We start from the raw sequence: 51,885 nt of genomic DNA on the forward strand, positions 1-51,885 counted from the left end.
TCGATGTCCTCGGCGGACAGCGAGGACAGGTCCAGCTCGCCGACCGTCGTGGGCACGTGGTCGGGGTTGCGCAGCGCGGCGAGGATCAGGTAATCGCTGCGGTAGGGGTGGAAGGCGTCCTCGGTGTGCCAGGTCAGCAGCTCCTTGCTGCCCATCCCGAGCTGGTCGTTCTCGTGCTGGCGGATCGGGAAGATGTCGTGCACGAGGTGGCCGTCCTGCTGCGTGGCCCACCCGAAGGGCTCGCCGAGCAGCGCCGAGTACAGCATCAGCAGCAGCTCCTCGGGGAACTCGGGGCCGGGCCGGCCGCGGCCGCGCCAGTGGGCGGGGGTGGCGCCGATGCGCTGCTGGTCGAAGTCGTGCCCGCGGATCACGGTGTGGCCGTGGCGGTCGGCCAGTTTGAACTCGCGCAGGAAGTGCTGCACGCCCTCGGGCAGCCGGGCCGCGAGCCGCGGCAGGTCGCGCAGGAGGACGGGGTCGCCGAAGGACGGGTAGGAGGCGGCCAGTTCGAGGCTCAGCTCCGCGATGGCGGAGGCCTCGTCGGCCGAAAGGGTGTAGCTGGGGGTGGACTGGTCGGTGAGGTTCGACATGCCAACTCTCGCTGAGTGGTCGGGGATGGTTGCTGCCCGCGCATGGCCGGAACCGGGGCCGCGGGCCCTCAGGTGGTGCGGTGGTGGTGTGGTGGTCAGGGCCGGGCGGTCGCGCGCCCGGCCAGTGCGCCGGCGAGCAGCCGCGGGGTCGGCGCGGCGAAGAGGGCGCTCGCCCTCAGTCCGGCGGCCGCCGGGTGGGACCCGCGCAGCAGCGCCAGCAGGCGCATGGCGAGCAGCGACTGGCCGCCGTGGTCGAAGAAGTCGTCGTCGGGGCCGAGCGCGGGGGCGCCCAGGACCTCGCGGAAGAGGGCGAGCACGCTGTCCAGCGGCTCTCCCCCGGAAGGCTCCGCGGCCCCCTGCGGGAGCGGCGCCCCGGGGCGCGGACCGGCCGGGGCCTGAACGCCGGCCGGGGCCTGAACGCCGGCCGGGGTGGCGATCGGGCTGCCGGCCGGGGCGGTGTCCGGAGTGGTTCCCGGGCCGCCGGCAGACGGGGCCTGGGCCGGTACCGGTACCGCCGCCCAGGCGGCCAGCAGCCGCTTGTCGACCTTGCCGTGCGGGTTCTTCGGCAGGACGGACACCCGGTACAGCACCCGCGGCACCGCCCAGTCCGGCAACTGGGCCTCCAGCGGCGCCACCAGCGCGTCCCGGTCGCCGCCCGTCAGCCGTACGGCCTCGCCGGGCAGCGGCGCGGCCGCCGCGTCGGCCGGCACGGTGAAGGCCCACAGGGTGGTGCCCGTCCCCGGGTCGGGGAAGACCACCGCCTGGTCCACCCCGGCCAGCTCGCACAGGGCGCGCTCCACCCGGGCCGGCTCCAGCCGGTGCCCGCGGATCTTGACCTGGTCGTCGGCCCGGCCGAGGAAGACCAGCTGCCCGTCGGCGTCGATCCGCCCCAGGTCGCCCGTGACGTACAGGCGCGCACCGGGTCCGGTGGCGTACGGGTCGGCCACGAAGCGGCGGGCGGTGGCGGCCTCGTCGTCGAGGAAGCCGCGGGCCAGCAGCGGGCCCCCGATGTGGATCTCCCCGGTCTCACCGTCCGGCACCGGGCGCCCGTCCCGCCGGATGCTGATCTCCACGTCCCGCAGGGGTGTGCCGAGCGGCACCTCCTCGGCGTCCGACGGCAGCAGCCCGGTGTAGAAGGTGGAGCTGACGGTGCATTCGGTGAGCCCGTACACGTGGGCGAGGGCGGCGGGCTGCCGTGCCTGCCAGGCACGGTAGGGCCGCGGGTCCATCCGTTCGCCGCCCACCACCACCGTGCGCAGCTCCGCTGGGGTGGCCGTGCCGCTGCCGTCGAGCCAGCGGGCGTACTCCAGCCAGTACTGGGTGGACAGTTCGACCACGGTGGTCAGGGTCCGGGCCATGGTGGCGTGCAGCTCCTCGGCGTCCAGGGCCCGGGTGTCCTCCCGGCACACGACGGCCGCGCCGGCGGCGAACGCCGGGAACACCTCCTCGATCAGCACGTCGAAGCCCAGTGACGCCACCTGGAGCCAGCGGTCGCGCGGCGTCAGCCCGAGCCGGGCGGCGACCGCGGCCGCGAACCGGCGCAGGGACTCCCGCTCGACGACCGTGCCCTTGGGCCGGCCGGTGGAGCCGGAGGTGAACAGGACGTACGCCACATCGGATCCGCAGGCCCGCCGCGCAGGCCGCGTGCGGGCCCCGTCGCCGTCCGCCGCCGCTCCGGCGCCGTGGCCGTCGCCCGGGCCGGCCGGTACGTACGCCCCCTCGGGCGCGTGCCCGCCGTCGCCCAGCCACACCGCGGCCGCCGTACGGCCCACCAGTGCCGCGCGGGCCGCGGGCGGCAGCCGGTCGTCCAGGACGGTGAACCCCGCCCCGGCCTTGAGCGCCGCGAGCATGCCGAGCACGGTGCGGGCGGGATCGCCGAAGGCCAGCCCCACCAGCTCCCCCGGGCCGGCGCCGCGCCCCGCGAGGGAGGCGGCCCAGGCGTCGGTGAGCCGGTCCGCGTCCCGGTACGACAGCACCTGGTGCGGGGTCACGAGCGCGGGTCGGGCGGCATGGTCGCGGACCGAGCGGTCCCACAGGTCGAGCACATCGGGTCCGGTCACGGCGGTCACCGGCCGCTCCCGCGCGCCCGCAGGAACTCCGACAGACCCGCGAGGCCGGCCCGGAAGTCCTCCTCCGGGCCGCCGAAGCCGAGCCGGGCGCCGTGCGGCGCGCCGAAGGCCGTACCCGGTACCAGCAGGGTGCGGTGGCGGTCGAGCAGCTCCAGGCAGAAACGTTCCACCGCCTGGGGTCCGCCCGCCGCCCGCTCCAGCTCGCGGAAGACCGGCAGCGCGCACACGCCGCCCTCCGGCGGGGTCCAGCGGACCAGGTCCTCGTGCTCGGCCATCCAGCCCGTCAGGTGCGCGAGGTTGCGCCGGGCCCCGGCCGCCCGTACGCCGATCAGCTCGTCGGCGTGGCGCATGGCACGCTCGGCGACCAGCTCGACCAGCGGCGAGAGGAACAGGGTGGTCCGGTCGCGCAGCGGGAAGGTGGCGGTGAGCAGCTCCTTCGGCGCGACGGCCCAGCCCACCCGCAGGCCGGGCAGGCCGAAGGTCTTGGAGAAGGTGCCGTAGGACACGGTGTCGCCGCCGTCGGCCCCGGGGTCGGCGAGCACCTCCCAGCGGTGGGCGATCTCGGCGGTGGCGGCGTCCCAGACGAGTACGGCGCCGGTCTGCGCGGTCCGGTCCTTGAGGGCCTTCAGGCCCTGGGGGGAGAGCGTGACGCCGGTGGGATTGTGCGGGAAGTTGACGATGACGGCCGCCGTGCCGGGCGTGATCAGGCCGGTCAGCACCTCGGGGTCGATCTCTCCGTCGCGCACCGCCCGCGCCGGCAGCCCGGCCACCGTGCAGCCGGCCGCCCGGGGGTAATGGCCGAGCGAGTGGTAGATGCCCTCCTGGACGACCACCCGGTCGCCCGGGTGCAGCAGGGTGCTCAGCGTCAGCGCGATGGCCTCGCTGGAGCCGTGGGTGACCAGCACCCGCTCGGCGTCGCCGCCGGCGTAGCGGTCGGCTATGGCCTGGCGGATGCCCGCCCCGCCCTGCGAGACGCTGTCGTCCATGACGATGTCGTCGAGGTCCTCGGCCGGGATCCGGCACATGCCGCGTATCTCGGCGAAGGTGTACGGGTGGACCCCGCTGGAGCTGATGTCGTGGATGTCCGGGCCGAGGTGGCGGCGGTACCACTCCTCCAGCACCGGAGGGTCTTCACGCCGTGGACGCAGACTGCTCATGGCTGTGCACGTGTCCCTTCTCTACCCTTGACGGGTTTCCCGCCACCAGCGCTGCCCGGAGAGCGGGAGCGTGTCGATGGGGTCGTAGTAGTGGTACGAGCCGCTGTGGGCGTCCGGGTCCGCCGCCTCCAGCGGGGTGAGGTAGCTCTTGCTCCAGTGCGACACCCCGAGCTCGCGGTCGTAGGAGTCGGCCTGGTCCACCCACCGCTTGCCGGCCATCGGTACGTCGCACACGATGCGCGGGGTGGCGAACCCGGGCAGGTAGCCCATGATCTGGCGCTGGATCGTCTGCGCCCGGTGCAGCGGCACCCGCCAGTGCTCGGCGTTCGGGATCATGTCGCACATGTAGAAGTAGTACGGAGTGGTGCCGGCGTGGTCGGCGAGCGCGAAGCACAGGTCGAGCAGGGCGTGCGCGCTGTCGTTGACCCCGCGCATCAGCACGCCCTGGTTGCGCACGTCGTGCAGACCGGCGTCGAGCAGGGCCCGGGCCGCCCGGGCCACCCCGGGCGTCACCTGCTGCGCGGCGTTGGCATGGGTGTGCAGCGCGATCCGTACGCCGCGCGAGCGCGCCGTACGGGCGACGCGCTCCACGCCCGCCAGCACCGGGCCGGAACTCCAGTGCTGGGGCAGGCCGATCAGCCCCTTGCTCGCGAGCCGGATGTCGCGGATCGAGTCGATGGCCAGCAGGCCGTCCACGAACCGCTCCAGCCGCGGCCAGGGCAGGTTGGCCAGGTCACCTCCGGAGACCACCACGTCCCGGATGCCGGGGGAGGAGCGCAGGTGCTCCAGGATCCGCTCGGCCCGGTCGACGGGTTTGAGCCGGAGCCTGTTCTTGGTGACCTGGGGGGTGGAGTTGCCCACCAGGTCCATCCGGGTGCAGTGCCCGCAGTACTGGGGGCAGGTCGACAGCAGTTCCGCCAGCACCTTGGTGGGGTAGCGGTGGGTGAGCCCCTCGACCACCCACATGTCCTGCTCGTGCAGCGAATCCCGGCTGGCCATCGGGTGCGAGGGCCAGTGCGGGTGCCGGTCGGAGAACACCGGCAGCATGTAGCGGCGCACCGGGTCGTCGTAGAAGGCCTTGGTCAGCTCGCCCGGGCGGGCCGCCGCCGCGTCCGGGGCCATGGTGTTGAGCATCTGGGGCGGCAGCAGCACCGACATGGTGGCGCGGTGCAGCCGGTCCTGCTCCCAGTCCTCGTAGAACTCCTCGTCGAGCAGGTCGCCGACGACTGCGCGCATCCCTTTCGCGTCCTTGACGCAGTGGGCGCGCTGCCATTGCGGGTCCGCCCATTCGGCTCCGGTGACGTCGCGCCATCCGGGGAAGCGCCGCCAGTCCGGTTCCACGAGCGGGCTGCTGCGGTACTCGTAGACGCTTTCGAGTGCGCCTGATTCCGTCTGGCTGCGTGCTGTGTCCACCAACCCGCCGTCCATTCCCGTCGGTTTCGGCCGTATCGCCTGACAGGAACCGATCTTGCAGAGCGCCGGAGTTGTACACGAGGGCCGGTTGTACGGGGCACTGCGGAGGTGTGCCCCTGTACAACAGGGCGCCGAAGGTGGACAGTTGTACGGCGTGGTGCACACGAGTCACCTGGTGCGGCACAACGCCGCGCGGCCGGAAGCGGAACCGGCGGCGAACGCGCGTGGCGCGCGCTGTCCGGCCAGGGAAGGTTAGGCAACCCTATTCGGACGAACCGCTTCTCAGGATGGCCGAATCCTCGGCCGACGATTGATCGATATGTCAGTGGCATGTACCAATGTCCGAGAGGTCCCGGTGCGACGGTCTCCGGTCGCCATGGGGCCTGGCGACTGGTCGTCACGCCGGACAACCCGCGCCGCCCACCGGGCAGTACGGCGCGACGGACACCTGCGCTTCGCTCGACACCATCCATCACGAGGGGAGAAGCATGCCCAGGCCAGAGCGGTTGTTGGACCCCACGGCCGGACCGCTGGAGGAATTCGCCCACGAACTGCGGGGCTTGCGCAGGCAAGCCGGAAGCCCCTCGTACCGGACGATGGCGAAACGCGCCCACTACTCCGTGGCCACGCTCTCGGAGGCGGCCCGCGGACTGCACAAACCCTCCTTGAAGGTGACGCTCGCCTACGTCGCCGCCTGCGGGGGCGACCCCGAGCCGTGGACCGGCCGCTGGAACCGCCTCAGCAGCGAACTGGGCGAACGCGACGGACCCGCCCGGGGCCGGCCGGTGCCCGCCGGTCCGGTGCCCGCCCGGTCCGGCGCCGACGGCCGCCCCCTGCGCGGCGGACCGGCCGCGGCTCCCCGCCCGGCCGCGGCTCCCCGCCCGGCTGCCGCTCCCCGCCGGGCCGCCGCACCCAGCCCGGCCGCCGCACCCCGCCCGGCCGCACCGCCCGCGGCAGGGCCCCGCCCCGCGGGCTCCCGCCGGACCGCCGCCACCCGCCCCGCCGTCCCGGCCGGCGCCGCCGCGCGCCGCCCCGCCGCGGACGCGCTGACCACCGACGAGCGGGCGGAGCTGCGCCGGCTGCGCGACGAGGTGGAGGAGCTGAGGCACGCCAACGCGGTGCTGAAGGCGGCATCCGCGATCTTCGCCGCCGATCTCCGCACAAACTCCCGGGTCGTGTACAACCCGGCGGACCGACAAGATCCGTTGGCGTGACCGGACGCCGGTGCCCAGCGGGGCCCGAGGCGAACCGGAGGATCCCGACCGACCCTTGGGGGACTGACCATGCGTGTGCTCGGAGTCAACGGCTGGCCCGGCGCCAGCCACGACGGTGCCGCCTGCCTCGTCGTGGACGGCGACGTCATCGCCCTGGCCGAGGAGGAACGTTTCACCCGTCACAAGCACGCCTACGGGGAGGCACCTGTCAACGCCGCGGCCTACTGCCTCGCCGAGGGCGGTCTCACCCTGGACGACATCGACGTGGTCGCCCACGGGTGGGACCTGCCCACCCTCTTCGCGGACCGCGGCCTGGACTGGTTCGACAGCGACGCCGAAGCCCTGGAACACCTGCTGCCCAAGGCGCTGTTCCCGCGCGGCCGCGACCCCCGGCTGACCTTCGTCGGCCACCACGTCGCCCACGCCGCCAGCGCCTACCACCTCTCCGGACGCGACCGCGGCGCGATCCTCGTCCTGGACGGCCAGGGCGAGAACGAGAGCACCACCCTCGCCGTCGGCATCGACGGCGAGATCAAGACCCTCCGCGCGCACACCCCCGGCTGGTCGCTGGGCTACTTCTACGCCGCCGTCTGCGCGTACGCCGGACTCGGCGCCGACAACGCCGGCAAGATGATGGGCCTGGCCTCCTACGGCACACCCGGCGACCTCACCTTCGGCGGTGCCCTCGGCTTCACCGACGAGGACTTCACCGTCGGTGCGGTCCCGCCCGACCTGCGCTCCACGGGCACCACCGACGAGGAGACGGCCACCATCCGCTTCTGGCTGGAGCACCTGGAGAAGACCCTCCCGGACGCCCCCAACCGCAGCACGCGCCGCTTCGACCCGCTCACCGGCCGCTTCACCAGGGTCACCGACCGGGACCCCTTCGAGTACCGGGACGTCGCCGCCACCGCCCAGGCCGCCCTGGAACGGGCCGTCATGGGCCTGGTCCGCGGCCTGCTCCGGGAGACCGGTGAAACCACCCTGATGATCGCCGGCGGAGTCGGGTTCAACGCCACCCTCAACGGCAGGATCATGCGGATGCCCGAGGTCCGGGACCTCTTCGTCCAGCCCCTCGCCGGCGACCAGGGCGTCTCGCTGGGCGCCGCGGTCTGGGTCGCCGCCCGGGAGGGCGACCGGATCAAGCCCATGAACGGCTCGGTCGCCTGGGGCCCGGCCTGGTCTCCCGACCAGATCCGCCAGGCCCTGGAGGCCTCCGGCACCGCCTACACCGAACCCGCGGACATCGCCGCCGCCACGGCCGACGTGCTGGCCGCCGGCGGGGTCTCCGGCTGGTTCCAGGGCCGCGCCGAGAGCGGACCCCGGGCGCTGGGCCACCGCAGCCTGGTCGCCGTACCCGACCCCGAGTCCACCCGCGACCGGGTCAACGTACGGATCAAGGACCGCGAGGCGTGGCGCCCGTTCGCGCCCAGCATGCACGAGGAGGCCGCCGAGGCCCTCATCGGCACGGCGACCCCGCTGCCGTACATGATCGTCACCACCCCGGTGACCGAGGCCGGCGCCGCGGCCATGCCCGCCGTCGTCCACAGCGACCGCACCACGCGCCCCCAGACCGTCTCCGCCGCGGTCGACCCGCTCTACCACCGCCTCATCGGCGAGGTCGGCCGGCACACCGGCACCGCCGTCGTCATGAACACCTCCTTCAACGGCCGTGACGAACCGGTCGTGTGCAGCCCCCGCGACGCGCTCGCCACCTTCCACCGGCTGCCCCTGGACGCCCTCGCCCTCGGCCCGTTCCTGGTCCGCCGCCCCGCCGGATCCCTCGGGGAGGCCGACGCGTGACCTCCTCCGTACGGCCGGCCGGCCCCGAGGCGTCCCCGGGCCCCGCCCCGGATCCGCGCGCCCCGTCCGCCGAGGAGGTGCACGCCTGGCTCGCGGACTGGCTCCCCGAAGCGGTCCTGACCCCCGACGCGGACCTCACCGCCCCGCTGCGCGACCTCGGCGTGGACTCCCTCGACCTGATCCGCACCGCCCGCCGCATCGAGGCCGCCTTCGGCGTACGGGTGCAGCTGCGCGAGCTGTTCGGGCCCGAGCTGACCACCGCCCGCCTCGCCGGGCTCGTCGCCGAGCGGGCCGCCCTGCGCGGCGCGGCCGCGGCCCTTCCGCCCGGCACCGCCCAGGGTCCCGTCGTCCTGACCCCGTCCCAGGAACAGGCCTGGGAGGAGCAGACGGGCGGACGCGGCCACTGGAACCAGGCCCTGCTCCTCACCACCAGGCCCGGCATCGACCCCGAGCTGTTCGCCGAGGCGGTCCGGCGGCTCGTCGCCGGCCACGCCTCGCTGCGCCTGGCCGTCGAGGACCGTCCCGCCCGGCGGCCCCGCCAGCGGACCGCCGCCCTGGCCACCGACGGCCCGCCGCGGACGGCCCTCGGCCCGGTGCTCGACACCGTCGACGTCAGCGAACTCGCCGACGCCGACCTGTCGGCCGCGGTCACCCTGCGCTGCGCGATCGAGCAGCGCTCCCTGGACCCCGGCGCCGGCCGCGTGGCGCGCTTCGTCCGCTTCGACGCCGGTCCCTCCCGGCCGGGCCGGCTGCTGATCGCCGTCCACCAGATCGCGATCGACATGGTCTCGTGGTCCGTACTCCTCGCCGACCTGGAGGAGGCGTACACGGCACTGGAGGCGGGCCGGCCCGACGTGTGGCCCGCCGAGGGCACCTCCTACCCCGAGTGGGCCGAGGCCCTCGCCGCCCACGCCCGCAGCCCCGAGGCGGAGGAACAGGCCGAGTGGTGGACGGAGGTCGCCCGTACCCCCGCCGCCCTGCCGCCCGACCACCCGGTGGCCGACCCGCGGGCGGTGAACACCGCCGCCAGCGCGGCCACCCACCGCGAGGAGTTCCCCGCGGACCTCACCGCCCGCCTCCACGCGGCCGCCGGCGCCCACCGGGCCCACCCCGGCGACCTCGTCCTGCACGCCCTCGGGGAGGTGCTGGCCGAACGGCTCGCCGAGCCGGCGGTCCGCCTGGACGTCCTGCGCCACGGCCGTGAGGAGACCGTGGGGGACACCGATCTGGCCCGCACCACCGGCTGGTTCACCAGCACGGTCCCGGTCCGCCTGGACCTGGCCCCCGGCACCCCCGCCGAACGCCTCGCCCGGACCGTCGGCCACCTCGCCGCCCTGCCCGGGGGCGGCGTCGGCCACGGCGCGCTCGCCCGGCACGGCCGGCCGCGGATCGCCGCCGTACTGCGCGCGGCCCCGCCCAGCGACGTCTCCTTCGACTTCGAGGGCGCCGACGCCGACACCCTGCCGCTGGGCACCCTCCTGCCGGACGTGGCCCCGGAACCGGTCGGCGACATCACGGCCGGGCACTGGCGGCGCCCGCACCTGCTGGAGGTGATCGCCACCACCGAGGACGGCACGCTGCGCGTCGAGTGGTGGTACTCCACCGCCCTGCACGAGGAGGCGACCGTACGCGCGCTCGCCGCCCGCCACCGGGCCGCCCTGACCGCCCTCGTGAACGCCCTGGCGGGGACCGGCGCGCCCGGAGCAGCCGAGGCCCCCACCCGCTGAACGCCTTTGACGGACGGACCGGAAGACGCCTGCCATGACCCTGCCCAGCGTGCTGGACCCCTTCTTCGCCATCGCCCACTCGGACCCGGACCGGCCCGCGGTGGTCGACAACGGGGTGACCGTCGGATACGGCCAACTGGCCCGCTGGGCAGGGGCGGTGGCCGACCTGGTGGCCACCCGCACCCCGGCGGGCGCACCGCCGGTCGCCGTCCACACCCACCACAGCGTCCGTGACATCGCGGCGGTCCTCGGCACCCTCGCCGCCGGCCGCGGCTACGTACCGGTCGCCGACGGCCCGGCCGGCCACGCCGACCGGGCACTGCGCGCCCTCGGCTGCCGCGAGCTGATCGCCACCGCCGAGACCGGCCGGCTGCCCGCCGTCGACCGCGTCCTGCGCCCCAACTGGGGCCTCTCGCGCGCCCCGCTGCGCGAGTCCGGCGAACCCGTGCGGGCCGAGGACCCCGCCTACGTCCTGTTCACCTCTGGCTCCACCGGCGCGCCCAAGGCGGCCGCGGTCCCGCACGGGGCGCTGCACGCCGTACTGCCGCACCTGATCCGGCAGTACGGCGCCGGACCCGGCACCGTCGCCCTCAACTTCCACCGGGCCGACGGCGACACCAGCCTGGAGGAGATCCTGCCGGCCCTGCTGACCGGCGGACTCGTCGTCCTCGACGAGGACGGCGAGGCGGACCTCGACCGGGTCCTGACCGACCACGAGGTCACCCTCGTCAACCTGCCCGTCGACTACTGGCACCTCTACACCGGCCATCTGCTGGACACCGGACGGGCCCTGCCCCGCTCCGTCGAGACCGTGGTGATCGGGGGCGAGGCCGTACGCGCGGACATGCTGGACCGCTGGCGGCGGCTCGGCGCCGACGACGTCGTCCTGCTCAACACCTACGGCTCCACCGAGACCGCGCTGGTCACCCACAGCGCCGTGCTCGCCGGCCCGGGCGCGCCCGCGGCCTTCCCGGACGGGGTGCCCATCGGCCGCCCGCTGCCGTCCGTGCGCCAGGCCGTGGTGCCCGGGCCCGACGGCCCGCAGGGCCCCGGCGAACTCCTGGTGGCGGGGCCGCAGCTGGCCACCGGATACGTCGACGACCCCGAGCGCACGGCCGAGCGCTTCGTCGAGACCGACCCCGGCGGCGGCACCGGCCGCTGGTACCGCACCGGGGACCTCGTGACCGAGGGCACGGACGGCTCGCTCGTCTTCCACGGCCGCATCGACCACCAGGTCAAGATCCGCGGCCACCGCGTGGACCTGCTCGACGTCGAAGGGGCCGTCGGCCGGCTCCCCGGGGTGGCGGCCGTCGCCGCCGCGGAGCACGCCAAGGGAGAACACACGGTCCTGGTCGCCTTCGTGGTCCTCACACCCGGGGCGGCCGGGGCGGCCGGGGCGACGGCAGCGACGGGAGCGGCCGGGACGACGGGAGCGACGGCAGCGTCCGGGACGACGGGGACGACCGGTGTCGCACCCCGCCCGGACGACCTCGCCGCCGCCCTGCGCGAGCGGCTGCGCGACACCGTCCCCGAGCCCCTCGTCCCCGACCGGATCGTCGCCGTGCCGGAACTGGTGCACACCCGCACGGGCAAGGTCGACCGTGCCGGCACCCGGGACCGGTACCTGTGACCAACCGGCTCTTCGACCCCTCGGTCGCGCCCGCCGCCGTCCCCGAGGCGGACGCCCGGGGCCCCTGGGCGTACCTGTGGTGGCTGGTGCGGATCCGGCCCTGGCCGCTGGTCCTCGCCGCCGTGCTCGGTGCCCTGTGGATGGTCCCCCTCGCCCTGATCCCCCTGGTCATCGGGCGGGCCATCGACGAGGCCGGGCAGGAGACCGGCCAGGCGGGGCTGTACCTGTGGTCGCTGCTCGCCCTCGGCCTCGGCGTCCTCCAGGCACTCGCCGGCGCCGGGCTGATCCAGGCCGCCGTCGGCGCGGAGGCCCACGCCCTGTCGGTCACGCACCGGGTGCTGATGCGGCAGGTCGTCCGGCTCGGCGCCACCCTGCGCCGCAAGGCCCGTTCGGGGGACGTGGCCGCCTCCGCCGCGGCCGACGTCGAGAGCATCGGCAACGCCTTCGAGGTGGCCGGCCGCACCGTCGGGGCGGTGGTCGCCGCCGTCCTGGTGGCCGTGGCCCTCACCGTCACCTCACCCGTCCTGGGCCTGGCCGTGCTCATCGGCGTGCCCGCCGCCGTCCTCGGCATCGGCCCGCTGCTGCGGCCCCTCCAGGAACGCGACGAGGCCCAGCGCGAGCACATGGGCACCGCCACCTCCCAGGCCGGCGACATCGTGGCCGGCCTGCGCGTCCTGCGCGGCATCGGCGGCGAGGCCGGCTTCGCCGAGCGCTTCCGCCGCACCAGCCAGCAGGTACGCCGGGCCGGTGAGTCCGCCGGCCGGATGGAGGCCTGGCTCCAGGCGGCCGGCGTCCTCCTGCCCGGGCTGGTCACCGTCGGCATCGTCTGGCTCGGCGCCCGCATGGCGCTGAGCGGCACCATCACCGCCGGTGAACTCGTGGCGTTCTACGGTGCTTCGGCCTTCCTCACCCTGCCCGTCAGCACGGCCACCGAGGCCGCCGAGACCCTCAGCCTCGCCAAGGTGGCCGCCGGCCGGGTCTGCACCCTGCTGCGGCTGGCCCCCGCGACCCTCCGCCCCGCCCACCCCGAACCGCTCCCGGCCGGCGCCCTCGCGCTGGCCGACACCGGTACCGGCATCACCGCCGCGGCGGGCCGCCTCACCGTGGTCACCGCGCCCGCCGACCGCGTCGGCGACCTCGCCGACCGCCTGAGCCGCCCCGGGGCGCGTCCCGAAGACGGCCCTGAAGACGGTCCCGAAGACCGTCCCGGAGCCCCGGCCGTCCGGATCGGCGGCGTCCCCCTGGACCGGGCCGATCCCGACGAGCTGTCCACCCGGCTGCTGCGCTCGGGCCCCGCCGACGTCCTCTTCAGCGGCACCGTGCGCGAGGAACTGACCGCCGGATCCGCCCGGTCCGGCCCGGACCTGGAGCGGGCCCTGTCCGCCGCCGACGCCGCCGACGTCGTGGACGCCCTCCCCGGTGGCCTGGACGCCCTCCTCGACGAGGGCGGCCGCACCCTGTCCGGCGGCCAGCGCCAGCGGCTCGTCCTCGCCCGCGCCCTGCTCGCGGAGCCGGACGTACTGATCCTGGAGGACCCCACCGCCTCCGTCGACGCCCTCACCGAGGCCCGCATCGTCGACCGGGTCGCCGCCCTGCGCGCCGGCCGCACCACCGTGGTCTTCACCGACAGCCCCCTGTGGCGGGGCGCCGCCGACCACGTGGTCCGCCTCGACGAGCAGCCCCTCGCCGGCCCCGGCGTCACCGACCGCTCCGCAGGAGTGCCCTCATGACCACCACCCCCACCCGGGCCGCCGCGGCGGGCACCGACACCGCCCCGGCCCCCGGGCCCGCCGGGCCGCCGGGCACCGCCGCACGGCTGCCGCTCGCCGACCGCGCCGACGTCCGCGCCTGGACCGGTGTCTTCCTGCGCGGCGAGGCCCCCCGACTGGCCCTCACCTTCGGTCTGTTCGCCGCCGCCCTGGTGGCGAGCCTGGTCGGCCCGCGGCTCCTCGGCCACCTGGTCGAATCGGTCAAGGACGGCACCACCGCCGGCCGGGTCGACGTGCTCGCCCTCGCCTTCGTCGCCATCCTCACCGGCCACGCCCTCCTCGCCCGCGCCGCCCGCACCCAGGCCACCCTGCTCGGCGAACGCGTCCTCGCCCGCACCCGCGAGAACTTCGTCCGCCGCGTGCTCGCACTGCCGCTGTCCGAGGTCGAGGCGGTCGGCACGGGCGACCTCCTCAGCCGGGCCACCACCGACGCCGACCGGCTGAACGAAAGCATCCGGCAGGCCGTGCCCCGCATCGCGCTGGCCGCCGTCACCCTGGTGTTCACCTTCGCGGCCATCCTGCTCACCTCACCGCTGCTCGCCCTCGGCCTGCTGGCCGGCGTACCGTTCGCCGCCCTGTCCACGTGGTGGTACCGGCCGCGCGCCACCCGCGCGTACGAGCGGCTCCTCGCGCAGGAGGCCGACGTCCTCGCCGTCACGTACGAGACCGCGCGCGGCGCCGCCACCGCCGAGGCCCTCGGTCTCGGCCCCCGCCAGGTGCGGCGCCACGGCGCGGCCGTGGACCGGGTGGTACGGACCCGGCAGCGCACCACCTGGCTGCAGACCATCTGGTTCCCCAGCCTGGACCTGGCCACCATGGTCCCGATGGCGCTCACCCTCCTCATCGGCGGACTCGCCTACCAGCGGGGCGAGGTGGGGCTGGCGGAGCTGACCGCCGTCGTGCTCTACGTCCAGGCCCTCGGCGAGCCCTTGAACGACCTGCTGACCTGGACCGACGAACTCCAGATCGGCAACGCCGCGCTGCGCCGGATCCTCGGGGTCGAGCGGCTGCCCCGCGAGGAGCCGAAGCAGCCGGCACCCACCGACGGCCACGCCCTCCGCCTCGAAGCGGTCGGCTTCGGCTACGGACCGGGCCGCGAGGTGCTCACCGGCATCGACCTCGACATCGCCGCGGGCGAACGCCTGGTGGTCGTCGGCGCCTCCGGCGCGGGCAAGTCCACCCTCGGCAAGCTGCTCGCGGGCGTGCACCACCCCACCCGGGGGACCTTGCGGATCGGCGGCGCCGACGTCACCACCCTGCCCGTGGGTCAGCTGCGCCAGGAGATCGTCCTCGTCACCCAGGAACAGCACGTGTTCACCGGCACGGTACGGGACAACCTGCTGCTGGTCGGTGACGCGGCGGACGCCCCGCTGTGGGAGGCGCTGGAGAGCGTCCTCCTCGCGGACTGGGTGCGGTCCCTGCCCCAGGGCCTGGACAGCGAGATCGGTCAGGGCGCGGCCCTGGTGTCCCCCTCGCACGCCCAGCAGCTGGCCCTGGCACGGCTGCTGTTGTCGGACCCCCACGCGCTGGTCCTCGACGAGGCCACCGCCCTGCTGGACTCCACCGCGTCCCGCCGGGTCGAACGCTCGCTGGCCGCCCTGATCGAGGGCCGCACGGTCATCTCGATCGTGCACCGCCTGGACTCCGTACGCGACGCGGACCGGATCGCGGTCATGGACGGCGGACGCATCGTCGAACTCGGCAGCCACGACGAACTCCTGGCGGCCGACGGGGCCTACGCATCCCTGTGGCACTCCTGGGACCCGTCCCGCCGCCCCTGAGCCGACTGGGCCGGTCATGAGGCGGTTCACCCTGGGACAACGCCGCCGCGCTGCTCGGGGTCCTGCTCTCCGCGTCCAGGGCCGCCCCTCACCGTCGACGGCGGCCAGACCGTCCCCGAATCCCTCGACGCACTCACCCCCCGTCCGTAGGACGGCGGAAGCACCGGGTCACCCCGGGGCCCTCGCTCCGCGGCGGTTGAACGGCAGCCGGCCGAGCAGTACCGCCAGACCGCAGGTGTCGGTGACCGCGGAGAACACGAGGCCGGCCGCGACGGCCGCCGGCAGCAGGAACAGGCCCGGGTGCACGAGCCACCCGAGGAGCAGGCCGGTCAGTACGAAGCCTCCGGCGGTGAAGCAGACCTGGCGTTCCATCGCCCAGACGGCCCGCGCGGGTCCGGCGGGGCGCTCCAGCCGGTGACCCGCGGCTACCCACGCACGGGTGCCGCCCGTGAGTCCGGAGGCGGGGATCCCGTGGACGGCCAGATCCGTGACGGCTCTGTCCGAGCGCGCACCGGAGGCGCACACGACGAGGAGGGGCTTGCGTGCGGCGGCCTCCCTCAGTTCCGGTGCGCTCCGCGCGAGCCGGTCGAAGGGCACGTTGAGGGCGTCCGGCAGATGGCCGGTCGCGAACTCGCCGGGAGTGCGGACGTCTACGACGGTCAGCTCGCCGAGGCGTTGCTGCGCTTCGCCGACTGCGATGGAGCGGGGAACGGTCATGGCGGAACGCGTCCTTGCAGAAGCGGGGAGCGGAAGGGAAACGGAACGGCGCCCGGCTTCAGCGGGCCGAGCCGGGGATGGAGGGAGAGGGCGCGAAGTGGATCTTCTGAGGTCCCTTCCCGTCGCCCCTCCAGTCGAGGAACAGGATCACGTCGGTGACGAGGCGGTCGCGGCTGGACCAGCGCGAGGAGTAGGACGCGGGGGTGATCGACCCGTCCTTCGCCCTGTTCAGACGCCGTGCCAGATCGGTGCGCCTCGTGACGGCCAGACCGCCTCCGGTGATCATCGCGGTCACTTCGACGTTCGTACCGGTGGCGTTGAAGACGGGGCCCGGGTGCGTGGGGGATGCCGGCAGGTCCCACGCGATCGTCGCCCAGTGACGGATGTTCGCGCCGGATTCGGTCACGCAGGCCTTGACGGTGAAGTCCCAGTTGTCGGGCCAGGGCCCGCTGTAGGCGGGGTTGTCGACGGTCTTCGACGACACCTTGCAGCGCTCCACCGCGTACGCGGGGCTGGTTCCGGCGGCAGCGGCGATGACGGTGGCTGCCACCAGTACGGCCGAGAGCCGCCGGATGGGGGTTGTCCTGAGCACGGGGTGCCTCCATTGGCCGGATGACCAGGACAACGACCCGGCAAGGTCAAGGAAGCTGGCTGTCGAGGGTGGGGTGCGTGGAGCCCCGGTGACGGACGCCGACCCGTACGTCGGCCTCCCGCCCGTCCGGTCGAGCCGGACCGGCCGGCTCAGGGCCAGTCGACGGCGAAGGCCCGCCCGGGGTTCCGCGTGAGGATGTGATCCACCAGCTCCGCACCCAGGGCGGCCACCAGCCGGGGTCGCACCCGGCGCAGCAGGTACGGCATGCCGGGGCCGCCGTCGACCGACCGCGCCCCGGAGACGACGGTGTCCCCGCCGAGCAGCAGCCGGTGCCCGAAGCCCGCCTCGGCCAGCGCCTTCACCGCGTCGGGCATCCGCCAGTCCGTGGCGTGATGGGCGAGTGAGGGCCCGTCGAACGCCAGATAGCAGCCCGCCTCCGCGGCCTGGCGCTGCACCACGCCGTCGGGGGAGCGGTTGAGGTGCCCGAGGACCACCCGGTGGGGTGGGACCTCCAGCTCGTCACAGAGCAGGTCGAGTACGTCGAGCGCGCCCGTGCCGTGCTCCAGGTGGACGGCTATGGGCGCGCCGGTCTCGTGGTGGGCCTCGGCCGCGGCGGCCATCGTCCAGCGTGCGTGCGCGTCGAGGGCGTGGAAGCCGCCCGCGACCTTGATGAGCCCGGCGCGGACGCCCGATGCGCCGATGCCCGTGGTCAGTTCGGAGACGAAGACGCCGGCGAGTCCGCCGCGCAGCGCGTCGAGGAACTCCGGGTCGTAGTGGGCGGCCTGATGCAGCCCGGTCGCGCACACCACGTGCACCCCGGCCGCGCGGGACAGCGGCGGCAGCTCCGCGGTCCGCCGTCCCATGCCGTACGGCGTCCACTGGATGACGCTCGCACCGCCCGCGGCGCGGAACGCGGCCAGTTCCGAGCGTGCGGCCGGGACGTCGTCCAGTTCCCGGCCCGGGAGCTTCGGGCTGCGGAGGAAGAGGTGGTCATGGGCGTCGCACACGCCGAGGTCCTCGGGGCGCACGTCCCCGAGGACCGTGCGGACGCGGTCTACCACTGCCGTCCGCGCGGCACTACGTGCCTCCCGGGCGCCGACACGTGCAGCACCTCGAAGACGTCGCCCGGGGCTTCGGGCGCGTGGTGGTCCCAGAGCGAGAAGTGGACCAGCTCCCAGCGGTGCGAGTCGACGGCCGCTGCGGCGAGTACGGCGCCTTCCCGCGAGGCCAGCCGCCCCGCTTCGCGCACGGCGTCCTCCATGAAATCGGACAGCGGCACGCCTTCCGGGACCCGCTGCCGCCGGCGCACCGCGGCGACGGCGGGAGCGCCGGCCGCGGCGCCCTCCTCGTAGGCCAGGCCCGTCCACTGCCGTACGTCGGGCCGCCCGAAGTCGTTGACGGGCCCCTGGAAGGCGCCTCCCCACAGGAAGGTGTTCATCCCCTCCATGGTGTTCCAGAGGTAGAACGGCGCGTACTGGTTGACCGGCGAACCGTGCACCCCGCGCTCGCGCATCAGGTACGTCTTGAAGCCGAGGCCGTCCCAGTCGTCGAGGGCGTGCCCGAGGCGGGAAACGCGGTCGCGGATGATGTCCATGTCGTAGTCGGCGGGCAGGGTCATCTCGTACTGCATGGCGTGCATGGGAGCTCCTGTCTCAAGCGGGGTAGTGGCCGACGTGTTCGTGCCACTCGACGGTCGAGCCGTCCTCGGCCGCCTCCACGACGGCGAGATGCGTCATGAAGGTGCCGGGAGCGGCGCCGTGCCAGTGCCGTTCGCCGGGCTCGATCCACACGGTGTCGCCCGCCCGGATCGCCTCGACGTCACCGCCCTCGCGCTGGACCAGTCCCTCGCCCTCCAGGACGTGCAGGACCTGGCCGTGCGGATGGCGGTGCCAAGCGGTGTGCGCGCCGGGGGCGAAGTGCACGCTGAACATCCGCAACCGGGACGGTGACTCCGGGGCGGCCATCTCGTCCAGCCACACCGTGCCCGCGAAGTGCTCCGCCGGGCCCCGCAGGGTGTCGGGCCGCTTTGTCGTGATGTGCATACGGGAACTCCTCAGGATGCCGGTCGAAGAAGGGAGAGCAGACCGCGGACCCCCGAGTCGAAGGCCGCGGGCGAGCCCGACGCGCGGGCCAGGACGTAGCCCCCTTGCACCGTGGCGAGGACCGTCGCGGCGATCTCCCGCGCGTCGAGGGAGCGGGCGAACTGGCCCTGTTCCTGACCCTCTTCGACGATGCGGGCGAGCTGCTCACGCAGCCAGGCGATCGTCTCGTCCACCGGGGCCCGCAGATCCTCGTTCGCGACCACGTCCGGGTCCATCGTCAGGCGGCCCACGGGGCAGCCGCGCAACACGTCGCGTTCGCGCTCCAGGTAGGCCCGGATCCGCTCGTACGGCGTCCCGGGCCCGTCCAGCGCTCTCTGCGCGGAGGCGCGCAGCTCCTCGGCGGTGCGGCGGATCGCGGCCAGCGCGAGGTCTGGTTTGCCCTGGAAGTGGTGGTACATGCTGCCCTGGCCCGCGCCCGCGCGCTCCAGGATCGCCTTGGGGCTGGTGCCCACGTAACCGCGTTCCCACAGCAGTTCGCGGGTGGACTCGATCAGTCGGTCCTGAGTGCTCATACGACTACTGTACATACTAGTAGGTACAGAATACGAGCCGTTCGGGACTTTCACGCGCTGGTCGGTACGCCCGCGTTCGCGAGGATGCCGCGGGCGGGCAGGGCGGTGCTCTGCGCTGCGGTGAGCCCGGAGACCGTGAGGTGCGCGTCGACGATGCGCAGGCCGGCTGCGTACCCGGCGGCGTCGGGCAGCCCCACGGGTTCGCAGCCCATGCGTCGGGCGGTGGCGTCGCCGTACACGTACGGGGGCAGGTTCCACATCCCGGCCACGTCGATCGCCGCTGTGACCTTGGCCTGTGCCTGCTCCAGTTCCCGGCCGGACAGCGTCGTCGCCCAGGGCCCCATCGCGTCATCACCGGCCAGCTCGCGCACGAACGCCTCGGCCAGCCCCTCGGCCACCACCTGCTCGCCGACCGTGACGGTGGCCGGGTCCCAGACCACGTTGGCATAGCGCACGTTGTGGTGGAGCTCGTGCGCGGCGGCGTATCCGATCTTGGCGAGGCTGGTCCCGGTGGGCCACATCGTCAGCTGGATCGCCCCCGGAATGCCGCCCATCCCGAAGTAGCCGCCGTTGCGGACCGTCAGCAGCTCGTCGTCCGGGTCACCCAGCGCGAGGACGACGTGCACGGTCTCGGCGGCCTTGATCCCGGGCACCGCCGCGCTCAGCCGGCTCCACGCCGCGGCGAGGCAGTCCTCCATCCGGTTCCACACCTGCGCGTCCTGCATCCGCCGCAGGGCTGTCAGGTAGCGCGCGTCCTCCACGTCGATCCGGAAGCCGCTGCCCGCCTGGTGCATCTGGACCATGTCCAGGTCACCGATTGCGGACATGGCGCTCTGCAGGGGGCTGAGCATCTCGCGCAGGGCGTCGGGCCGTTCCTCCAGCGGGCGCTGCAGGAGATCGAGCATGGCGGACGCCGTGTCATGAACGATGATCTTCATGACACGGGACGGTAGGACCTCCCGCTACGTGAGGATCAAGCCCGGGTCGTGAACCGTACGGGCTAGGTGCTGTCCGCGCGGTCTTCCCGGAGTGCGAACCGGGCCTGGGCCGTCAGGACGGCTTCGGTATAGCGCCCCGCCCACGCGCCCATCGCACGGATCGGGCCCAGCAGCGCGAGACCCGCCTCGGTGAGGGAGTAGTCGACGCGTGGCGGGGCCTCGGCGTACGCCTGGCGTACGACCAGGCCGTTGTACTCGAGGCGGCGCAGGGCTTCGTTGAGGACCTTGGGGCTGATCCCGCCGATGCGGTTGATCAGCGCGCGCGGCCGCATGGGCCCGCTCTCGCCGAGGACGTACACGATCACGCTGTCCCAGCGGTTCGACAGGACCTCGAAGGCAACCCTCGCCTGGCAGTCCGCGGCGTACTCGCCGCCGCCCAGGTCCTCGCCCAGGTCCTCGTCCAGGTCCTCGTCCAGGCCTTGTCCGTCTGCCTCTACCACCGCGTCGACCATGCGCCCATCCTGCCCGGCCCGACGCACACCATGTGGTGTGCATCGGGCCGCCTAGCGTCCTTTCCGTCACACCTCACACCTCACACCTCGCACGTCTCGCGACACGGACGACAGGAGCAAGCACATGCGCATCGGCATTCTGGGTACAGGGGCGATGGCCACGGCCCTCGGCGCGGCCTGGGTACGCGCCGGCCACGACGTTCGGGTGGGGGGCCGGGACACCGCGGCGGCCGCCCGCACCGCCCTGCTCGCCGGCGCCTCCGGGCACGGCAGCCTCGCCGAGGCCGCGGCCCACGGGGAAGTGGTACTGGCCGCCGTACCGGCCGGCGTCGCGCCGCAGTTGGCCGGGGAACTGGCCCACCTGCTGGCCGGGCGGACGGTGATCGACTGCACCGTTCCGATGGCACCGGGCGCGGACGGCCCGGCCCTGACCACGGGCGGCACCACCTCCGTCGCACGGCTCATCGCGGACGCCGCCCCCGGCGCCCAGGTGGTGAAGGCGTTCGGCGTGTGCCACGAGAGCATCTGGACCCTGGACCGGCCGGCCTTCGAAGGGGCCCCGCTGGCGGTGCCGTTCTGCACCGACCAGGCGGGCGCCGCCGACCGGGTGACGGAGATCATCGCCTCCATGGGCTGCTCGCCTCTGCCCTGCGGCGGGCTCGATCGCGCTGCCCTGCTGGAGGCCACCGCGGTCTTCGCCGTCGGCGTCTGGTGGTCGGGCGCCGAGGCCCGCTTCGCGTTTCCGGCTCCGGCCCTGGCTCCGGGGGCCGTGGACGACTAGGGGGTGTCTCGGTCGTCCTGGTAGCCCCGCCCCGGCCGTCCCGCCGTCCCCCTCCCCGGCCCTTCAAGGTCAGCGCCCCCGCCCGGGGCCGTGCGCCCCGGACGGCGGTCCGGGCGCGCCGTGGCGCGGGACGCGGGTCAGGCCCGGTCGCGGCAACATGGTGTTCACCAGCGCGGGCACTCGGGGTAACAACCGCTTCCTAGCGTGACCGGCCGAGGGTCACGGCCGCGAACAGGGCGGTCGGCACTCATCGATGACGGTACGTCACCCCGTTCGGGCAAAGGCGCCACATGGGGCACCGCACTCCACCGCAGCACCTGCACCCAGCCCCACCGGGAGGCGTCGCATGAGCACCACCGAGTCACGACGGACCACCGCCGGCACGACGGAGGCGGCCGCGGCCCCGGGTCAGGCGGTCAAGGAGACGCTGGAGGACTACACCCTCCGTTTCGCACCACGCGGCTACCGCCGCTGGACCCCCATGGTCGTGGCCACCACGGCCCTCGGCGGAATCGCCTACATGGCCGACTTCTCCATCGGCGCCGGCATCGGCCTGGCCCACGGCACGGGCAACGCCCTCATCGCCATCGCCGTCGCCGCGGTCGTCATCTTCGTCACCGGCTTCCCCCTGGCCTACTACGGGGCGCGCTACAACCTCGACCTCGACCTCATCACCCGCGGCTCCGGCTTCGGCTACTACGGCTCGGTCCTCACCGGCGTCATCTTCGCCAGCTTCACCTTCATCTTCTTCGCCCTCGAAGGCGCGATCATGGCCCAGGGCCTCCGTCTCGGCCTCGGACTGCCCCTGTGGCTGGGCTACGCCGTCTCCACCCTCATGGTGATCCCGCTGGTCGTCTACGGCATGAAGGCGCTCAGCAAGCTCCAGGTGTGGACCACCCCGCTCTGGCTGCTGCTCATGGTCGCTCCGCTGGTCTACCTGATCGCCGACGACCCCGGCTCCGTCGACCGCTTCCTCGCCTACGCCGGCACGGACGGAGACGGCGCCGTCAACACCGCCTCCGTCATGCTCGGGGCGGGTGTGTGCCTGTCCCTGATCGCACAGATCGGCGAGCAGATCGACTACCTGCGCTTCATGCCGCCCAAGACCGAGGCGAACAAGCGCGCCTGGTGGACCGCCGTGGTCATGGCCGGCCCCGGCTGGGTGGTGCTCGGCGCGCTCAAGCAGGCCATCGGCGTCTTCCTCGCCGTCCACGTCATCGCCCGGGTCGGACCGGCCGCAGCGCCCGAGCCCATCCGGCAGTTCCGGGGGGCCTTCGAGGCGATGATGCCCTCCTGGATGGTCATCCCGCTGGCCGTGGTCCTGGTGGTCATCAGCCAGATCAAGATCAACGTGACGAACGCGTACTCCGGCTCGCTGGCCTGGACGAACTCCTTCACCCGCGTCACCGGGCACTATCCCGGCCGCATGGTCTTCGTCCTGGTCAACCTGGCCTTCGCACTCGCCCTGATGGAGGCCGACATGTTCAGCTTCCTGGGCGGCGTCCTGGGCTTCTACTCGAACTGCGCGATCGCCTGGGTGGTCACCGTGGCCACCGACATCGGCATCAACAAGTACGTGCTGAAGCTGTCCCCGCTCCAGCCGGAATTCCGCCGGGGCATGCTCCACGCGGTCAATCCGGTCGGTGTCGTGTCCTTCGCCGCCGCCTCCGGCCTGTCGATCGCCATGTACTTCGGCCTCCTCGGCGGCGGCCTCCAGCCGTACTCGCCCGTGGCGGCGGCCGTCATCGCGTTCGTGCTCACCCCGCTGATGGCGGTGGTCACCAAGGGTCGCCACTACCTGCGCCGCACCGACGACGGCATCGCCGAGCCCCTGCTGGACGCCGACGGCAACCCGAGCGCGGTCACCTTCGAGTGCCACGTCTGCCGGCAGTCGTACGAGCGCCCCGACGTCACGGCCTGTGTCGCGCACGACGCGGTCGTCTGCTCGCTGTGCCTGAGCACCGACAGGACCGGCGCCCACGTCCTGCCGGCCGCCGCCTAGGCCGTCTCTTTCGGATCATGGCAGGTGCATGGCAAATTGGCGGCTGCGGGGCTACCTTCTTGGGGCTCGGGAGGCGCGGCTGTCCGAACGTCTGGGCCACAGGCGGGCGGTGGCGGCGTCTCCAGCGCCCCGGCTCCGCCGAGGGGCCGGGTCCCCCACACATGAAGGCAGACGACCATGTCTCTGGGCACCTGGCTGAAAGCCGGCACCTCCGCCGCCGCGCTGGTCCTCGTGGCGGCAACCGCCGCGACTGCGGCACCCGCGCCCCTACCGGACGCCGGCGCAGCGATAGTGACGCTCCGTTACGACGACAGCCGGGCCGGCGGCTGGGAAGCGGCCGTCGCGGCCGGGGTCGCTTCCTGGAACGCGAACGTCGGTAACGTACGGCTGGTGGAGGCCGCGCCCGGAGTGCGGGCCGAGATAGTCATCGTGGCCACCACCGGCTGGCCGCAGGCCACCCTCGGCCCGGTCCGTCCCGGGCGCCAGGTGCGGGTCGAACTCGGCGCGCAGGCCGTGAGCCAGGGGTACGACAAGACGCGCATCGCCGCGCACGAGCTGGGCCACAGCCTGGGCCTCCCGGACACCAAGCCGGGGCCGTGCTCCCAGCTGATGTCAGGGTCCAGCGCGGGGACGGCCTGCACCAACGCCGTTCCCGACGCGACCGAGCGCTCCCGCGTGCAGAACGCGTACGCGAACGGGCTCGCGGCAACCGTACCGACCGACGGCCGGGTCCTCATCGACGCCCCCTGACCGGCAGGGCCGGCGGCTGGGCCGGCGCGGGGGCCCGGCCGGGGCGGAACTCCCGGAGGGCGGCCGTGCCGGTCAACGGGCCGCGCCTTCATCGGGATGCACCTCGTCCTGTTCCGGGCGGCGCGCGGGGGCGGCGACCGCGGCGGACGCCGCCCCCGGCCGCCGGTCCCCCTCGTCATCCCCCCGCACCGGGTTTCTCAGGGTCGGCGTCCGGCCCAGGCCACCAGACGGTCGATGGCCCGGGCTCCGGGGTCCACGGCCACCACTTCGGCGAAGGGGATCCGCCCGCCGCGGTTCTCGGCCGGCAGCGCCCGACGGACGACGCCGATCACCCGTTCGATGAGGGCCGGGTCCCAGTCCGGGTCCTGTCCGGTCGCCTTCGCCAGGTCCCACGTGTGCACCGTGAGTTCGTGGGTGTAGACGGCTGCGGCGGCCGCGCCCGGCAGGACGCCCATCGGCAGGTGCAGCTGCCGGCCGAGGATCGCCGGATCCGCCCACACCTCCGCGACCTCGCGGGCGCCCGGCTCCCAGGCCGCCGCCCACGCGCCGTCGGCGATCTCGTCGGCGAAGGACGGGACGCTGAACGGATCCTCACCGCGCCCGATCACCGAGATCCGGCGCACGACGGCGACGAGGTGGCTCGACAGCCGCCGGACGTCGAACTCCTCGCAAGGGGTCGGGGCGTCGTACTGCTCGGGCCGGACGGCGGCCAGCGTACGGCCCGCCAGCTCGACGGCGGCGGCGAGGTCGGCCCGCGGATCGAAGGAGGAAGTGGACGAGGGGGAGGAGGAGGGGGAGGAGGGGGAGGAGGCGACGGCACCGGCACCGGCACCGGCACCGGTGGAGTCGAACGGGGTCTCGATGAGCTGCTCGGTCTTGTTCATGCATTCATCCTGGAAGCAGAAGTGGCCACCTTCTGGCCAGTTTTCCGAGGAGAATGGAAGGGACGACGAGACGCCGACCACGCAGGAGGAACGAGGCACGTGAGAGCCGACCGGTTGGTGGCGACCCTGCTCTTCCTCCAGGAGCGCGGACGCGTCACCGTCCCCGAAGTGGCCGCCGAACTGGAGGTGTCCGAGCGCACCGCGCGCCGGGACCTGGAGGCCCTGGCCGCCTCCGGCATCCCCGTCTACTCGCAGCGCGGCCGCGGCGGCGGCTGGTCCCTCGTCGGCGGGGCCCGTACGAACCTCACCGGGCTGACCGCCGACGAGATCCGGGCGTTGTTCCTCGTCACCGGCCCCCTGTCGGCCACCCCCGAGCTGCGCACCACCCTGCGCAAGCTGGTCCGGGCCCTGCCGCCGCCCCTGCGCGCGCAGGCCGAGGCCGCGACCCGCGCAGGGGTCGTCGACGCCACGGACTGGTCCCGCAACGCCGTCACCGCCGATGCCGCCCACCGCTCCGCGCTCCAGGCAGCGGTCGTTGACGGGATCCGGGTCCGCCTCGGGTACGCGGGCGTCGGCAAACCGGCCGGCGAGCGTACCGTCGACCCCCTCGGGCTCGTGGCCAAGGCCGGGGTGGACTACCTCGTCGCCGGTACGGAGAAGGGCCTGCGCACCTTCCGGCTCAGCCGGGTCACCTCCGTCGAGCCGACCGGCGAACCGGTGGTACGGCCGCCCGACTTCGACCTCGCCACGGCGTGGCGGGCGCTCTCCGGAGCCTTCCAGGACGGCATGCACGCGGTGACCGCCCGGGCCCGCGTCCGCCCCGACACGCTGGCCCTGCTGCAACGCTTCCTGGGCGGCCGCGTGCGCGTCGGCGGTCCGCTGCCCGACGGCTGGACCGAGGTGTGGGTCGACGGCCCGGCCGCCAAGGCCCTGGCGGGGCATCTGGCCGGGCTGGGTGCGCGGGTCGAGGTGCTGGAGCCGCCGGAGGTACGGCAGTGGCTGGCCCGGATCGGCGCCGAACTCACGGGGATGTACGCGGGGGAGTAACCGTCAGTCGCCCGCGGGCGCGGCGGCCCGTTCCAGGGCTTCGAGGACCGTGTCCCGGAACAGCGTGGTCTTGTAGCCGGTCTGCGGCAGGGGCCTGCAACGGGCGAGCACCGTCGCGGCAGCCGCGGCGAGGACCTCGGGCCGGGCGTCCCGGCCGATCAGGGAGGTCTCCACCTCCGGCAGCCGCAGCGGTACGCGCGCCACCCCGCCCGCCGCGACGGCGGCGTGCGTGACCGTGGTGCCGTCGAGCACCAGTCGTACCGAGGCCTCGATCAGGGGCCACTCGGCATGGGCCCGGCTGATGGCCCGGTGGTAGCCGGCGCGTTCGCCGGGCCACGGGGCGGGCAGGCGGACCGCCGTGAGGATCTGCCCCGGGGCGAGCAGGTGGTCGGTGCGGAAGAGGCCGTCGCCGTCCCCGTACAGCGCGGCCACGTCGCGCGGGGATTCGCCGTGGACCTCGGCCTGCGCGTCATAGGTGAGCAGGGCCACCGCCAGGGTGGACGGGTGCGGGGTGACGCAGGGGCCGTCGCCGCACACCACCCCGAAATGGTGGTCGCCCTGGCGCGCGGGGCAGTCGGTCCCGCCCTTCTGGAAGCAGCCGACGTGCGGATTGCGGTAGTACCAGCAGCGGTTGCGCTGGAGGAGGTTGCCCCCCAGCGTTCCGGCGGCGCGGATCTGCGGGGTGGCCGCGGTCCCGGCCGCCGGCGCCAGCGCCGGCCAGCCGGCGCGCACGCGCGGGTCGGCGGCCAGCGCGGCGAGGGTGGTCAGGGCGCCGATCCGCAGCCCGCCCCCGGGCAGCGGCGTGATGCCGTGCATCTCACCGGCACCGCCGAGGTCGGTGAACGGTCCGGGGGAGATGCCGGTGCGCTGCCGGGCGGTGGTGTCGGTCCCGCCGGCGCGCAGCTCCCCGCCACGCGCCAGGACGGCGGCCGAAAGGTCGGCCAGGACGGACTCGTTGCTCATGCGACCGGTCCTTCCAGGATCCGGTCGGGCCGGATGGGCATGTCGTACGGGCGCCGGCCCGTCGCGTCGTGGACCGCGTTGGCCAGGCACGCCGCGGTGGGCAGGGTCGCGATCTCGCCGAGACCGACACCGCCGCCGGGGACGTGGTCGAAGCCCTCCTGGTGGAAGTGGACGGTGATCTCGGGGGTGTCGCCGATACCGGGAATGCGGTAGTCCTCCAGGTTCTCCGTCAGCACCCGGCCGGTGACCGGGTCGGTGCGCCGTTCCTCGTACAGGGCGTAACCGATGCCCTGGACGACGGCGCCCTCGCACTGGCTGCGGGCCAACCGCTCTTCGTGGATACGTCCCGCGGCGATGCCGCTCCACACCCGCAGCGGACGGATCCGGCCGAGGCGCGTGTCCACCTCGACCTCGGCGACCTGCACCGATCCGGTGAAGCCACGGCCGATCGCCACGCCGCCCATGGTGAGGCCGAAGGGGGTCACGAAGCCCCGGCGGTCGCGGGGGCGGCGGCCGGTCACCCGTAGACCGTGCGCCGTGTCCAGGCGGGCGGTGACGTCACCGCCGCCGAGCGCCTCGCGCAGTCGCCGGGCGGCGTCCGCGGCGGCCGGCACGAGGGAAGGCGTCGTACGGCTGCCGCCGGAGGTCGGGCCGTGGACGGTGTCGCTGTGGCCGACCTCCGCGCGTACCCGGGCCTCCGGAACGCCGAGGCCCTCGGCGACGGCCCGGTGCAGCACGGTCCGCGATCCCGTGCCCATGTCCTGCACCGCGCAACGGGCGACGACGACCCCGTCCTCGACGGTGAGTTCGACCTCGGTGACGGGATCGACGAAGTAGAGCCAGTTGGCCGCCGCGACGCCGACCCCCCTGCGGAAGCGTCCGGTGCCGCCGCGGGTTCCCGACCAGACGGGCAGGGCGGCGGCCCAGTCGTACAGGGCGTGCCGTCTGGGGTTGCCGTCCCAGCGCCGGCGCAGGGCGATCGGGTCCTGCCCGAGCCGGTGGGCCATCTCGTCGACGGCCTGTTCCAGGGCCCAGCACATCGTGGGTCCGCCCGGGCCGCGGAACGGGGCGCCCGGGGGCCGGTGGGTGACCGTGTCGAAGTCGCGCAGCCGGCGCGGGGCCTTGCCGTACACGAACCGGGCCAGGGCGGCGACGGTGCCGCCGACCGCGATCCCGCCGTCGGTGTCGACGTCCATGGCCAGCGCGCTCAGCCCGCCGTCGGCGTCCGCGGCCATCGCCAGCCGGATCCGGGTGCCGGGCCGGTACCCGCCGTCGACCAGCTCCTCGTCCCTGTCCAGCACCACCCGGACGGGCGCGTCGTGCAGCCGGGCCAACTCGGCGGCGGCGACGACGTCGGACGTCAGACCCATCTTGCAGCCGAAGCCACCACCCACGTGGACGGCCTTCGCCACCACCCGGTCGGCGGGCACGCCGAACCGCTCGGCGGCGAGCGCGGCCACCTGCTTCACCGACTGCGTGGAGACCTCCAGATGGAGGGTCCCGTCCACCCACCGGGCCAGGCAGGCGTGCGGTTCCAGCGGGGTGTGCGTCTGCGCGGCGGTCGTGAACACGGCCTCCACCAGCCGCTCGGGGCTGCGGGTGCGGGCCTCCAGGATGCGGCGTACGGCCGTGGCGGGACGCCTGCTCATGGCGGACGGGCCCCGCAGGTTGCCCCGCCAGCGCGGGGGCACCAGCTGGGGGGTCTCACCCGATCCCGGAGCCCGATCGCGCGCCGCCTTGTCCTCGTAGACGAGCGGTCCCCCGCCCGCCCGGGCCTGCCGGGCGTCCAGGGCCGCGGGCAGCACCTCGTAGTCCACCCGGACCCGCGCGGCCGCCGCCAGCGCGCCGGCCCGGTCCGGCGCGGCGACCGCGGCCACCGGCTGCCCGACGTAGCGCACGACACCGTCGGGAGGCAGCAGCGACACCAGCGGCACGTCTCCGGCCTCCAGGGAGCGCACGTGCGCGTGCGCGTGCGGGGAACGGATGATCATCCCGTGCAGCAGTCCCCCGGGGCGCTGGTCCGTGGTGTAGCGGGCCGACCCGTCGACCTTCTCCGGGGCCTCGACGCGCGGGACCGCGGGCTCCGGCCCGGCGGCCGGCGCCGTGTCGTAGTCGCCCGCGCAGGCGGCGGCCACCGCGCCGATGATCGCCTCGTACGCGCCGCACCGGCACAGGTGGCCCGCCAGCGCCTCGGAGATCCGCTCCCGCCCCGGGCGGAGGCGTCCGTGCGCCGCCCGCCACCGTTCGAAGAACGCCGCCGCCTCGACGACGAACCCCGGGGTGCAGTAGCCGCACTGGAGGGCGTCCCCGCCGGCGAAGGCACGGGCCACCGGGTGGCCGGACAGGCCCTCCACCGTCGTCACCCGCCGACCGGCCAGCAGGACGGCCGGCGTCACGCAGGACACCCGGGGATCACCGTCGACCTGGATCGTGCACGCCCCGCACACCCCGCCCCCGCAGACCAGCTTGGTACCGGTCATCCCGAGCTGGTCGCGCACCACCTCCACGGCGGCCGGGTCGTCGTCCACGTCCACCACGCGCCGGGCGCCATTGACCTCGAACTCCACGAGACGTACTCCTCAGCCGTGAGGGGGCGACCGTCGGCTTTCACGCTCACCGTCACGCTCCTTGATATCCCGCTTACGGGCCCGGCGCAGTTCGGAGCGCGAGCGGGGGGTGCGGGGATCTCGACCAGCGGCTCACCGGCTCACTTGGGCTCAGTGCCGTGGGCCCCACTGCCCATGTTCTTTCCCTACAGGAAAACAGGTGGTACTTTCCTAATGGGAAAGCACTCACCGAACACACGATCACGGATGCCGCACATGACTGCCTACGATGCCCAGACCGCCCTCAACGCCATCCACCACCGTCGGCAGCAGACGTTCGACGAGTACCTGCGTCACGCCTACTCCCGCCCCTACCTGATCATTTCGGTGCTGGGCCTGTTCGCCGTGTGCTCGTCATTCGACCTGCCGGGCCCCTGGAGCACCGCCGCGGTCCTGACGGGCAACGCCCTGACCCTGGGCGGGGGGTTCGTGCACCGGCGCCGGGCTCCCGTCCGCCGCAAGATCTCGGGCCCGGAGACCTTGTTCTACGCGGCCTTCGGCGTCCTGCTCCTCGTGTTCTTCTGGGCGGTGGCGATCGCCGCGTACTTCACCGGCCTGCCGGCACGGCACACGTTCGCCGCCGCTGTCACCGCGCTGACGGCCGTGGCCGCCTCGTACGCGCTCCGCCCGGCCGTCGAGAACCTGATCCGCAGGAACGGCCAGGGCTGATGGACCCCGACTTCGACGAGTTCCTGCACGTTCCGGCACGGCTCTCGATCGTCGCGCTGCTGGCCCCGGCCGACTGGGTGGAGTTCGGCTTCGTCCGGGACACCGTGGGCACCAGCGACTCGGCCCTGTCCAAGCAGATCACCGCGCTCACGGACACCGGGTACGTCGAGGTCCGCAAGACACGCAGCCGCACGGGCCGGCACACCCACCTCCGCCTCACCCCCCACGGGCGGCAGGCGTTCCAGCGGCACGCCTCGGCGCTGGAGCGGATCGTGGCGGCGGCGAGGGCCACTTGAGCGGTCCGTGCCCAGGGCTCCTGAGGGGGGATCCCAGCTCACCTCGACGCCGGTGTCGGGCAGGGCTCGTCACCGCCCTTCCCCGCGCCGCGGGTTGCGTCAGAAGTGGTGGACGCCGAGGTCGCGCACCGTGTCGGCCAGGGCGCGGATGAGGTCGTTCTCGGCTTCGGTCCGCCAGACCAGGGCGAAGGTCAGGGTCCCCATCTCGGGAACGGGCAGCCACCGGATGTGGGACATGCCCCAGTACCTGGTGACATGGCCCGGGAAGGTGTGGATGATCTCTCCCATGCCGACGTGGCTGATCAGCTCATCGGCGTTGTCCGAGGCCGCGGCCTCGATGCGCTCGATCGTCCGGCCTCGCGGGGTGTAGAAGGGGAGGTAGCTGTCCTCCCAGTAGGCCGGCAGGCCGAGGGCGGTGCCGTGCGGGAATTCGGCGAGCAGCTCCAGCGGCACGGAGTCCCGTGACGCGAGCCGGTGGTCGGCGGCCACGGCGAGGATCCGGGAGTCGGTGCACAGGCTCGGGCCGACGGTGAAGTCCGGCTCTTCCACCGGCAGCCAGACGACCACGACGTCCATGGCGCCGCTGCGGAGCTGTCCGAACACATCGGTGTAGGTCGCCTGGCGGACCTGAAGTCCCCACTGCGGGTGGCGCGCTCGGAACGCCTTCCAGTAGGGGTGCAGATCGCCCATGTTGAAGGGCATGAGGCTGACGCGGAGCTGTGCCGTGATGCCGCGGGCCGCCAGCCGGGCACGCTCCAACGATTCGTGCAGGCCCGCGTAGACCGGCTGCAGGTCGTCGCGGAGCTGCCGGCCGACCTCGGTCAGGAACACCGTGCGGCTGGTGCGGGTGAACAGGTCGGCGCCGATGCGCCGCTCCTGCTTCTTGACGGCCTGGCTGACGCGCGCCTGCGAGACGTGCAGCCGCCGTGCCGTCCGGCCGAAGTGCAGCTCCTCCGCCAGCACCAGGAATATCTCGATGTCCCGCAGCTCCACCGGCTCCCCAGCCTCCCTCAGCCGATAACCCAGTGGTTAACGAACCGCGCGGAAGTTTACCTTGATCACGATTGCGGCCCCCGCGAAGGTTGAGGGCATGCAGACTGCCGCCCCACCACTGCGGATCTCGAGTCGGCCGCAACGACCTGGAGCCGACACCGGCCATGAGCGATGACATCGACCTCACCGCGACGTACGCGATGCACGACGCGCTGCGCCGGGAGCTGGCCCATCTGGACCGGATGACCACCAGCGCGGACCGTGACCCCCGGCAGTTGCCGGCCACTGCCGGATGGGCACTGCTCAAGAAGGCTCTCCGCGCCCACCACACGGCGGAGGACGAGGTGCTGTGGCCGGCGTTGCGCCGGCAGCTGGCCGGCCGCCCGAAGGACCTGGTTCTCCTGGAGGCGATCGAGGCCGAGCACGCCGCCATCGAGCCGCTGGTCGCGGCCATCGACGCGGCGCTCGCCGAGCCCGAGGCCGACCGGCTGCGGTTGGGCGTTCTGGCCGACGCGCTGGTCACCGGCCTGGCCGGGCACCTCAAGCACGAAGAGGACGAGGCCCTGCCGCTGATCCGGCGGGTGTTGACGGCCGAGCAGGGGAGCCACTTCGGCCGGGTCCAGCTCCAGTTGCTCGGCCCGGACGTGCCGCTCTTGCTGCCGTGGCTCCTGGACGGCGCCGACGAGCCGACGGTGGAGAAGCTGCTCGCTCCCCTGCCGGCATCCGCTCGCGCCGCCCATGCCGCCGAGTGGGCCCCGGCGTACGACGCTCTGGACCGCTGGAGTCCTGGCACTGCTCCGACCCACTGACACACCCGCCGCCGCGCCCCGAAGCCGTGCGTACGGCACGCGCACGCGACGTCCGCGACCATGACGTACGTTCCCCCGGAAGAACCTGGAGTAGTCATCCCCTTGTCCAAGCACATCCACCTCACCCCGCTCCACGACATCTCGGCCGACGACGCCGCCGCCTGGCACCAGGTCGTCGCCGCTTCCATGGCCCACGACCTGCCGGACGTACCGCCGCCCAGCCCCGGGCAGATCCACGCCCAGCTCACCCATCCCACCCGGAACAGCCACCGCCTGACCTGGCTGGCCACCGGGCCGGACGCCGGCCCGGCCGGAGTCGCGGGCCTGCGGCTCTTCACCTCCCCGGGGCGGGACCACCTGGCCGAACTGGAACTCCACGTCGATCCCGCGCACCGGCGCACGGGCACCGGCTCCCTCCTGCTGTCGGCGGTCGTGGCGGCCTGCCGCGCCGAGAACCGGCGCAGCCTGATCGTCGAAGCGGCGGCCGGCAGCCCGGGGCAGGCCTTCTGCGAACAGCGGGAGTTCCGCCAGGTGCTGGCCCTCGACCATCTCCTGCTGCGCCTGGAGGAGTTGGACGAGGACGTCGTACGCCACACCGCCGAGGCCGAGCACCCCGGCTACCGGCTGACGGGCTGGACCGGCACGGTGCCCGACGACCTCGCCGCCGCCTTCGCCGCCGCCAAGAACGCCATGAACGACATGCCCGTCGGGGACATGGACTACGGCGCCGAGGACTGGGACGCCGACCGTGTACGGACCATGGCCCAGGTGGTCGCCGACCGCGGCGACACCCTGCTGACCCTCGCCGCCGTCCACGACGACGGCGCCATGGCCGGATACACCGAGATCCTCCTGCCGCAGGGCGTGCCGCCCCGGGCACAGCAGTACGACACCGCCGTCGTGCCCGCGCACCGCGGCCACGGCCTCGGGCTGTGGCTCAAGGCCGCCATGGTGCGCCGGCTGCGGGCCGAGTACCCCGGCGTCGTCGAGATCGAAACCGACAACGCCGAGGACAACGTCCACATGCTGGCCGTCAACCACCGGCTCGGGTTCCGCTCCTACCGGCGCACCCGCGAGTTCCAGCTCGACGTGCCCTCAGCCTGATCCCCGCACCCGTACTCCCGGCGACGTCCGGCCCCGAGCCGGAGCCGCCCCGCACCATCGCCGGCCAAGGCCGGAACGCACAGGAACGAGAAGGACGACATGCGCGTGCTGATCATGGCCTACGGGTCACGCGGTGACATCATGCCGCCGACGGCCCTCGCGGCACAGCTGCGGAAGCTCGGCGCGGAAGTACGGGTGTGCGCACCCCCGGACGAGGAGTTCGCCCGGCTGCTGGCCGGTGTCGGTGTGGAGCACGTGCCGTTCGGCCGCGCGGTGCGCCCGCTGGTGACCGGCGCGCCGCCGTCGCCCGGCTTCGCCACCGGGTTCGCGGCCGAGCTGGTCGCAGGGCACTTCGACACGGTCGCCAAGGCGGCCGAGGGATGCGACGTGCTGGTGGCGACCGGACTGATGCCGGCCGGCGCCCGGTCGGTGGCCGAGAAGCTGGGCATCCGCTACGTGTACGCCTGCTTCCACCCGTTCGAGATGCCGTCGACGAACTACCTCCCGTCACCCCGGCCGGGCCCGGGGATCCCCGCCGACGGGATCGACCCGACCGACAACCGGGCCCTGTGGGACCTGGACGTCCAGAAGGTCAACGCCCTGTACCTCGCGCCGCTCAACGCCCACCGGGCGGAGATCGGGCTGCCGCCGCTGGACAACGTCCGCGACCACGTCTTCGGCGACCGGCCGTGGCTGGCGGCGGACCCGGTCCTGGGGCCGTGGCAGGAGCTGACCGACCTCGACCTCGTCCAGACCGGCGCGTGGATCCTGCCCGACGAGCGCCCGCTCCCGGCCGACCTGGAGGAGTTCCTGGACGCCGGGACGCCGCCGGTGTACGTGGGCTTCGGCAGCATGCCCATGCGCACCGCGACGGACGTCGCCAAGGTCACGGTCGAGGCGGTCCGCGCGCAGGGCCGGCGCGTCCTCGTCTCGCAGGGCTGGGCCGGCCTCGGCCTGGTCGACGACGCGGACGACTGCTTCGCCGTCGGCGACGTCAACCACCAGGCGCTGTTCCCCCGGGTGGCCGCGGTCATCCACCACGGCGGCGCGGGCACCACGACGACGGCCGCCCGCGCCGGCGCACCGCAGGTCGTGGTACCGCAGTTCGTGGACCAGCCGCACTGGGCCGCGCAGGTCGCCGAACTGGGCATCGGCGCGGCCCACGACGGCCCGGTCCCGACGTTCGAGTCCCTGTCGGCCGCACTCAGGACCGCCCTGACCCCGGAGACCGCAGCACGGGCGAAGGCCGTCGCCGACACCGTCGCCACCGACGGGACGTCAGTGGCCGCGAAGCTGCTGCTCGACACGGCGCGGACCGAGCCGGTGAGCCTGTGAACCGCGAACAGATCTCCGGCATCGCGCACGCCGGCCACCCGATAAAGTCCCCGCTCGACGACGACTCGGTCAGCCGGCTGCTCGGACACGGCCTCCCCCGGGGAGACGAGCGCGTGCTCGACCTCGGCTGCGGCACGGCGGAATGGCTGCTGCGCGCCCTGGCTACGCGCCCGCACCTGCACGCCGAGGGCGTCGACGTCTCCGAAGTCGCCCTGGCGCAGGCCCGCCGGGCCGCGAGCGAACGAGGGGTCGGCGAGCGCCTGGTCCTCCACCGGAAGGAAGCCGCGGACTTCCTCTCCGCGCAGCCGTTCGACCTGGTGATCAGCGTCGGCGCCACGCACGCCTTCGGCGGCCTCCTCCCCACCCTCGCGGCGGCCCGCACGCACCTGGCCCCCGGCGGCCGCGTCCTGATCGGCGAGTCGTTCTGGGACCGCGCCCCTTCGCCGACGGCCGTCGAGCTGTTCGGGGACCTCGACGACCTGGCGACCACGGTGGACCGCGTCGTCGCCGACGGATGGACCCCTGTCCACGGCCATGTCAGCACCCGAGGTGAGCTGGACGCCTACGAGTGGGCCTGCTGGGGCTCGCTGGCGGCATGGGCCATCGACCATCCGGCCGATCCGGCCGCCGCCCAGGTCCTGGAGGCGGCCGACGCCCAGCGGTCGCAGTGGCTGCACGGGTACCGGGACAGCTTCGGCTTCCTCTGCCTCGTCCTGCGCCAGACCCCCATGAAAACCGGAAAGGAAATACCTGAAAAATGAGCACACAGATGCAACCGACGTTCGTCCTGGTCCACGGAGCCTTCGCCAACTCCTTTTCCTTCGCGCCGCTCCAGGCGGAACTCGGCCTCCTCGGACACCGCTCGGTCGCCGTCGACCTGCCCGGCCACGGCTTCCAGGCCACCTTCACCCCCGCCTACCAGGCACCGCAGGACCCCGCCGGGCTCGCCACCGCGCCCGGTGTGATCAAGGGCGTCACGCTCGCCGACAACACCGCGCACCTGATCGGGATCCTGGAACGGGCCAAGCGGAACGGCCCCGTGATCCTCGTCGCCCACAGCCGCGGCGGTATCACGGTCACGGCCGCCGCCAACGCCCGCCCGGACCTGATCGACCGCCTCGTCTACGTCTCGGCCTGGGCCCCGGTCCACCTCGACGTGGGTGCCTACTACGCCGAGCCGGAGATGGCCACGGTCGACCCCGCCGCCTTCGCCTCGGCACTGGCCGGAAACCCCGGCGAACTCGGCCTGCTCCGCGTCAACTTCCGCACCGCGGACCCGGACGCGCTCGCGGCGCTCAAGGCGGCCTTCCTCGCCGACGGCACCGAAGAGCAGTTCCTCACCTTCCTGAACACCTTCCAGCCCGACGAGAACCTCGACGCCGGCGGCCCCGCCGACCGGGCACAGGCCGCGACCTGGGGCCGCATCCCCAAGACGTACATCCGCCTGGCCGACGACACGAGCCTGCCCCTCGCCCTCCAGGACCGGCTGATCCGCGAGGGCGACGAGCTGACGCCGGACAACCCGTACGACGTCCGCACCCTGGAGGGCAGCCACCTGAAGTGGCTGGTCGCCCCGGCACCGGCGGCCCGCGTCCTGGGCGAACTCGCCACCGTCCCGGACCTGTCCGCTCCGGCGTGAGCGAGCCTCGAACGTGATCGTCGTCGATGTGAGCACCCCGGCCTCGCTGGAGACGCCTCGCCGCGCCCGCGGCAGACGCGGGACCTGCCGGACGGGGCCGGCCTGCGGCCCTCCGCCCGAACGGGCTGGTGCCGGGCCGCGCCCTCGATCAGAATTCCCTGGCCGGAGAAGGAAGAACGACGAGGGGGAGCCGCATGGCTGTCATCGACATACACAACGACTCCGAGGGCTGGCTGACGATGTGGCTGGAGCCGCTGGGGGAGGACCGGTGGCTGAAGCCGGGTGAGACCTTCCGGGTCCGCTCCGACTACAGCGGCGATGATGTGGCCTACTCGGTCGTGTACTGGGTGGATGACAAGGACCGTTCGGTTCAGAACGTCAATGTCTGGGTCGAGAACGGGGACTGCTTCGCCAAGGTCACGGATGGGGCGGGCAACGCTGTGGAATGCGGCCACCAACGGCCGGAGGAGGTCGACAGACGGTGGCGGACGTGACGCGACCCAGCGCGCCGCGCCCGGCAGGACGGCCGTGCGGGCCCCGCGGCGGCTCGGACACGGGTACTCAGGCACCCGCGTGGACGTAGGCCGCCCAGACGTGCGGCCGGTCGGGAATCCGCTCCCGCAGCTCCCGTACGGTGTGGTGCAGGGCCAGCGCGGGGGAGTCGGCGCCCTCCGCCACCGCGCGGCGGTAGAAGCCCCGGGTGACCTGGTCCGCGTGCGTGCTGTCGATCTCCCAGAGCGTGCCGACCGCGGTGGGGAAGCCGGCGAGCAGGAAGGCGCTGGTGATGTGGATGGCCTCGTCGGCGAGCCGCTCGGAGGCGCGTGCGGTGCTGCATGCCGTGAGGAAGGCGAGGCGCGCCGCACGCGGCCGTGCACGGCAGATGTCGAGGACGGACAGCGGTTCGCCGTTCGGCAGGTGGAGCAGGGCACCGGACGGCTCCGCGGGGTCGGTCGCCGCGTGGCAGCCGAAGTGGGCCCAGGGCGTGGTGCCGAGCGCGGCCAGTACGGTCTCGCGCGTCGCGGCGGCGCCGACCAGCGGCTCGGACGCGCCGAGCAGCCCCGCCGCGTAGCGGGCCGCCGCAGCGACCCCGGGCAGATCGTCTTCCGGGGAGGCGACCAGCAGGGCGCCGCCGACGCCGGTGGTGTCGCGCTGCGCGGCCCGGGCACGGGCGTACGCGAGGGTCTGGAACCCGGGCGCGTACGAGGAGACCACGGTGTCCAGCGCGGCGCCGCAGCCGTCGTCCTCGCAGTCGGGTTGCGTGCACTGCGCCGCGTGCAGCGGCAGAGCGTTGAAGGGGCCCGTGGGTACCCACCAGACGCGCGGCAACGAGGCCCCGTCGGCCCCGGGCGCACCGGCCCCCGCGAGGTCGAGTACGGGGCGCACGATCTTGTGCCAGGTCCAGGAGAACGTCCGCCGGACCGCTGCCCCGGCGGCGACGAGCTCCGCCGGGGTACGCCTGGACGGGCCCTGCGCGTTGATCGCGTCGACGGCCTCGCGCAGCTGCCGGGCCGCTTCGGCGACCTCGTCCGCCCCGGCTTCCAGGTGCCGTGCGGTGATCGACCGGGCTGTCACGACGAGCGCGTGGCATGCGTCCGCCGCGTGGTTGAGCACGATGATCGGGCCGTCGGCCGCGAGGGCGCGCAGTTGCCCGGCGGTCGGCGGGCGCAGGAAGCCTTCGAAACCCGGCTCGGTGCGGATGCGTACGACCAGTTCGTCCAGGGCGCGTGACGCCCGGAGCCCGGCGAGCCGGGCCCGCTCGGCGTCGCCGGGCGGGCCCGCGGTGGGTGCGGCCGGGTCGGCTGCTCCGGCGGTGAGCAGGTCGGTCAGCCGCTCGAACTCGCGTGCCAGACCCGGGTGCGCGGAGCGGAGTTCGCCGAGGTCGGCGCGGGCCTCGATCCGCCGGGACAGCAGGATGCCGCGGCCGCGCTCCAGCAGTTCGGCGGCGCGCTCGACGTCGGGCCCGGCCACCGTGCGCAGGGCGGGGCCGATGTCGGGCAGTGCCTCCGGTGGGCGCTGCTCCGCCGCCGCGGCGAGGAGCTCTCGCAGGGCCTTCACCCGGCCCTTCAGCAGGGCTGGTCCGTCGCGGAGCTCGATCGCCATGAGGATCAACTGCACGACCCTGCGTATCGATCCTTCGAACGATGCCAGCCCGAACTCGGCCGACTGCTGGTCGCTGCCCCGGTCGGTGATGCCGGGCATGGTCTCGACGGCCGCCTCCAGATGGGACAGGGCCAGGTCGATCCGCGGCCGCGGCCGCCTCAGCGCGCCGGCCGCGGACCCGATCTCCGAACTCGCCCGGATCCACGCCGGGAGCCCGGGGTCGGGAGGCGCGGTGGCGTCACCGATTCCCGCCAGGCGGTCCTGGATCTCCTTCATCAGGCTGTCGAACAAGCGCCCAGGCTTCACCGGCTCCGGACTCGTCGCTGCGGGCGCGGGCGCGGATGCGGGCGCGGATGCCTGCTCCGACGTGACCGGAGGCAGGCGCCGCCCCTTGACGACGACGTCGACCAGGGCGACGAGGGTGCGTATCTGCTCGGTCAATCCGGCGGGTGCGTCGGCCCCGAACCCGTCGAGCACACGACCGGCCTCGTCCAAGAGCAGCCCCGCCCCCTCCGGGTCGGCGGCGCGGATCTGCAGGGCGCGCAGGGCCAGTACCCGCATGAGCGTCATCCCGGTGAAGACCCGCATTCCGTGGCCGGGCGGACACGCCGCGAACCGCAGGCGGCACCCTTCGACCTGCTCCTCGGTGATTCCGGTCCTCGGACCGCCGCCCGGCCCCACGGTGGCCAGCAGATCCTCGTAGGCGTCGCCCATCACGTCGAGGTCCGGCAGCTGCGCCCCCGCCTCGGACGCGGCCGCCGCCCGGGCGAGCTCCTTGAACTCCTGCGCGATCTCACGGGCCTGGCCGATCCGGGCCGGCTCGTGGCCCGAGAGGAAGATCTGCAGCGCGTTGTGCAAGCGGGTGTCGGCCGAGACGACCGCCCGGAGGACGTCCCCCGGCTCCTCTTCGGCTGCCGACGAGGCCAGCAGGACCGCCCCCTCGCGAGCCGCTTCCGGGTCGAGGGTCAGGGAAGCCTGGGCCGTGAGCGCACGGGCGAGGATCTCGTCCATCCCCGGGGGGAGCTCGGACGTGTGCGAGCGGGCGTCCCGCAGCAGCCCGACGACCTCGTCGAGGGAGGCGGGGTCTCCGGACGAGCTGATACGGGCGTAGATCGCGGTCCCGAGCACCGCGGACAGTTGTGCCCGGAAGGTGGGGTCCTCGTCCTGGGCGCTGTCCGCCAGCAGTTCCCGGATCAGCGCGATGTCCGAGTCGAGGTCCTCGGGGTCGTCGAGGCGGACATCGGCCGCCCGGGTCAGGCGCGAGACCAGCAAGGCCGTCTCCGGATCCGTCGCGCCGTCCGGTCCGCCGCCGACGACCGTCACCGCGGCGACCGGCAGCGCCATCTCGTACCTGCCCTTGAGCAGCAGGCCGAGCACCGGAAGGCCGGCCGGGGCCGTCTGCGCCACCTCCTCGGTCAGGGCGCGGGCCTCCGCTTCGAGCCGGGCCGCCCTGGAGGGCTCCGTTTCCCGCAACTCGCTGCCCCGGGCTCCCGCCAGGGCTGCCAGCAGGGCGACGTGGCCGTAGCGGTCCGGGCCGTCGGAGGGCGTTCCTGCCAGGGCGACGCGGTACCGGGCGATCTGCTGGTCGGACACGGCGCCGGCGCCGGTGGCGATCGAAGCCACGACGGCGAGCGTCTCCAGCTGGATGTCCGATGGCGCGCCGCGGCGCACGGCCCTCTCGCGCAGCCGGTCGACGACCTCGGCGATCACCCGTCCGGCGTTCTGCGGATCGTCGCCGTCCGCCAGCTCCCGCAGTTGCCCGTACAGGGCGAGGACCTCGGCGTCGGCGTCGCCGGGGGCGCCCGCCCCGCCGACGGAGGCGAGCAGCTCGGCCGCCTCGCGCGCCGCCTCGCCGTCGCCGCGCTCCCGGCCCAGGGCTTCGAGTGCCCGCCCCAGGGAGGTGATGGCCGCGACGTGCGCCGGATGGCCGGCCGGTGTGGCCGCGAGGGCCGCGCGCAGGCGGCGTACCGCGCAGGCGATGCGCCCCGCGTCGTGCTCCCGTATCCCGGCGTCGGCGAGGGCCGCTCCGAGGCGCAGGTCCCGCTCACCCGGCCACGCGGTGGGCTCGGCGTCCAGTTCGCGCAGGAAGCGCAGCCCCTCCGCCGCTTCCGGGGTGAGCGCCCCGGCCGGTGCCGCCGCCACCAGCGCCTCGACCTCGGCGAGCGGGGGCTCACCGAGCAGCTGGGCCGCCTCCAGGACGACCCCGAAGGCGAGTCCGGCCGCCTCGGCCCCCACCGCGCCGGCGGGGCCGGGCGCGACGGAGGGCAGCCTCAGGCACACCTCCCGGCCGTGCCGTGCCGCTGTGAGGAGCGCCTCGGGATCCGCCGTCAGCCGGAACCGCAGCGCTTCGATATCGAGAGCCTGGAAGAGCAACTCGACGTAGCCCTCGTGGTCCTGGGGGAGCAGCTCGCGAGCCGTGCCGGACCAGGCGAGCGCTCGGTCCAGGGCGGCCCGCCGGTCGGCCTCGGCCACGTCGGGTGCCTTGAGCAGCTCGCTGTGGGCCGCGCTCGCCAGAAACGAGAAGCGTGCGTCGTGGACCGGGTCTGCGGGGTCGAAGGACTCCCGCAGGGGCTCGGGCAGCCGGACGTGTTCGGGGACGCGCGGCTCCAGGAAGCCGAAGGTGGCGCCCACGACCAGCATGTTCCACTGCGCGTCGGGGTCCTCGGCGCCCTCGTGGCGAAACCAGAAGGTCCAGAAGACGGCAGCGACCGAGTCGAGGTCGACGGCCTCAGCCGGCGACGGAGTGCACAGGCGCAGCAGAGCGACGGCGTCGTCCGTTGCGTCCGGCGCCCGCAGCAGCGCGGGATCACGGGCGTTCTGGGCTGCCAGCAGACGTGCGACGACTCGTTCCCGGAGCGCGTTCATCACGTACTACAGTAGTTTGATTTTCCGTCAGTGCACAATGATCACAGGGGAGTTGGGGAGACGCAGGTGGGCGATGGGGCGAAGGCGCGCAGGGTGTACGAGCAAGCCGTCGAATACCTTTGCCGCAACACGGACGCGCTGCGCGAGCTGATCGGCCCGGAGCTCTGGGAGGCGCCGTTCTCGGCCGTCCGGGACGGCGATCCCGCCGCCGACGACTGGCGCGCCGCCGTCCGCGCACTGCACGAGGCCGCCGAGGCGGCCGGGATACCCGGCGGGCTCGGGTTGTCGGCCACGATGGGCGTGGGCGTCTGGCCGTCCGGGCCGACGCCGCGGTCGGTGGGGTGGGTCTGCCCCACGGGCCGCTGCGCCCGGGTGGACCTGCGCGAGGCCCCGACGCCGCAGACGCCGCCGCAGCAGACGCAGGCGCAGGCGCAGGACCGGACCCCGCCGCAGACGCCGACGTGCGTGCTGGCCGGGCAGCCGATGCGCCTGGTGGGTGACTGAGGCCGGTGGGACTGCTCGTAGAACTGCAGAAGCGCATACCCGACCGCTGGTTCCTGCGGCGCCTCCTGCCCGCCGGGCTGTTCGTTGCCCTCGCCCTCGTGGGCTGCGGTCAGCTCGGCCACCGCGACTGGAACGACCTCGGGCTCGCCCGGGAGCGGATCGCCGATCTGCTGCGGTCGGGCCGGGGTACGACGGCCGACGGCGCCGCAGTGCTCGTCCTCGTCGCCGTGGCGGCGCTTGCAGCCGCCTTCGCGGTGCCCTTCGCGGCGGGCGCGATCGGAGCGCTGGCATCCGGTTCCTGGCCCTGGTGGCTGGCGCCGCTGGGGCGACGGCTGACCGCGTGGCGGGTACGGCGCTGGGCGCCCCCCGGGGACATCGCGCGGGAGGCCGTCCGGGCACGTGCCGCCGGACGGGGCTTGCGCGCCGACCGGCTGGACGCGCGCCGGGTCCGCGGTGCGCCGGCCAGACCCTGCTGTCCCACCTGGTCCGGCGACCGGTTCCGGGCTGCCGAGGCGGAGATCAGGACACGGACGGGACGGGAGGTGGGCGACGCGTGGACCGGACTGCTGCTCACCGTGCCCGACACCTGCCGCACCGAGCTGAGCGAGGCCCGGGAGGGCTACGACACGGCGTGCGAGGGCCTCGCCTGGAGCATCGCGGTCACGTTCCTCGGCGCCTGGTGGTGGCCCGCGGCCCTGCTGGGAGTCATCCTCTGGCTGGCCTTCCGGCAAAGCCTGCGGCGCGCGGTGGAGGGCCTGTGCCGGACCACCGAGGCGGTGTTCGCCCTCCAGCACGGCGAGGGGACCTTGCCCCCTGAGCCGTGAGGGGTCCGGTTCGGCACAGCCGGTGTCCATGGGGCGGCGGCCGGGGGCGCGCATACCGGGAACGGGCCTGCCGCGTGGATGCGTTCGGGGAGCGGTCACGGTGACCGTTCCCCGAACGGAAGTCATGCTGTCGGTGAGCCTGTTGTGGCAGGTCTTCCCCGTTCACGGTGGCGAACGGGGCCCGGAGGGCTCTCCTCCGGGGATGCGCCGCCTCGACCGTGGTCTGAGGGGCAGGTACTCAGCGGATGACGACGTTGTGGGCCGGGCTGATCTCGGGTTGGAGGTCGCCGTACCCGAGGTCGGCGAGGATCGGGCCGAGCACCTTGCCGAACTCCTCGAAGGCCTCGGCGGACTCCCAGACGTCGGTGACCCGCCAGCCGCCGTCGGCCGGGCCCGAGCTGTGCGAGAGGAGGCCGGGGACGGGCAGGTCCGAGACGTCGGTGAAGCCCTTCCCGTCGGTGAGGCGTTCGATGCAGCTGTCGTAGAGCTCCGGCCCGACGCCGGGGACGAAGAAGGTGACGATGATGGCCATGGTCGTGCTCCTGTCGGCAAGGTGCCTCGGGGCTGGGGCGCGCGGGTTGCGCGCCCCGTGCCTCGACGCTCTTCCTGACTTCCCACTCCGTGGTCAGGGCACTCCCGGGACCGCCATTCGGGGCACGGGGCTGGAGGGGCTCGTGCTGGTCGACACCCAGGCGGTACCAGACCGGCTCCGACGGGCTCCACTGGGCTGTCGGGCAGGTCAGTTCCTCCGGCAACTGCACGATCCGTGTCGTGCCCGTGCCCACCGGTCCCCTCGGCAGAAGCCCTCAGGCGGTCCATCAGCGACTTTCGGCGTTCGGGCTCGGAGGCGAGGTCTTCAGCGAGGACTTCCCCATGGTGGCCTTCACCGTGCCGGCGGGCACGGACTTCGCCGGGATCAAGGCTCTTTTGGCGAGGTTCTGCTTGAGCAGGCGGATCTGTTCCGGGCCGAAGCGGCGGAGGAACGACAGTGCGTGGGCACGCGGTCCAGGGCGACGCCGGGGATCGGTTGACTGCACCGACTGGGTGACCGGGTCAGGGTCCGGCACATCCGAATCGTGCTGCAGAACCACAGGTCGTCCAGTCGTGACGCTACTCGGGCGATCCTGAGGGCTGTCCGTACGACGGGTACGGAGGCTCGTTTCGCCGTGGTCGTGGTCGTGGTCGTGGTCGTGGTCGTGGTCGAACGTCGAGCGGGGTCACTTGTAGTAGGTGTCGAACGAGGCGATCCAGAGCGCCGACAACGGCAGGACGGACAGCTGGACGACCGTGGTGGTCCAGCATCGCGTGAGGACCGCGGCGGAGGCGCTCCACCAGGCCGTCGTGCGCAGCAGATCCACCGCGCCCGCCTGGTAGCCCTGTCCGCCGGGATCCATCATGCCGGGGTATCCCATCCACTCCTCGGTGAAGATGCCGTCCGCGCCGAGCACTATGACCCCCGACAGCAGCCACAGGTCGGCCAGCAATGCCGTCATGGCGAGTGCCCTGTCGAAGCGCAGGTACGCGGGGGCGGGGAGCAGCAGGCGAACGAGGGGATGCCCGCCGTCCCGTGCCCACCGCTGCCTTCGGTTTCGCCACAGCACTGAGGCGGCGTACCCGAGCCCGGCGAGAGCCGTGGCCCAGCCGACCAGGAAGAGCAGCCCGAAGAACAAGATCACGAAACCCATACCCCACCAGATGCCACCGCCCGCGGAGCGGTTCCATCCGCCATGACCGGTGCTCCGGCCACGTCCGCGACGATCAACCCCAACGCGCGGGAGTGGCGGGGAGTCCTGGACGGATGTGTCCGGGGCCGAGGGCCCCGGCCGGTCCGCCCTCATGGCCGGAGTCGGGACACGCGCGGCCGATCGAACCCGGCCGCCTGACGCCGTTCCGAACCCACCGCTTGTGGGGCTGACCTGGGCGGTGGCCAGTGCTCCGCTCAGGAAGACGAGGTCGCACGCCATCATGGTCAGCGCGAAGCTGGTGAGTCCCATCAGCACGCCGATGGCCAGGTGGACACGGACGGCCTCGACGCCCTGAATCAACCACCCGGGCCCAACACCGTGCTGCCGGCAGCCGCCCGGCCGACGGGCTGAGGGACGGTGTAGAAAGGGACCTCGCACGACCGGCGACGACCGCCCGGTCGGACCCACACTTCCCAGGGGGGAACCACCATGCGCACGCACGCGCTCCGAAGAACCTTCGTGTCCCTGCTCGTCGTCTCCGCCTCGGCGGCGGCCATGGTCCCGGCCGCGGCCGCCCCCGCCGCGGCTGCCCCGGCCCAGTGCCGCGGACCGCAGAGCGGCGTCCTCGCGACGCTCAACCCGGGCCAGCGCCTGGACCCCGGGGCCCGCCTCGTGGACAAGGTGAGCACGACCGAACTGGTCATGCAGCCCGACGGCAACCTGGTGCTCTACGCACTCGGCACCCCGGGCGGTTACAAGTTGCCGCTGTGGGCCAGCAACACGCACGGGAACCCCGGCGCGTACGCCACCATGCAGGCGGACGGCAACTTCGTCGTCTACAAGAAGGACGGCGGCCACGGCAAGGGCGGCGCCCTCTGGCACTCGAACACGTACGGCAGCGGCCCGGGCACGGGCAGCGTCAGGGCCTCCCTCCTCGGGGGCGAGTTCCTCGTCGAGGGCCGTAGCGCCAACCCCCGGTGGTCCACCCGCAGCACGGAGCGGCAGGGCTGGTTCTGCTCCGAGTTCGCGACGGCCGCCGAAGGCTGGTGGACGGGCAACTGGGCCCAGTCCGCGACCGTGTGGCTGGTCCTCCAGCAGGACAACAACCTCGTCATCTACCGCAAGCGGGACGGCAAGGCCATCTGGAGCAGCGCCACGTACGGCGGCAGCCGCCGGGTGACCCTGCAGATGGCTCCCAAGGACCGCGGGGACCTGACGCTCGTCGAGGAAGGCCGCACCACGGCCCGCTGGCGGACGGGCACGGCGAACAACCCCGGTGCCTACGCCCTGCTCCAGGACGACGGCAACTTCGTCGTCTACAAGAAGGACGGCGGCCCCACCAAGGGCGGCGCCCTCTGGCACACCGGCACCTACAACAAGGTCTGACCGGTCCGCGGGACGCATCACCCAGGGGCGGGCCGGCACGAGCCGCCCGCCCCTGAGGGGCGTGCCGTAGCGCGGTCGACCGCCCAACCGCCCGACCGCCCGACCGCGCCGTGATCGAGGTGGCCGGCGTTGACGGGCCGTGGCACCCTGTTCGTCCCAATTGGCCATGCGGCTCGCGGCCCTGCTCGGCGACTTCTGGGTCGCGGTGATCGGCTCGGGGCTGCTGCCCATGACCAGTACGTTGGGGATCGGCAAGGTCTGACCCGCTCGTGGGCTCACCTTTCCGAGGGCGGACAGGCGGTCCCGCTCGGCAGGCCGGGTCCGGATTTCACCGACGGCCCCGGTGACTGCCGAGCGGTCCACGCCAACTGCCAGGGCGGCACGTAGTACTGGACGGCGTGGCGGAGGTGCACGAGCGGAGCCAGGAGCCGGTCGACGAAGCGTGCGCGCCCAGGCTCCACAACCGGGTCGGGGGTGGGCCCGGGCCGACCCGGGCGTGACCGGTGAGGACGATGGTGTGCTCGGTGGTCCCGGGGGCGTGCGCGGCGGCCTCCGACGCGCTCTCTCGGACGCGATCGGCCCCCGGTCACGCGGTCCGTCCTCCCGTCGTCATGCCACCCCCTTGCCGATGCGGCAGAGAATCAAAAGTCCCCCCGGGGGGGCGAGGGCGCATACAACACGCACACCGTCTAACGGGCGCACACCGTACCGGTGCGGCGCCGGCGGAACGCGGTTCGGTAGGCGCCCGGGCGGTGGCCGGTGTGGCGGGCGAAGAGCGCGGCGAAGGTGCCGGGGTCCTGGTATCCGACGGCCGCCGCGACCGCGGCGACGGTGCGGTCGGTGGATTCCAGCAGATGGCGGGCCCGGCGGACCCGGGCGGCCTGGAGATGGACCAGCGGGCTGTGCCCGGTCTCCTCGGCGAAGCGGCGCAGCAGCGTGCGGGTGCTTACCTGGAAGGCGTCCGCGAGGGCGGCGAGGTCGTAGCGCTCGTCGAGGTTCTGGTCGAGCCGCCGCATGACCTGCTGCGAGAACTCCCGGCCGGGCTGCGGCAGGAGCCGGGGATCGACGTACGGGGTCTGGGAGGTCCGCGCGTCGTCGAGGAGCGCGACACGGGCGGTGGTCCGGGCCACGCGGGCGCCGTGGTGCCGGCGGATCAGGTCCAGCGCGAAGTCGTACATCGCGCTGAAGGCGGCCGTGGTCGTCACGCCCGTGTCGGTGACGACCAGGTGCTGGGGCTGCACTTCCGCTGCGGGACAGCGCCGGGCCAGTTCCCCGGCGTGCAGCCAGGAGGTGGTGGCCCGGCGCCCGTCGAGGAGGCCCGCCTCGGCGAGCAGGAACGCGCCGACGCACAGGGAGACGACCGCGGTGCCGGCGGCGGCCTGCGCCCGGATCACCGCGGTCTCCGGGGCGAGCCGGCCGAGCAGGGCGTCGAGATCCGTGCCCGCAGGCAGCTCGAAGCCGGGGACCACGAGGACGTCGACCTCGCGCAGGGGCCGTACGTCCAGGCTCGCGCCGCCCGAGGCCGTGACCCGGCGGCGGGGCGAGACGACCGACACCCGGTAGCCGGGTGCGTCCGGTCCGGCGACGTGCCCGGCCATCGTCAACAGGTCCGGCACGCCGAACACTTCGGACGCGAAGCAGCCCGGGTACGCCAGGACCCCGACCCGCAGATCCCCCGGCCCGTCGCCGCCCGCCGCCGGCTGCCCGTCTTCCGCCCTCACCCGTACCCCCTGCTGCCCCGCGCCCGGTCCCGCCTCCTCCCAGGGTATGGCGAGATCACCTCCGATCCCGGCGATCCCGCCCCTCACCCGGCAGCGGGTTCCGCGTCAGGCTGGCCCCATGACCGAAGACGATCCCCTCACCGACTTCATCCGCCGGACCGTGTCCGTGGAGGGGGTGGAGAAGACGGTGTACGTGGCCGGGGCCGGTCCTGCGGTCGTGGTGCTGCCCGAGATGCCGGGCATCAGCCCCGACGTCCTGCGGCTCGCGCGCTGGGTGCGGGACGCCGGCTTCACCGTCCACGTGCCCTCCCTCTTCGGGACGGACGGCGCCTTCCCCACGGTCGAGGGCGGCCGGGAGGTCGTCCGCCGCGCATGCGTCAGCGCGGAGTTCCGCGCCTTCGCCGGGGGTGGCACCAGCCCGGTGACGCTGTGGCTGCGCGGCCTGGCACGGCAGGCCCACTCGGAGTGCGGCGGGCCGGGGGTGGGGGCGATCGGCCTGTGCTTCACGGGGAACTTCGCCCTCACCATGGCCCTGGAGCCCGCCGTGATCGCCCCGGTGGTCAACCACCCGTCGCTGCCGCTGGACGACCCCGGCGGAATCGAACTCGACCCGGCGGACGCCCGAGCGGTGCGCGACCGCCTCGACCGCGACGGACTCACCGTCCTCGCCTACCGCTTCGAGGGCGACCGCTGGTGCACGGGTCAGCGCTTCGCCGCCTACCGAGCCCTGCTGGGCGAAGCCTTCGACGGCCGCGTCCTCCCGGACACCGCCGCCAACCCGACGCCGCCGCCCTTCTTCGCCGACCTGGTCGGCACGCCGCACAGCGTCGTCACCGCCCACCTCGTCGACGAGGCGGGCCACCCCACGGTCCAAGCGCGCGACGCGATCCTCACCTTCCTCACCGACCGCCTGCATCACATGACCAGGTGCCGGACAACGGCGCAAGAGCAGCAGACGCCACCCTCCGCACGGCCGGAGCCCACCACCTCCGGGCCCACGGCAACGGGCCCGGATTCCACCCCCACCAGCCCGAGCACGGCAACGTCGACGCCTACCCCTGGTACCGCGCCCTCGACAGACTCCGCACCAACAGAGAAACCAAAGACTTCAACCGCTGGCTAGTCCTGTCCGCCCGCTCCCATAACCAACTAAGCGAAAACAGCTGCCTGGGCCGATAAACTCCCAGCTCAGAAAGTGTCGACCCCGCGCCTGCGGGGATGGTCCGCTGTCAATGGCCGCTGGGCCTTCTACGCCAGTCCCAAAGGCGACGGCCTCATCGTCCCCGACGAGACCGCCACACGTGGCAATACCTCCAGCTGTCCTTTGCCGAGGATCCGACGTGCACGGTGTGGGTCTACCTCTACGGGGACTTCGGAGATACAGAGGACCCCAGCATGTGCCCTACAGAGGACCCGGACGCGGGGTGTCCTCCTGACGGCTGCATGAAGCGGAGCGAGGCCGGCGCCCGCTCCTGACACCTATCGACACCGGGGCACTCGCGCTCCTGCCGGGCCACGACCGCACCAACAGACAGGCCGGCCCGAACCCCTCATGCACCGGGGCCAGACAGGGATACCGCACGATTCGAATGACGCTCCCCGCCAGCTGAACGGGCGCCGTGGCCGGCCACGCGGCGTGAGGCGTACGCGAACGACCAGAACAGCCCGGACACGCTGATCGCGGTCTCCGCGGCCTCGAACAGGTCCAAGGCCGACAAGGACCCGGCCGAGTGGCTGCCCTCCGACGGCTCCTACCACTGCACCTACGCCGCGACCTGGGTCGGCACGAAGCTGCGCCGGGACCTGGCCGCCGACGACGCCGAGGTACAGGCGCTCCTGGGTCTCGCCGAAGACTGCCCCACCACCGTCGCCTACGAGCAGGTGCCGTAGACCTGCACAGCGCCGCTATCCCGAGCCGCCGCTGCACCGCCGCACCCTGGGCCGTCGGTGGCCAGCCTCGTGCGTCGGGCCGCGTCGCGTAGCTCACCCCGTCTTCCCCAGCACATTCGCTACCCCGGCACCACCCCGTACTGCCGGCCTGGGAGGAGCGGGTATTCCGATGAATCTTCTTGCCTCAAGCTGGGGGCACTTGTCAGGTGATGGATCCCGGGGTGTCTCCGCGATCCTCCCAGGCTGGGCGGAACGGCCCGTGGATCTCAGGTGAGAGCGAGGAGCACTTCGTCGATCTCGCCGCCGCGTGCTTGGCCGAAGCCCCTGCCATGCCCGGTGATCACAAAGCCACACTTTTCCAGTACGCGGATCGAGCCTGCGTTATCGGCTGCTGCGTGGGCGTGCAACGGCCGGGTTCCGACGAGATCGACCAGCTCCGTGAGCGCCGCTGTGGCGATGCCGCGGCCCCAGTGATTTCGGCCGATCCAGTAGGTGACCTCGCGTTCGTTCGGCGGCCCGTACACCGCAGCATGGCCGACCACCTCATCGTCGGCGAGCACAGTGCGCATCAGGACATCGGGGTTGGAACGGATGCTGGCCCAGTAGCTGTCGAAGAGCGCCCTGTCGTAGTGGTACCCCCTGGTGACCGCGGCCACGTGCTGCGCCTCGGGATCAGAGAGGTGCTCCCAGAAGGTGGGCAGATCACTATCGAGTACTTCGCGGAGGGAGATCATTTCGGTGGTGGCTCCTGCGGCTGGTCGAGGACGTGGTACTTCGTCGAGTGCGGCGTCCGATAGCTGATCAAATTCAGTGAGTGTACTCCTGGCCTGGGAGGATGGAACGTGTCGAAGGCTCTGTCCGCAGCAGGAAGCAGGCGCGCTCCAGGTGAAGAAGAGTTGCGGGTGCTATCCGTCTGTCCGTGTCGAGGGCAACGGCCGCGGGGTGGTCACGCAGGCCGGGGCGGCGCTGCTGGTCGAGACGGTCCGCACGTCCGGGCTGGGAATAGGCGACAGGCCGCCTCCTAGACGACATCGCTTTGGTCCGCCCCTCCCGGCACCGGCTCACCAAGCATCCCAGGAGTTGCGTTCGCGGAACGGCTACCGCGATCGTTCCGCGAACGCCGATCCTCACCCGCCCGTTCTTGGCATCGATGAAGACCCGCGGGTATGGGGAATCACAAACAGGCATTGAAGCGTGCTGGGTTCCGGGCCGCTACTGGGCCCGCCTTCGGGGCGTCGTGCGGGGTATGGGACGGATGAAGCCGGGGCGTACGCGCCGGGCGAGGCTGGGGTGCGGGCGCTGCGGTGCGCGGGCGCCGAGGGATTGGATGTCGGCGGAGGCTGTGGACTGGAGCGGCCGTTACGAGGGCGGCCGCCTGGTGCTCATCGTGTGTCCGCCGTGCCACCCCGCGGTGGAGACCGCCGAGGCGGAACTCAGTGCGGCCGCGGTGACGGTCGGGAAGGAGGCCGGTGGGCGGTTCGCCGCCGACCCCGTCGTCTGCCTGACCGGTACACGGGCCGACCCCGGCATGGTGCTGTACGGGCGCGACCACCTCCACCGCGTCCTGCTCGGCGGGCCGGTCGACGGCCTCGGCGTCGCGGAGCAGCTGCCGGTGGGCACGCGCTGCGTGCCCGCCGTCGGCGGCGTGATGATCTACCCGCCCAAGGCCTGCGCGTAGTCCGCAGGCGGCCCTCGGGAGGCGGGGGCACGCTCCCGCCTGTGCTGCCGTCGGACGGGAGGCGGCGACGCTCGCGGGGCCGCCGGAGCAACAGCCCGCGGAAGCGCGCCGGGCGGCCGCCGACCTGCTCCCAAGCCCGGCCGTGGCCGGGGCGGATCCCTGCTCGGTGTCAGGTGCGATGAGCCGCTTCCATGCCAGTGGGTGGTGTCAGTGACGTTGCGTCAGATACTGCCGTTTGTGCTGGTGGAGGCGGTATTCGGATTCGGCTCACTGACATGGGACGGTGCTTTGGGGTGGGGGTGCTGGCATGGGGCGGTAGATGCCCACGTCGTGCACTGACACGAAACCGGCAGATCGCACCCGGCGGCCACTGCTATCCCGTTCCCGGCCGGCCGCCGCCAGGGGTTCATCGAGACGACGCGCGCTGACGAAGACGGCTATGTCGTCTGCCACAGCACCTTCGGAGATGAGGTCCCGCCCGGTACCCGGCAGGCGATGTGCCGGGGCTTCGTCAACGCCTTCGGCTTTCCCCCGATCGTCCAGGAGGCCGTCGCCGCGGGCATCGCCCGCCTCGTGGAGGTCCCCGACCCAAGGGCCGCGACGAAGGACCTGCCAGAGGAGGAGCAGGCCTGATGCAGGAGCTGGCGTGAGAGCGGGGCGCTGGAGTGCTCGGACTGCGGGACCCCGTTCCTGAGAAGGCTGTGAGAACCCGACCGCCCGCCCAGCCCGCCCCCTGCGCCGTCAGGTGCGCGGTTCCAGGGTGCCCAGGCCCAGGACCCGGAGCGTGTGCTCGGCCATCCGGAGGTGGCCGACGGCGTTGGGGTGGGCCGG

General features: G+C 73.5%; 45 protein-coding genes and 3 pseudogenes (1 of these 48 cut by a window edge). 26 read left to right on the plus strand and 22 right to left on the minus strand.

What is annotated here, in order from left to right; all coding sequences use genetic code 11:
* The 4 genes from vioC to ACZ518_RS28980 all read right to left on the minus strand — a co-directional run.
* Positions 1–587: the 5' portion of an arginine beta-hydroxylase, Fe(II)/alpha-ketoglutarate-dependent gene (gene vioC / locus ACZ518_RS28965; RefSeq protein ID WP_469115955.1), read on the minus strand. 448 nt of this gene lie to the left of the window's left edge; only the first 587 of its 1,035 coding nucleotides appear in the window; its start codon is at positions 585–587; its stop codon lies beyond the left edge, outside the window.
* A 95-nt stretch (positions 588–682) separates the two neighbouring features.
* On the minus strand, positions 683–2,656 hold the full coding sequence (locus ACZ518_RS28970; RefSeq protein WP_469115956.1) for an amino acid adenylation domain-containing protein: 1,974 nt from the start codon (positions 2,654–2,656) through the stop codon (positions 683–685).
* On the minus strand, positions 2,653–3,777 hold the full coding sequence (gene vioD, locus ACZ518_RS28975) for a capreomycidine synthase (RefSeq protein ID WP_469115957.1): 1,125 nt from the start codon (positions 3,775–3,777) through the stop codon (positions 2,653–2,655). Before vioD ends, ACZ518_RS28970 begins: the two co-directional genes overlap by 4 nt.
* A gap of 57 nt (positions 3,778–3,834) precedes the next feature.
* Positions 3,835–5,226: a KamA family radical SAM protein gene (locus tag ACZ518_RS28980; protein WP_469115958.1), complete on the minus strand. Its 1,392-nt coding sequence runs from the start codon at positions 5,224–5,226 to the stop codon at positions 3,835–3,837.
* Between the two features lie 488 nt (positions 5,227–5,714).
* On the opposite strand from ACZ518_RS28980, the gene ACZ518_RS28985 reads away from it, so the two are divergent.
* From ACZ518_RS28985 to ACZ518_RS29010, 6 genes are all read left to right on the plus strand, one after another.
* Positions 5,715–6,440, plus strand: coding sequence for a helix-turn-helix domain-containing protein (locus ACZ518_RS28985; RefSeq protein ID WP_469115959.1), 726 nt, complete (start codon positions 5,715–5,717; stop codon positions 6,438–6,440).
* Positions 6,441–6,509: 69 nt separating this feature from the next.
* Entirely contained in the window at positions 6,510–8,243 is a 1,734-nt protein-coding gene (locus ACZ518_RS28990) for a carbamoyltransferase family protein (protein WP_469115960.1), read from the plus strand.
* Complete coding sequence (locus tag ACZ518_RS28995) at positions 8,240–9,970, plus strand: condensation domain-containing protein (RefSeq protein ID WP_469115961.1); 1,731 nt, start codon at positions 8,240–8,242, stop codon at positions 9,968–9,970. The genes ACZ518_RS28990 and ACZ518_RS28995 overlap by 4 nt, the downstream gene beginning before the upstream one ends.
* A 34-nt stretch (positions 9,971–10,004) precedes the next feature.
* Positions 10,005–11,600 carry an AMP-binding protein gene (locus ACZ518_RS29000; protein ID WP_469115962.1) on the plus strand — a complete coding sequence of 532 codons (1,596 nt, stop codon included), beginning with the start codon at positions 10,005–10,007 and terminating at the stop codon, positions 11,598–11,600.
* Positions 11,597–13,330: an ABC transporter transmembrane domain-containing protein gene (locus ACZ518_RS29005; RefSeq protein ID WP_469115963.1), complete on the plus strand. Its 1,734-nt coding sequence runs from the start codon at positions 11,597–11,599 to the stop codon at positions 13,328–13,330. The genes ACZ518_RS29000 and ACZ518_RS29005 overlap by 4 nt, the downstream gene beginning before the upstream one ends.
* Positions 13,327–15,150 (plus strand): ABC transporter ATP-binding protein, encoded by a 1,824-nt coding sequence (locus ACZ518_RS29010; protein ID WP_469115964.1) that lies wholly within the window; start codon positions 13,327–13,329, stop codon positions 15,148–15,150. The genes ACZ518_RS29005 and ACZ518_RS29010 overlap by 4 nt, the downstream gene beginning before the upstream one ends.
* Before the next feature lie 168 nt (positions 15,151–15,318).
* Here ACZ518_RS29010 and ACZ518_RS29015 read toward each other — a convergent pair whose 3' ends face one another.
* The 8 genes from ACZ518_RS29015 to ACZ518_RS29050 all read right to left on the minus strand — a co-directional run bounded on the left by ACZ518_RS29015 (position 15,319) and on the right by ACZ518_RS29050 (position 20,523).
* Positions 15,319–15,867: a rhodanese-like domain-containing protein gene (locus ACZ518_RS29015; protein WP_469115965.1), complete on the minus strand. Its 549-nt coding sequence runs from the start codon at positions 15,865–15,867 to the stop codon at positions 15,319–15,321.
* 58 nt (positions 15,868–15,925) lie between these two features.
* Positions 15,926–16,459, minus strand: coding sequence for a hypothetical protein (locus tag ACZ518_RS29020; protein ID WP_469115966.1), 534 nt, complete (start codon positions 16,457–16,459; stop codon positions 15,926–15,928).
* A gap of 149 nt (positions 16,460–16,608) precedes the next feature.
* A complete protein-coding gene (locus ACZ518_RS29025) occupies positions 16,609–17,520 on the minus strand; it encodes a phosphotriesterase family protein (protein WP_469115967.1) in 912 nt (303 codons plus the stop codon).
* A complete protein-coding gene (locus tag ACZ518_RS29030) occupies positions 17,514–18,098 on the minus strand; it encodes a DUF4865 family protein (protein WP_469115968.1) in 585 nt (194 codons plus the stop codon). Before ACZ518_RS29030 ends, ACZ518_RS29025 begins: the two co-directional genes overlap by 7 nt.
* Positions 18,099–18,111: 13 nt before the next feature.
* A complete protein-coding gene (locus ACZ518_RS29035; protein ID WP_469115969.1) occupies positions 18,112–18,501 on the minus strand; it encodes a (R)-mandelonitrile lyase in 390 nt (129 codons plus the stop codon).
* Positions 18,502–18,512: 11 nt separating this feature from the next.
* Entirely contained in the window at positions 18,513–19,088 is a 576-nt protein-coding gene (locus ACZ518_RS29040) for a TetR/AcrR family transcriptional regulator (RefSeq protein ID WP_469115970.1), read from the minus strand.
* A 35-nt stretch (positions 19,089–19,123) separates the two neighbouring features.
* Positions 19,124–20,011, minus strand: coding sequence for a DUF2268 domain-containing putative Zn-dependent protease (locus ACZ518_RS29045; RefSeq protein ID WP_469115971.1), 888 nt, complete (start codon positions 20,009–20,011; stop codon positions 19,124–19,126).
* Between the two features lie 62 nt (positions 20,012–20,073).
* Positions 20,074–20,523: a winged helix-turn-helix transcriptional regulator gene (locus ACZ518_RS29050; protein WP_469115972.1), complete on the minus strand. Its 450-nt coding sequence runs from the start codon at positions 20,521–20,523 to the stop codon at positions 20,074–20,076.
* A 112-nt stretch (positions 20,524–20,635) separates the two neighbouring features.
* On the opposite strand from ACZ518_RS29050, the pseudogene ACZ518_RS29055 reads away from it, so the two are divergent.
* The 3 genes and pseudogenes from ACZ518_RS29055 to ACZ518_RS29065 form a co-directional block, all read left to right on the plus strand.
* Positions 20,636–21,304, plus strand: a pseudogene (locus ACZ518_RS29055) (NADPH-dependent F420 reductase); the annotation flags it as partial.
* Positions 21,305–21,650: 346 nt separating this feature from the next.
* Entirely contained in the window at positions 21,651–23,306 is a 1,656-nt protein-coding gene (locus ACZ518_RS29060; protein WP_469115973.1) for a purine-cytosine permease family protein, read from the plus strand.
* Positions 23,307–23,483: 177 nt separating this feature from the next.
* The gene (locus tag ACZ518_RS29065; protein ID WP_469115974.1) at positions 23,484–24,056 is read left to right on the plus strand and encodes a snapalysin family zinc-dependent metalloprotease; all 573 of its coding nucleotides are present in this window, start codon (positions 23,484–23,486) and stop codon (positions 24,054–24,056) included.
* A gap of 197 nt (positions 24,057–24,253) precedes the next feature.
* On the opposite strand, the gene ACZ518_RS29070 is transcribed toward ACZ518_RS29065, so the two are convergent.
* A complete protein-coding gene (locus tag ACZ518_RS29070; protein WP_469115975.1) occupies positions 24,254–24,940 on the minus strand; it encodes a TIGR03086 family metal-binding protein in 687 nt (228 codons plus the stop codon).
* A 99-nt stretch (positions 24,941–25,039) separates the two neighbouring features.
* Between ACZ518_RS29070 and ACZ518_RS29075 the strand changes: the two genes are divergently transcribed.
* Positions 25,040–25,987, plus strand: coding sequence for a helix-turn-helix transcriptional regulator (locus ACZ518_RS29075; RefSeq protein WP_469115976.1), 948 nt, complete (start codon positions 25,040–25,042; stop codon positions 25,985–25,987).
* A 3-nt stretch (positions 25,988–25,990) separates the two neighbouring features.
* Here the strand turns inward: ACZ518_RS29075 and ACZ518_RS29080 are convergent, their stop codons facing one another.
* Together ACZ518_RS29080 and ACZ518_RS29085 are read right to left on the minus strand one after the other, a co-directional pair.
* Complete coding sequence (locus ACZ518_RS29080; protein WP_469115977.1) at positions 25,991–26,950, minus strand: FAD binding domain-containing protein; 960 nt, start codon at positions 26,948–26,950, stop codon at positions 25,991–25,993.
* Positions 26,947–29,517 carry a molybdopterin-dependent oxidoreductase gene (locus tag ACZ518_RS29085; protein ID WP_469115978.1) on the minus strand — a complete coding sequence of 857 codons (2,571 nt, stop codon included), beginning with the start codon at positions 29,515–29,517 and terminating at the stop codon, positions 26,947–26,949. The genes ACZ518_RS29080 and ACZ518_RS29085 overlap by 4 nt, the downstream gene beginning before the upstream one ends.
* 255 nt (positions 29,518–29,772) lie before the next feature.
* On the opposite strand from ACZ518_RS29085, the gene ACZ518_RS29090 reads away from it, so the two are divergent.
* Both ACZ518_RS29090 and ACZ518_RS29095 read left to right on the plus strand, forming a co-directional pair.
* A complete protein-coding gene (locus ACZ518_RS29090; RefSeq protein WP_469115979.1) occupies positions 29,773–30,225 on the plus strand; it encodes a hypothetical protein in 453 nt (150 codons plus the stop codon).
* Positions 30,225–30,521 (plus strand): transcriptional regulator, encoded by a 297-nt coding sequence (locus ACZ518_RS29095; RefSeq protein WP_469115980.1) that lies wholly within the window; start codon positions 30,225–30,227, stop codon positions 30,519–30,521. Before ACZ518_RS29090 ends, ACZ518_RS29095 begins: the two co-directional genes overlap by 1 nt.
* A gap of 99 nt (positions 30,522–30,620) precedes the next feature.
* On the opposite strand, the gene ACZ518_RS29100 is transcribed toward ACZ518_RS29095, so the two are convergent.
* Complete coding sequence (locus tag ACZ518_RS29100; protein WP_469115981.1) at positions 30,621–31,514, minus strand: LysR family transcriptional regulator; 894 nt, start codon at positions 31,512–31,514, stop codon at positions 30,621–30,623.
* A 164-nt stretch (positions 31,515–31,678) separates the two neighbouring features.
* On the opposite strand from ACZ518_RS29100, the gene ACZ518_RS29105 reads away from it, so the two are divergent.
* The 6 genes from ACZ518_RS29105 to ACZ518_RS29130 all read left to right on the plus strand — a co-directional run bounded on the left by ACZ518_RS29105 (position 31,679) and on the right by ACZ518_RS29130 (position 36,895).
* Positions 31,679–32,323: a hemerythrin domain-containing protein gene (locus ACZ518_RS29105; RefSeq protein WP_469115982.1), complete on the plus strand. Its 645-nt coding sequence runs from the start codon at positions 31,679–31,681 to the stop codon at positions 32,321–32,323.
* Between the two features lie 102 nt (positions 32,324–32,425).
* Complete coding sequence (locus ACZ518_RS29110) at positions 32,426–33,427, plus strand: GNAT family N-acetyltransferase (protein WP_469115983.1); 1,002 nt, start codon at positions 32,426–32,428, stop codon at positions 33,425–33,427.
* Between the two features lie 99 nt (positions 33,428–33,526).
* On the plus strand, positions 33,527–34,762 hold the full coding sequence (locus ACZ518_RS29115) for a glycosyltransferase (protein ID WP_469115984.1): 1,236 nt from the start codon (positions 33,527–33,529) through the stop codon (positions 34,760–34,762).
* The gene (locus ACZ518_RS29120; RefSeq protein WP_469115985.1) at positions 34,759–35,523 is read left to right on the plus strand and encodes an SAM-dependent methyltransferase; all 765 of its coding nucleotides are present in this window, start codon (positions 34,759–34,761) and stop codon (positions 35,521–35,523) included. Before ACZ518_RS29115 ends, ACZ518_RS29120 begins: the two co-directional genes overlap by 4 nt.
* Positions 35,520–36,401, plus strand: a complete 882-nt coding sequence (locus tag ACZ518_RS29125) for an alpha/beta fold hydrolase (RefSeq protein ID WP_469115986.1) — start codon at positions 35,520–35,522, stop codon at positions 36,399–36,401. The genes ACZ518_RS29120 and ACZ518_RS29125 overlap by 4 nt, the downstream gene beginning before the upstream one ends.
* Positions 36,402–36,595: 194 nt before the next feature.
* The gene (locus tag ACZ518_RS29130; RefSeq protein ID WP_469115987.1) at positions 36,596–36,895 is read left to right on the plus strand and encodes a hypothetical protein; all 300 of its coding nucleotides are present in this window, start codon (positions 36,596–36,598) and stop codon (positions 36,893–36,895) included.
* A gap of 67 nt (positions 36,896–36,962) precedes the next feature.
* Here the strand turns inward: ACZ518_RS29130 and ACZ518_RS29135 are convergent, their stop codons facing one another.
* The gene (locus ACZ518_RS29135; RefSeq protein ID WP_469115988.1) at positions 36,963–41,366 is read right to left on the minus strand and encodes a CHAT domain-containing protein; all 4,404 of its coding nucleotides are present in this window, start codon (positions 41,364–41,366) and stop codon (positions 36,963–36,965) included.
* A 93-nt stretch (positions 41,367–41,459) separates the two neighbouring features.
* Between ACZ518_RS29135 and ACZ518_RS29140 the strand changes: the two genes are divergently transcribed.
* A complete protein-coding gene (locus tag ACZ518_RS29140; RefSeq protein ID WP_469115989.1) occupies positions 41,460–41,870 on the plus strand; it encodes a hypothetical protein in 411 nt (136 codons plus the stop codon).
* A gap of 5 nt (positions 41,871–41,875) precedes the next feature.
* Positions 41,876–42,694: a hypothetical protein gene (locus tag ACZ518_RS29145; RefSeq protein ID WP_469115990.1), complete on the plus strand. Its 819-nt coding sequence runs from the start codon at positions 41,876–41,878 to the stop codon at positions 42,692–42,694.
* 238 nt (positions 42,695–42,932) lie between these two features.
* Here ACZ518_RS29145 and ACZ518_RS29150 read toward each other — a convergent pair whose 3' ends face one another.
* Positions 42,933–43,226, minus strand: coding sequence for a hypothetical protein (locus ACZ518_RS29150; protein ID WP_469115991.1), 294 nt, complete (start codon positions 43,224–43,226; stop codon positions 42,933–42,935).
* Between the two features lie 161 nt (positions 43,227–43,387).
* Between ACZ518_RS29150 and ACZ518_RS29155 the strand changes: the two are divergent.
* Positions 43,388–43,630, plus strand: a pseudogene (locus tag ACZ518_RS29155) (DUF4265 domain-containing protein); the annotation flags it as partial.
* Here the strand turns inward: ACZ518_RS29155 and ACZ518_RS29160 are convergent.
* Together ACZ518_RS29160 and ACZ518_RS29165 are read right to left on the minus strand one after the other, a co-directional pair.
* Positions 43,513–43,785 carry a hypothetical protein gene (locus ACZ518_RS29160; protein WP_469116011.1) on the minus strand — a complete coding sequence of 91 codons (273 nt, stop codon included), beginning with the start codon at positions 43,783–43,785 and terminating at the stop codon, positions 43,513–43,515. The pseudogene ACZ518_RS29155 and the gene ACZ518_RS29160 sit on opposite strands and share 118 nt — an antisense overlap.
* Before the next feature lie 126 nt (positions 43,786–43,911).
* Positions 43,912–44,379 (minus strand): hypothetical protein, encoded by a 468-nt coding sequence (locus ACZ518_RS29165; protein ID WP_469115992.1) that lies wholly within the window; start codon positions 44,377–44,379, stop codon positions 43,912–43,914.
* Between the two features lie 489 nt (positions 44,380–44,868).
* On the opposite strand from ACZ518_RS29165, the gene ACZ518_RS29170 reads away from it, so the two are divergent.
* The gene (locus tag ACZ518_RS29170) at positions 44,869–45,765 is read left to right on the plus strand and encodes a hypothetical protein (protein ID WP_469115993.1); all 897 of its coding nucleotides are present in this window, start codon (positions 44,869–44,871) and stop codon (positions 45,763–45,765) included.
* 169 nt (positions 45,766–45,934) lie between these two features.
* Positions 45,935–46,027 (plus strand): annotated as a pseudogene (locus ACZ518_RS29175) (SCO6745 family protein); the annotation flags it as partial.
* Positions 46,028–46,454: 427 nt separating this feature from the next.
* On the opposite strand, the gene ACZ518_RS29180 reads toward ACZ518_RS29175, so the two are convergent.
* Complete coding sequence (locus tag ACZ518_RS29180) at positions 46,455–47,486, minus strand: GlxA family transcriptional regulator (protein ID WP_469115994.1); 1,032 nt, start codon at positions 47,484–47,486, stop codon at positions 46,455–46,457.
* Between the two features lie 118 nt (positions 47,487–47,604).
* Between ACZ518_RS29180 and ACZ518_RS29185 the strand changes: the two genes are divergently transcribed.
* A complete protein-coding gene (locus ACZ518_RS29185; RefSeq protein ID WP_469115995.1) occupies positions 47,605–48,609 on the plus strand; it encodes a dienelactone hydrolase family protein in 1,005 nt (334 codons plus the stop codon).
* Between the two features lie 1,033 nt (positions 48,610–49,642).
* Here ACZ518_RS29185 and ACZ518_RS29190 read toward each other — a convergent pair.
* On the minus strand, positions 49,643–50,110 hold the full coding sequence (locus ACZ518_RS29190) for a GNAT family N-acetyltransferase (RefSeq protein ID WP_469115996.1): 468 nt from the start codon (positions 50,108–50,110) through the stop codon (positions 49,643–49,645).
* 593 nt (positions 50,111–50,703) lie between these two features.
* Between ACZ518_RS29190 and ACZ518_RS29195 the strand changes: the two genes are divergently transcribed.
* On the plus strand, positions 50,704–51,054 hold the full coding sequence (locus ACZ518_RS29195) for a hypothetical protein (protein ID WP_469115997.1): 351 nt from the start codon (positions 50,704–50,706) through the stop codon (positions 51,052–51,054).
* A gap of 495 nt (positions 51,055–51,549) precedes the next feature.
* Positions 51,550–51,687, plus strand: coding sequence for a hypothetical protein (locus ACZ518_RS29200; protein ID WP_469115998.1), 138 nt, complete (start codon positions 51,550–51,552; stop codon positions 51,685–51,687).
* Positions 51,688–51,885 lie beyond the last annotated feature (198 nt).

The organism is Streptomyces sp. NPDC033966 (assembly GCF_055575955.1).

Excerpts from the sequence above, each read along its gene's own strand:
- ACZ518_RS29190 (WP_469115996.1), bottom strand. The coding sequence starts at position 50,110 with ATGATCTCCCTCCGCGAAGTACTCGATAGTGATCTGCCCACCTTCTGG.
- ACZ518_RS29150 (WP_469115991.1), bottom strand. The coding sequence starts at position 43,226 with ATGGCCATCATCGTCACCTTCTTCGTCCCCGGCGTCGGGCCGGAGCTC.
- ACZ518_RS29090 (WP_469115979.1), top strand. The coding sequence starts at position 29,773 with ATGACTGCCTACGATGCCCAGACCGCCCTCAACGCCATCCACCACCGT.
- ACZ518_RS29095 (WP_469115980.1), top strand. The coding sequence starts at position 30,225 with ATGGACCCCGACTTCGACGAGTTCCTGCACGTTCCGGCACGGCTCTCG.
- ACZ518_RS29165 (WP_469115992.1), bottom strand. The coding sequence starts at position 44,379 with ATGGGTTTCGTGATCTTGTTCTTCGGGCTGCTCTTCCTGGTCGGCTGG.
- ACZ518_RS29015 (WP_469115965.1), bottom strand. The coding sequence starts at position 15,867 with ATGACCGTTCCCCGCTCCATCGCAGTCGGCGAAGCGCAGCAACGCCTC.
- ACZ518_RS29130 (WP_469115987.1), top strand. The coding sequence starts at position 36,596 with ATGGCTGTCATCGACATACACAACGACTCCGAGGGCTGGCTGACGATG.
- ACZ518_RS29070 (WP_469115975.1), bottom strand. The coding sequence starts at position 24,940 with ATGAACAAGACCGAGCAGCTCATCGAGACCCCGTTCGACTCCACCGGT.
- ACZ518_RS29185 (WP_469115995.1), top strand. The coding sequence starts at position 47,605 with ATGACCGAAGACGATCCCCTCACCGACTTCATCCGCCGGACCGTGTCC.
- ACZ518_RS29115 (WP_469115984.1), top strand. The coding sequence starts at position 33,527 with ATGCGCGTGCTGATCATGGCCTACGGGTCACGCGGTGACATCATGCCG.
- ACZ518_RS29200 (WP_469115998.1), top strand. The coding sequence starts at position 51,550 with ATGTGCCGGGGCTTCGTCAACGCCTTCGGCTTTCCCCCGATCGTCCAG.
- ACZ518_RS29060 (WP_469115973.1), top strand. The coding sequence starts at position 21,651 with ATGAGCACCACCGAGTCACGACGGACCACCGCCGGCACGACGGAGGCG.
- ACZ518_RS29125 (WP_469115986.1), top strand. The coding sequence starts at position 35,520 with ATGAGCACACAGATGCAACCGACGTTCGTCCTGGTCCACGGAGCCTTC.
- ACZ518_RS29050 (WP_469115972.1), bottom strand. The coding sequence starts at position 20,523 with ATGGTCGACGCGGTGGTAGAGGCAGACGGACAAGGCCTGGACGAGGAC.
- ACZ518_RS29010 (WP_469115964.1), top strand. The coding sequence starts at position 13,327 with ATGACCACCACCCCCACCCGGGCCGCCGCGGCGGGCACCGACACCGCC.
- ACZ518_RS29135 (WP_469115988.1), bottom strand. The coding sequence starts at position 41,366 with ATGAACGCGCTCCGGGAACGAGTCGTCGCACGTCTGCTGGCAGCCCAG.
- ACZ518_RS29170 (WP_469115993.1), top strand. The coding sequence starts at position 44,869 with ATGCGCACGCACGCGCTCCGAAGAACCTTCGTGTCCCTGCTCGTCGTC.
- ACZ518_RS29080 (WP_469115977.1), bottom strand. The coding sequence starts at position 26,950 with ATGAGCAACGAGTCCGTCCTGGCCGACCTTTCGGCCGCCGTCCTGGCG.
- ACZ518_RS29000 (WP_469115962.1), top strand. The coding sequence starts at position 10,005 with ATGACCCTGCCCAGCGTGCTGGACCCCTTCTTCGCCATCGCCCACTCG.
- ACZ518_RS29105 (WP_469115982.1), top strand. The coding sequence starts at position 31,679 with ATGAGCGATGACATCGACCTCACCGCGACGTACGCGATGCACGACGCG.
- ACZ518_RS29195 (WP_469115997.1), top strand. The coding sequence starts at position 50,704 with ATGTCGGCGGAGGCTGTGGACTGGAGCGGCCGTTACGAGGGCGGCCGC.
- ACZ518_RS29045 (WP_469115971.1), bottom strand. The coding sequence starts at position 20,011 with ATGAAGATCATCGTTCATGACACGGCGTCCGCCATGCTCGATCTCCTG.
- ACZ518_RS28990 (WP_469115960.1), top strand. The coding sequence starts at position 6,510 with ATGCGTGTGCTCGGAGTCAACGGCTGGCCCGGCGCCAGCCACGACGGT.
- ACZ518_RS29030 (WP_469115968.1), bottom strand. The coding sequence starts at position 18,098 with ATGCACGCCATGCAGTACGAGATGACCCTGCCCGCCGACTACGACATG.
- ACZ518_RS29035 (WP_469115969.1), bottom strand. The coding sequence starts at position 18,501 with ATGCACATCACGACAAAGCGGCCCGACACCCTGCGGGGCCCGGCGGAG.
- ACZ518_RS29065 (WP_469115974.1), top strand. The coding sequence starts at position 23,484 with ATGTCTCTGGGCACCTGGCTGAAAGCCGGCACCTCCGCCGCCGCGCTG.
- ACZ518_RS29040 (WP_469115970.1), bottom strand. The coding sequence starts at position 19,088 with ATGTACAGTAGTCGTATGAGCACTCAGGACCGACTGATCGAGTCCACC.
- ACZ518_RS28985 (WP_469115959.1), top strand. The coding sequence starts at position 5,715 with ATGCCCAGGCCAGAGCGGTTGTTGGACCCCACGGCCGGACCGCTGGAG.